A 57,671-nucleotide genomic window follows, 5' to 3' on the forward strand; every position below is an offset into this window, starting at 1 on the left:
GACACCCTGGCATGGGAAGGCCACGACGACCAGACCACGCACTACCTCTACGAACCCGGCAGCTTCGTCCCGCTGGCCCAGGCGATCAGCCGCAAACCCGTGCTGCTGCATCAACAACCTGTTTACGCGGGTGCCTACGACATCGACCGCGATCCGCTATGGACAACCTCGCCCGACCCGGACCCGGTGGACGCCATGGCCTGGTATCACTGCGACCACCTGGGCACGCCGCAGGAACTGACCGACGCGCAAGGCGAAATTGCCTGGAGCGCGCATTACCACGCTTGGGGTGAAGCAAAAGAGGCCATCACCGATGCCGCCCGCGCGGCGGGAATCCGTAATCCGATCCGATTCCAGGGGCAGTATCTCGACCCGGAAACGGGCCTGCATTACAACCGCCATCGGTACTATGATCCGCAGATCGGGCGGTTCATATCGAAGGATCCGATCGGGTTTGCGGGTGGGCTGAATGTCTATGAGTATGCGGATAACCCGTTGGGGTGGATTGATCCGCTAGGCCTGACCGCCGGCAGCGGTGGCCATTCGTCGGGTACTGGTAAACCTCGGCTCACCGGCGCAACGGCAAATTCAGTTTATACAAAGAGCGACGGGGCGGGGAAGGTCGCGGTGCAAAACGCAATTTATGACGGCAACGGAGACTTGATCGGGCAGGTGGATTTCAAGAATCATGGAGGATGCGCATGTTCTGGCCATGCGCACCGGATAGATCCGCCTGGTAGTGCGGTCAGCGTTGCGGCCGCTCACGGCCCCAACGCTTCTCATATTCCACCGGCTAGCGTTCCGAGTGAATGGAAGGTGGTTCCGCCCGGGATGAAACCAGCTACGCCGATTGGCGAATGAGAGAGGAAAAATGGCAGAGTCAATTATTAAGCTAATGAGCGACTATCACAATTTTGACGACGGGCTGGTTATGTCTTTCGGCTTCTTCTATCCGACCAGGGAACCGCCGGCCGTTCAGGGGACGTTTTACGCCAAGAATCATGCATTGCCCGGTGATCAATGGGATACCGTAACCATCGTCGTCAGGGATATTGTGGAATTCCATGCCCAATGGCGTGGGAATCAAGCAAACTCGATATGCGCAGGTGTGCACTTGGTTCGGTTCGGCGACCTGTGGTGCTTGGACGTGGACGGCGCATATGGAAGCCTCGAAGATCCTAGGTCGATAGATGAAGTTCGCCAGTATGGGGACTGCTACGCAATAGGTCGCGGTGTCGATTTCCATATTTCAGAAGACCGCAACGTAGACATATTCGCCAATATCTTTTCGGGCGGCGCAGGCTAACGCTGCAATCCGCATACCTCCAAGTCACTCTCCGTAAGGGGAATCGCCCAGAAGCAGAGGCTGCCGGGCTCAGTTCGTCTCCCCCTTAAAACCCCTCCCGCGGCACATGCACCCGCCCTTCCATCAGCACCCGCGCGCTGCGGCTCATGATGGCCTTGGTGACTTTCCATTCGCCGTCAACCGACTGCGCCTGCGCGCCCACGCGCAGCGTGCCGGACGGGTGGCCGAAGCACACGTTGTCGCGTTCGCCGCCGCCCGCGGCCAGGTTGACCAGTGTGCCGGGCACGGCGGCCGCGGTGGCGATGGCGACGGAGGCCGTGCCCATCATGGCGTGGTGCAGCTTGCCCATGGACAGGGCGCGCACCAGGACGTCGATGTCGCCCGTGCCGATCTGCTTGCCGCTGGACGACACGTAGGCCTTGGGCGGGGCGACGAAGGCGATCTTGGGGGTGTGCTGGCGGCTGGCGGCCTCGGCGATGTCCTTGATGAGGCCCATGCGCAGCGCGCCGTGGGCGCGGATGGTCTCGAAGCGCGCCAGCGCGGCGGCGTCGCCGTTGATGGCTTCCTGCAGTTCCGTGCCGGTGTAGCCCAGGGCATCGGCTTCCAGGAAGATCGTGGGGATGCCGGAGTTGATCATCGTGGCCTTGAAGGTGCCCACGCCCGGCACTTCCAGGTTGTCGACCAGGTTGCCGGTGGGGAACATGGAACCGCCGTCGCCTTCCTCGGCCGGGTCCATGAATTCCAGGCGCAGTTCGGCGGCCGGGAAGGTCACGCCGTCCAGCTCGAAGTCGCCGGTCTCCTGCACCGCGCCGCCGGTGATGGGCACGTGCGCGATGATGGTTTTCTGGATGTTGGCCTGCCAGATGCGCACCACGGCGGTGCCGTCCTGCGGGATGCGGGCCGGATCGACGAGGCCGTTGGTGATGGCGAAGGGGCCGACCGCGGCGGACAGGTTGCCGCAGTTGCCGCTCCAGTCCACGAAGGGCTGGTCGATGGAGACCTGGCCGAAGAGGTAGTCCACGTCATGGTCGGGACGGGTGCTCTTGGCGACGATGACGGTCTTGCTGGTGCTGGAGGTGGCGGCGCCCATGCCGTCGATCTGCTTGCCGTAGGGGTCGGGGCTGCCGATCACGCGCAGCAGCAGCGCGTCGCGCGCGGCGCCGGGCACGCGCGCGGACTCGGGCAGGTCGTCCAGCTTGAAGAACACGCCTTTGCTGGTGCCGCCGCGCATGTAGGTGGCCGCGATCTTGGTTTGGGGAGCATGTGCCATGAAACAGTCCTGAGATATCGGAATAGGGGCGGCGGGCGCTGCAACGCCCGCCGGTCTGCATGACGGCCGGTCAGGCGAGCTTGCCGGCGCCGGAGGCGGAGGCGGCCTCCAGGAAATCCTGCGCAAAGCGTTGCAGCACGCCGCCGGCTTCGTAGATCGAGACTTCTTCGGCGGTGTCCAGGCGGCAGGTCACCGGGACCTGCTCGGTGCTGCCGTTGCGGCGGTGGATGACCAGCGTCAGGTCCGCGCGCGGCTTGCGTTCGCCGGTCACGTCGTAGCTCTCGGTGCCGTCCAGCGCCAGGGTCTTGCGGTTCACGCCCGGCTTGAATTCCAGCGGCAGCACGCCCATGCCGATGAGGTTGGTGCGGTGGATGCGCTCGAAGCCTTCGGCGACGATGGCCTCGACCCCGGCCAGGCGCACGCCCTTGGCGGCCCAGTCGCGCGACGAGCCCTGGCCGTAGTCGGCGCCGGCCACGATGATGAGCGGCTGCTTGCGGTTCATGTAGGTTTCAATGGCTTCCCACATGCGCATGACCTGGCCTTCGGGCTCCACGCGCGCCAGCGAGCCCTGCTTCACGCTGCCGTCGGCGTTCTTGACCATCTCGTTGAAGAGCTTGGGATTGGCGAAGGTGGCGCGCTGCGCGGTCAGGTGATCGCCGCGGTGCGTGGCGTAGGAGTTGAAGTCCTCTTCGGGCAGGCCCATCTTGTGTAGATACTCGCCCGCGGCGCTGTCCAGCAGGATGGCGTTGGATGGCGACAGGTGGTCGGTGGTGATATTGTCGCCCAGCACGGCCAGCGGCAGCATGCCGCGCAGCGTGCGTTCGCCGGCGAGCGCGCCTTCCCAGTAGGGCGGGCGGCGGATGTAGGTGCTTTGCGGGCGCCAGTCGTACAGCGGGCTGACGGCGGTCTGGCGGTCGTCCTTGATGCCGAACATCGGGGCGTAGACCTTGCGGAACTGCTCGGGCTTGACCGCGGACTTGACCATGGCGTCGATTTCCTCGTCGCTGGGCCAAATGTCCTTCAGGCGGATTTCGCGGCCGTCGGCGGCCACGCCCAGCACGTCGCGCTCGATGTCGAAGCGGATGGTGCCGGCGATGGCGTAGGCCACGACCAGCGGCGGCGAGGCCAGGAAGGCCTGCTTGGCGTAGGGGTGGATGCGGCCGTCGAAGTTGCGGTTGCCGGACAGCACGGCGGTGGCGTAGAGATCGCGGTCGATGATTTCCTGCTGGATCTTCGGGTCCAGCGCGCCGGACATGCCGTTGCACGTGGTACAGGCGAACGCCACGACGCCAAAGCCCAGCTGCTCCAGCTCATGCGTGAGGCCGGCTTCTTCCAGATAGAGCTGCACGGCCTTGGAGCCGGGCGCGAGCGAGCTCTTCACCCAGGGCTTGCGCGCCAGGCCGGCGCGGTTGGCGTTGCGCGCCAGCAGGCCGGCGGCGATGACGTTGCGCGGGTTGCTGGTGTTGGTGCAGCTGGTGATGGCGGCGATGATGACGGCGCCGTCGGGCATGAGGCCGGGCTGGTTTTCGACCACGCCGGCGATGCCGCGTTCGGCCAGGTCGGACACCGGCAGGCGGCGATGCGGATTGGACGGGCCGGCCAGGGTGCGCACCACGGTGGACAGGTCAAAGCGCAGCACGCGCTCGTACTGCGCGGTCGCCAGGCTGTCGGACCACAGGCCCGCGGTCTTGGCGTAGGTTTCCACCAGCGCGATCTGCGCGTCCTCGCGGCCGGTCAGGCGCAGGTAGTCGATGGTCTGCTGGTCGATGGAGAACATCGCGGCCGTGGCGCCGTACTCGGGTGCCATGTTCGAGATGGTGGCGCGGTCGCCCAGCGTGAGGCTGGAGGCGCCTTCGCCGTAGAACTCCAGGTACGCGCCCACGACTTTTTCCTTGCGCAGGAATTCGGTCAGGGTCAGCACGATGTCGGTGGCGGTGATGCCGGGCTGGGCGCGGCCGGTGAGTTCGACGCCGACGATGTCGGGCAGGCGCATCCATGACGCGCGGCCCAGCATGACGTTTTCGGCTTCCAGGCCGCCCACGCCGATGGCGATGACGCCCAGCGCGTCCACGTGCGGCGTGTGGCTGTCGGTGCCCACCAGCGTGTCGGGGAAGGCCACACCGTCCTGCGTGTAGATCACGGGCGACATCCGCTCCAGGTTGATCTGGTGCATGATGCCGTTGCCCGGCGGGACGACTTCGATGTTCTCGAAGGCCGCCTTGGTCCAGTCGATGAAATGGAAGCGGTCTTCGTTGCGGCGGTCTTCGACCGCGCGATTCTTGGCGAAGGCGTCCGGATCGTTGCCGTCGTATTCCACCGCGAGCGAGTGGTCGACGATGAGCTGCACGGGCACCACGGGGTTGACCTTGGCCGGGTCGCCGCCCTTGTCGGCGATCGCGTCGCGCAGGCCGGCCAGGTCCACCAGCGCGGTCTGGCCCAGGATGTCATGACAGACGACGCGCGCCGGAAACCACGGAAAATCCAGGTCGCGGCGGCGCTCGATGAGCTGCTTGAGCGCGTCCGTGAGCAGGGCGGGATCGCAGCGGCGCACCAGGTTCTCGGCCAGGACACGCGACGTGTAAGGCAGGCCGTCATACGCGCCGGGCGCAATGGCGTCCACGGCCGCGCGGGCGTCGAAGTAGTCCAGGCGGGTGCCGGGCAGGGTCTTGCGATACGACTTGTTCATCATGCCTCCGTGCGCTGTGGGGTGCTTTGCGCGATCTGTTGTTCGATATTGATGCGGGATGCGCGGATGTGGCGGCGCATCAGCATTTCAGCCAGCTCGCCGTCGCCGTCGGCGATGGCGTCGAGAATGCGGTGGTGTTCGGCGTAGGCCTGCCGCGGGCGGTTGGGCGTGGTCGAATACTGGATGCGGTACATCCGCGCCAGTTGGTAGAGCTCGTCGCAGAGCATGCGAAACAGCATCTGGTTGCCGCTGCCCTTGACGATGCGGTAGTGGAAATCGTAATCCCCTTCCTGCTGGTAGTAGCCCAGGCCGGCCTGGAAGGCTTCGTCGCGTTCGTGCGCTTCCAGCACGCCGCGCAGCTCGTCGATTTCGGACGGCGGCATGCGCTCGGCGGCCAGCCGGCAGGCCGTGCCTTCCAGCGATTCGCGGATTTCGTAGAGTTCAACCAGTTCCTGGATCGACAGGGACACGACCCGCGCGCCGGCGTGCGGCACGCGAACCAGCAGTTTCTGGCCTTCCAGGCGATGCAGGGCTTCGCGCAGCGGACCGCGGCTGACGCCGTGGATGCGCGCCAGCTCGGGCTCGGAAATCTTGCTGCCCGGGGCGATCTCGCCCTTGACGATGGCGGACTGGATCTTGCGGAAGATGTGGTCCGACAGGGTTTCGCCGTCGTTCGGCGCTGCCGTCGGCAGGGTGAGCACTTTGCTCATGGTGTCGACAATCCGTAGGTTTTCTTGGGAAATATCCCAGAAAAGCGCGCCTGGCGCGCCAAATTGTCAACAATTTACTCCCGGGCGGGGGGCGGACGCAAGCGGGCCGGCGGCCCGCGGCACGGCGCGGCCCAGGCCTTGGCGCCCTGGGCGCGGCGCCGGCCGGGGGACGGATCAGTAGGGTTCGGAGGTGCTGCTGATCAGGCGGAACAGCCCGCTATCCGATGACACGCCCAGCTTGCGGAACGCGGCCGCCTTCTGCGAGCTGACCGTCTTGGGGCTTTTATGCAGGCGCGCCGCGATTTCCATCACGTTGATGCCCGACACGAAGGTCTTGAGGACGATGCGTTCGCTGGGGGACAGCTTGGCGCTGTCGAGCAAGGCCTGGATGCGCCGCCCGGCCCGGATGCGCTGCGCCGCGACGGGAAAGATGGGAGAAAGGCTGTCGGGCAGCAGGTGCCGGATCGCGGGGTCGATGAATTGCCCCCCGGCGTGGACGCGGCGCAGCGCGGTGAGGACGACCTCTTCCGGCGCGCACTTGCTGACAAAACCGTGGGCGCCGAGGCGCAAGGCCAGGGCGGCAACGCCGGGGTCCTGCGAGGCGGAGAAGATGACGACGCGGGCGTCGGGATGCAGCCGTCGCAGGATGGGAATGAGCTCGGCGCCATCGTGATGGGAGTCGTCGAGGAAGTATTCCATGAGCACCACCTCGGTGTGCATGGATGACATCGCGTCGAGCAGGGCCACGCTGTCGTCGTACGTGCCGAGCACTTCGACGTCGGTGCATTTTTCGAATATTGCGGTGAGACCTTTGAGTACCAGGGGATGGCTGTCCAGGATGCCGAGCCGTATGCGGGGCGGGTGCATGTGCATGGGAATGAGGGTTCTGCCTGTCTGCAAGATTAGGTAATGCCGGCCGCCTGGTGAGCGGCCGGGAGACACCGCGGCGATAGACCGGCGGCCTTGCGGCGGCGTGCGCATCGAGAAGTCCCGGTTCGATCGTCACTGGGATTTTTATGGCGCGGTGGGTCACTGGGAATAGGACTATTTCGAAAAGCGAAGACAAGTTGTTCGCTCAGCGGCTTTTCGCGGGCCGCCCTGCGCCTGATCAAGCAGGGAAACGGCGCCGCGCCGCGAGCAATCTTTTCGGAAATAACTTTTGTCTAGTCTGATTGTTTCGTCGATTGATGGTGGATAGCCTCGGAAAAATCCTTGGGCCAACCACTTAAAAGACGAATGACAATTCTTCGACGCGTCCTGTTCGGAAAACTCAATCAACGACTGTTCCAGAGCCTGGAATCGGCCACGGCATTCTGCAAATTGCGGGGAAACCCGTACGTGGAGGTGGTCCACTGGCTGCATCAGCTGTTGAATCAATCGGATGGCGATCTGCAGCGCATCCTGCGTCACGCGGGAGCCGATCCCGAAGTCATCGACCTGCATGTGCGCGAGGCGCTGGCGTCATTGCCTGGCGGCGCGGGATCGGTCAGCGACTTCTCCTACCAGGTCGAGATCGCGGTCGAGCGGGCGTGGATCAGCGCGACCCTGCAGTTCAACGACTCCCGCATCCGGGGCGGCTGGCTGATCCACGCGCTGGCCACCGACCCCGAATTGCGCCGGGTGCTCCTGGGTATTTCGCCCGAATTCCGCAAGGTGCCGATGGACGACCTGGCGGCGCCCCTGCGCGGCTGGATCGACGGGTCGCCCGAGGCCGCGGGGCCGGCGTCGGGGCAGCCGGCAGGGCAACGGCCGGACGGCGCCGCGCAGGACGGCGCGCCCGGTCAGGACGATCTTTTGGCCAAGTTCTGCACGGACCTCACCGCGCGGGCCCGCGACGGGGGCCTGGACCCCGTGCTCAGCCGCGAGATCGAGATTCGCGCCATGGTCGATGTGCTGATGCGCCGGCGCCAGAACAATCCGCTGCTGACCGGCGAGGCAGGCGTGGGCAAGACCGCGGTGGTCGAGGGCCTGGCGATCGCCATCGCGCAGGGGGTCGTGCCCCCGATGCTGGCGGGCGCGCGCGTGCTGAACGTGGACATCGGCGCCATGCTGGCGGGCGCCAGCGTGAAGGGCGAGTTCGAATCGCGCCTGAAGGGCCTGCTGGACGCGGCCAAGCGCTCGGCCGCCATGACCATCCTCTTCATCGATGAAATGCACACGCTGATCGGCGCGGGCGGCCAGGCCGGGACGGGCGACGCCGCCAACCTGCTCAAGCCCATGCTGGCGCGGGGCGACCTGCGCGTGATCGGGGCCACGACGTGGGCGGAGTACAAGCGCTACATCGAAAAGGATCCCGCGCTGACGCGCCGGTTCCACATGTTGCAGGTGGCGGAACCGCAGATCGAGCAGGCCGTGGCCATGGTGCGTGGCCTGGTGCCCAGCTTCGCGCGCCACCACGGCGTGCTGGTCCGCGACGACGCGGTGCGGGCGGCGGTGACCCTGTCGCAGCGTTACCTGCCCACGCGGCAGCTGCCGGACAAGGCGATCAGCCTGCTCGACACCGCCTGCGCCCGGGTGGCGCTGTCGCAGCACGCCCCGCCCAAGGTGCTCGAGCACGTCCAGCAGCGCATGCTGGCCTGCGAGTCCGAGCGCGCGTTGCTGGATGCGGAGGCAACTGTCGGCCTGCGCGATGCCGCCGAGCTGGCCGAGATCGACGCGCGCATGGCGGCGTTGCGGGACGAGAAGGCGGCCATCGAGCACGACTGGCGCGAGCAGCGCGCCCAGGTCCAAGCCCTCCTGGAGCGGCGCGCCGCGGCGCTCGAGGGCAGGCCGGACGGCGCGGACCCGGAATCGGCGTCCGCGTTGGCGCAAGCCGCGCAGGCTCTGCGTGCGCAGCAGGGCGAAACGCCGCTGGTGCATCCGGAGGTCGGCGACAGCGCGGTGGCGGAAATCGTCGCCGACTGGACCGGCATTCCCGTCGGGCGCATGCTCACCGACGAGATCACGGCCGTGCGCAATCTCCAAGGCGCCCTGCGCGCGCGGGTGATCGGGCAGGAGCAGCCCATCGAGCGCATCGTGCAGCGGGTGCGCACCGCCCGCGCGGGGCTGTCCGATCCGCAAAAGCCCCAGGGCGTATTCCTGCTGGCCGGCCCCTCGGGCGTGGGCAAGACCGAAACCGCGCTCGCGCTGGCCGAAGCGCTGTATGGCGGCGAACAGAATCTCATCTCCATCAACCTCAGCGAATACCAGGAAGCGCACACGGTGTCGGGCCTGCGCGGCGCGCCGCCCGGGTACGTGGGCTACGGCGAAGGCGGGGTGCTGACCGAAGCGGTGCGCCGCCGGCCTTACTCCGTGATCCTGCTCGATGAGGTCGAGAAGGCGCACAGCGACGTGCACGAACTGTTCTTCCAGGTGTTCGACAAGGGCTACATGGAAGACGGCGACGGACGCTACATCGACTTTCGCAACACGGTCATCCTGCTGACGACCAACGTGGCCAGCGAGCTGATCGCCACGCTCTGCGCGGACGAGGACGCGCCGCCCGCGTTCGACGGCCTGCGACAGGCGATCGAGCCCGACCTGCTGGCGCGCTTTCCGGCGGCGCTGCTGGGCCGCCTGACCGTCATCCCCTACGCGCCGTTGCGCAGCGATGCGCTGGCCAGCATCGTGCGGCTGCACCTGGACCGCGTGGTGCGCCGTATGTCCGAAACATTGAAGTCGCGGCTTTCCTACGAGCAGGACGTGGTCGATTATGTGGTGGCCGCGTGCCGGGTCGACCAGACGGGCGCCCGCGCGCTGATCGGCCATCTCGAACAGCACATCCTGCCGCGCCTGGCGTCCCTCTGGATGGATGCCATGGCCGACCGCAAGACGCTGGCGCGCGTGGACATCCTGGTCCAGGACAAGGACGCGGCGCCGGAAGCCGCTTTTTCGTTTCAACCGCAGCTGGTGGACGCAAACTGAAGGGGCCGCCCAATGTCCAATCCGATCCGAGTCATCGTGGCCGACGGTCATCCCGTCTGCGTCAGGGGCGTGCAGGTCGAAGTCGCGGAGATGAGCCATGCCCGGGTCGTCGCAAGCGCCCAGAACTCGACGCAGCTCTTCAGCGTGCTGCTGAGCCAGCCGTGCGATGTGCTCGTGAGCGACTACGTCATGTCGGGCGAGAGCTTCGGCGACGGCCTGGGCATGCTGACGCTGATCCAGCAGCGGCATCCGGCGCTCAAGCTCATCGTGCTGACGTCGATCGACAGTCCGCTGGTGCTGCAGGCGGTGGAACGGCTGGGGGTGCAGGGCATTGTCAGCAAGTCCGACATGACCGAACACCTGCGCCATGCGATACAGGCCACCTGGCGCGGCGACCGGTATCGCTCGCCGCGGATACGCGGGGCGCTCGAGGCGGGGACCGGCGGCGCGGGCGCGGAACGCGCCAGCAAACTGACGCCGTGCGAAGTCGAGGTCGTGCGCCTGTTTCTCGCCGGCCTGACGGTCGGCGAAATCGCCGAGAAGTTCTCGCGCTCGAAGCAGACGGTCAGCGCGCAGAAGCGCGCCGCGATGCGCAAACTGGACGTGCATTCAGACAGCGAACTGGTCAGGTATGGCGTGCGCAACGGCCTGACCTGACAAGCGACATCCGGCTCGGGCAGCAAAGGCCGGATTTCGTCTTATTGTCGCCGCGCACGTCAATCACACCGGGCTTTTTTCCTCCGTATCGGACAGCGCTGATGTGCGAGCCCGCGGGCGCTACCTAGACTGACCGTGGTCGTGTCAGAAGATGGACCAGCGGATTCCGCCTCCGTGTTTTGAGTTCTGGCCACGCGTTCTCACTTCGATATCCAAACAGAGGAACTTAAGATGAAACTCCGCATTCTCGGCATCTCCATCGCCGCCGCGCTGGGCGCTGTCGCGTTGCCGGCAAGCGCCGCGCAAGTCGGCACGGGCAAGGTCAACTTCGAAGGCACCCTGATTCCCGACACCTGCAAGGTCGCTCCGGCTTCGGAGGACCAGACCGTCCTGCTGCCGACGGTGTCGACCCAATCGCTGATCACCGAGGGCGATACGGCGGGTTCCAGGGCGTTCGAAATCGACGTCATCGAGTGCCCCGACACCATCGACGAGGTCCAGGCGCACTTCGAGATCACCAACATGGAACCGAAATACCGCACGCTGAAGAACCTGGAATCCACTGGCGCCCAGAACGTCACGGTCCAGCTCCTCGAGGCGGACGGGACTCCCATTCAGGCGGGCTCGGCGGGCACTGCGTTCCCGGTCACCGGCGCCGGCGCCACGCGCGGCGCAACCCTGGTCTACGGCGGCCAGTACTTCTCGCTGGGCGGGGCCACCTCGGGTGTCGTGAAGACGTTCGCCGAGTTCACGCTGGCCTATCCGTAAGCATCGGCTGGCCTAGCTTGAACTTCCGCCGGGGCGTGCCGCCCCGGCGAATCGATATCCGCGTTTCCCGATCAAGGACTACCGTGTTCTTCGTCTACCTGCGCGCGGCGCTTGCCGCGCTTCTGGCATGCATTGCCGCAAGTGTGAATGCCGGTGTGGTCATCACCGGAACCCGCGTCGTGTATCCCGAGGGCAGCCGCGAGGTCAGCCTGCGGATGCGCAACGCCGATGAAAAGCCGCTGCTGGTCCAGTCATGGATCGATGACGGCAATATCAATTCCACCCCTGGCGCGCTGGACGTGCCGTTCCTGGTCACGCCGCCGGTCTCGCGGGTCGAGCCCGGCAAGGGGCAGACGCTGCGCATCGTGTACGTGGGCGCCGACCTGCCGCGCGACCGTGAATCCCTCTACTTCCTGAATGTGCTGGAAGTCCCGCCCAAAGCCGAGCGCAAGGAAAACGAGAACTACATGCAGCTCGCGGTGCGCACGCGGCTCAAGCTGTTCATGCGTCCGGGCGGCCTGACGGCGCTGGTCGAGGAGGCGCCTCAGGCCCTGACCTGGCAGTTGGGCGACAAAGGCGCGCTGCAGGTCAGCAATCCCACCCCGTACTACGTCACCTTCAGCCGCGTGCAGGCCAACATCGCCGGATCGCAGGTCTTCTTCGCGCAGGACATGGTCGCGCCGTTCGGCACGCTGGTCTTGAAGCGCGCGGCGGGCAAGGCAGCCGACAGGCAGCCGGTTGCCGCCAATCAGGTGCGCTTCGGGGTCATCAATGACTACGGCGCGGAAGTGCAGACGCAGGCGGAAATCAGGCCGCGTCCCTAGGTGCAAAGGAAAAAATGATGCTGCGAGGTTGCGTGAAGATGCACAAGTCATGGGCGGCCGGACTCTCGGGCACAGCCGCGAATGCGGGACGCGGCCGATGGCGGCAGGCGGCCATTACGGCGCTCATGCTGCCTTGCGCGGCCGGCGCGGCGCCGCCGGCCGAGGCGCCGCGTTACGCGCAGGTCGATTTCGATCCCCGTTTCCTGTTCGGGACGTCGATGGACCTGGCAAGATTCAGCCGCGGCAACGCGGTGCTGCCGGGCCTCTACGCGACCGACGTCAGGGTCAATGGCCAGCGGGTGGGCACGTTCGACGTGCGTTTCCAGGCGGTGGACGCCGCGGGCTTCACCGAACCCTGCTTCAGCCTGATGGAGCTTGAGCAACTGGGCATCGACACCGCGCGGCTGCTGGCCGCCCGAACGGGCGAGGCGCCGGCGACGCGGGACGCCTCCCTTGGGGACGCCACAGGCTGCGAGCCCCTGAGCGTGGCGGTGCCCGGTTCGCGCGCCGACATGAACCTGGGCGACCTGCTGCTGGACCTGAGCGTGCCGCAGGCCTACATGCACACGCGGGTCCGCGGATGGGTCGATTCGTCGCGCTGGAACGAGGGCGCCACCGTCGGCCTGCTGGACTACAGCCTGAACGCGTACTCCAGCCGCACCAACACCATAGGCACGAATTTCAGCAATCTGTACCTGGGCCTGACGTCCGGCGTGAATCTCGGCGCGTGGCGCCTGCGCCAGCGCTCGTCCAAAAGCTGGTCCAATCGCGGCAATTCCAGCTGGGACAGCATCGAAACCTACGCACAGCGGGACATCGCGCCCTGGCGCGGACAGCTCGTGCTGGGCGACAGCAACACCAGCGGAGAACTCTTCGACACGTCCAGCCTGCGCGGCGTGCGGCTCTTCAGCGATGACCGGATGCTGCCCGATTCGCTGCGCAGCTACGCGCCCATCGTGCGCGGCATTGCCGACACCAACGCCGTCGTCACGGTGCGCCAGGGCGGACGGGTCATCCACGAACAGAACGTGCCGGCAGGGCCGTTCGAGCTGGCCGACATGCCGGCGGCCGGCTATGGCGGCGACCTCGAAGTGACCGTCCAGGAAGCGGATGGGCGCCAAAGCACGTTCAGCGTGCCGTTCTCGACCGTGCCCCTGCTGCTGCGCCAGGGCGTGCACCGCTACAGCGTCGGCGTGGGCAAGTATCGCAACGCCGAGTCCGACGGCGAACCCTGGATGGCCGAAGGCACCTACCAGTACGGCGTGACCGACGGGCTGACCGCCTACGCGGGCACGCAGGCGTCCGAGGGCTATGCCTCGCTCATGCTGGGGTCTGCCCTGAATACGCCCATCGGCGCGTTCTCGCTGGACGTGACCGGGGCGCGCACGCAGATCGGCGGCGCGTCGCACAAGGGCCTGAGCACGCGGCTGAACTATTCGAACATCCTGCAGGACACCGGCACGCGCTTCTCCATGGCCGGCTACCGCTATTCCACCTCCAACTTCTATTCCCTGCGCGATGCCATCTACGCGCGCGAAGGCGGTGGCGGCAGCGAGGACGATCCGGGCTACGCCTGGCGTAATTTCCGCGTGAAGGAGCGGTTCCAGGTGAACGTATCGCAGCCCGTGGGCGACCGGGGCAACCTGTTCGTCACCGGCAGCAGCCAGAACTACTGGCGCGAGGATTCCGGCCATGACCTGCAGTTCCAGATCGGTTACAGCGGCGGGTATCGCCAGCTCACCTATGCGGTCTACGCGCAGCGCAGCCGCAGCGGCGAGTCGGCGACGATGAGCAACCAGGTCATGCTGACGCTGTCGATTCCCCTGGGCCGCAATGCGATCGACGCCGGCCCGGGCTTTAACAGCCTGAGCACCAGCATCAGCCGCAGCTCCCGGGGCGACCACCTGGTCCAGGCGTCGGCCAGCGGCAGCGGGGGCACGGAACTGCCCGTGTCGTTCGGCCTGACCGCCACCACCGCGCAGAACAGCGAATCGAGCGCCAGCGTCAACACCCTGGGCGGCTACGGCACCTACCGAGCGCCGTTCGGCACCTACACGGCCAACGCGTCGATTGGCAACCGGTCCAAGCAGGTGGGGCTGGGTGCGCGCGGCGCCGTGGTCGCGCACAGCGGCGGCCTGACGGCGGGGCCCTCGCTGGGCCGCGCGGGCGCGCTGGTGCAGGCCAAGGGCGCCACCGGCGCGCGGCTGATCAACGGCCAGGGCGCGGAAATCGATGCGAACGGCTACGCGCTCGTGCCGTCCCTGACACCGTACCGGGTCAACAACGTGATGCTCGACCCCTCCAGCCTCGGCATGGACGTCGAGCTGGACAACACCTCCGAAGAGATCGTGCCCACGCTGGATGCCATCGTGCTGGTGGAAATGCGCACGACCCAGGGCCGGCCGGTGCTGCTGCGGCTGCGCCGCGAGGACGGCGAAGCCGTGCCGCTGGGCGCCGACGTGTTCCAGGAGGCGGACGGCACCGCCCTGGGCACGGTGGGCCAAGGCGGCGCCGCGCTGGTGCGCGGGCTGGCGGAGCAGGGCGCGGTGCAGATTCGTTGGGGCCAGGCGCCAGACCAGCAATGCCGGGCCGAATACACGCTGCCGCCGCAAGCGCCCGCCGTCGCGGGGCAGCCCAAGGCGGGCATCGCCAGCATCGTGCGCGTACAGGCGGCGTGCCGCGTATCGGGGGCCGCGGTGTCCGCGGCGCCAGGCAAGAAAGGGTGATCCATGAAACTGAAAACGTTAGGAATGCGTTCCTGGCTCGCGCTGGCCGCAGCGGCGTTGACGGCCGCGCTGGCGTCGGACGCGGCGCGCGCCGCCACGGAAGACGTGCAGATCAAGTTCACGGGACGCTACGTGCCCTTGAGCTGCACCGTGCAGGCCGGCGCCGAGACCATGACGGTGACCCTGCCCACGGTGTCGGTCCAGTCCCTGTCCGCGCCCGGCAACACCGCCGGATCGACGCGGTTCGAGATACCCATCGAGTGTGTGGGCACGCCCGCCACCGTGCGCGCGTACTTCCAGTCGGGACCGACTTCGGACATGACCGGACGCCTGAACCCGCAGGCCGTGTCGCCCGGCGTCGCGGCGCAGGGTGTGCAAGTCGAGCTGCTGAACGAATCGGGCAGCGTGATCCGGGTGGGCGACCGTGACAGCGTGACGCCCATCGAGGCCGACGGCGCCAGCGGTCCGCTGCTGCTCGTCTATTACGCGCGCTATTACGGCACGGGCGGCGCCACGGCGGGCCAGGTCAGCACCTACGTGAACTACGTGCTCGATATTCCATGACGCAGGCCGTGCGTGCCGGCGCGGATCCGGACCTGTTCCTGCATACGCCGATGCTGGACGAGACCTTGCTGCACCTGGCGGTGCTGGACCGGCATGCCCGCCTTGGTCCCCTGCACGCCTGGCGCGCGCGCTGCGTCGCCCTGATGGCCGAGGTCGATGGCGCGCTGCTGGCGCGCAGCGTGACGCCGGAGCAGGCGCACCGCCTGCGCCTGTCGCATGCGCTGCTGCTGGACGATGCCACGCTGGCCTCCTGTCCCGAGCCAATGCGCAAGGAATGGCAAGACGCCACCCTGTGCCGGATCGAACTGGGCGAACCCGATGCGGCGGACGTGGTGCTGGCGCACCTGGACGCCCTGGCGCGCCATCCGGACCGCGGCGGCGCCTGGCTGAACTGGTACGCGCGGCTCTTTGCCGCGGGGCTGTTGCGGCGGCGTCCAGACGCGATCCAGCGCTGCCGCCAGGTGAATGAACGGCTGCGCGAAGCATGGCCGTGGGCTTGCGGCGAGGAGCAGGGAAGTGACTGACGCCATGCAGCGCAACACCGTCGCGACCGTCATCGTGGCCGGACCGAACGCCAGCCATCTGTTCGACAGGCAGGACGACGGCGCGGTGCGCGATACTGCGCGCAAGCGCTGGGGAGGAAATGCGGCATGGCTGCTCGCGGCCAGTCCCGACGACCTGCTGCGCATCCTGAAGGACGCGCCACGCGACGGCGCGCCGTGCGCGCTGCTGTTGCCGCTGGTGCCCGCGGGCGGCGACGAACTGGCGATGCGCCGGGAATGGCGGGAATGGCAGCGCGCCGTCGCCGGCTGCGCCGTGCTGGGACAGCGGCCCATTCCGGTCTACGCGGCCGTCTATGCGTGCCTCGGGCCGGCGCACGGCGACCCCGTCACGCTGAGCAGCGGGCTGTCCGTCGATCCGCAGGGGCAGGGCCGGGTCAGCTTGCGCCACGCGCTCAACGCGCTGCGCGAAGGCGCGATGCGGCGCCCGCCCGGGGCGGGGACCTTGCACGAACGGCTGGCCCTGTCCTTCGTGGACTGGGCGGCGGAAGCCGCGCTGCTGGCCCTGATGGAAGACATCGCGAACACGCCGCCGCTGTTCCTGGGGGGCGTATTCCTGGTGGACGCGGGTACCACGCTGCCGGACATGGCCGGGTGGATGCGGTGGCTCATCGGACGCACGGGCCTGAGCCCGTCGCTGCCGCCGCCCCGGCACGGCGCCTTGCCTCTGCCGCCGTTGGCCTTCGATGCGCAGCGCCAGGGACCCGGTTGGAATGACAGCGTCCCGCCGCCGCGCTCGCCGCGGGCCCGCGGTCTGCGCGTCGCCGCAATGTTGGGGGCGCTGGCGCTGATCCCGGCCTTGCTGGCGTGCATGCCGTACCTGCGCGCCAAGGTCGAACTGGACCGCTACGCAGACGGCCTGCGCGCCTACGGGGCCATCGCCCCGGCGCGCATGTTCGACAAGTGCGCGGCGCTGCTGCAGTTGCGCGCCCAGCACGATCACCTGGGCAAAAAACTCGCCGATGACGGCGTCGGATCCTGGATCTATCGCCAGGCTGGCGCACAGCGGATCCAGGCGGCGATGGCGGAAGCGATCGCGGCGTATACGCCGCCGCAGACGGCATTGCGGCTGGACAGCATGGCGGTGTTCGAGAGCGGCAGCGCCACCCTGATCCGCGCCAACGCCGCCCGCCTGCTGGACCCCGCATCGCAGCTGCTGCGCGCGAATCCCGATCTGCACGTGCGGATCGTCGGCCATACCGACGGGACGGGCAGCCCCGAGAGAAACCTCGCATTGTCCCTGGCCCGCGCGCAAGCCGTGCGCGACCAGCTCGTCGCCATGAGCGGCGCGCCCCTGGCCCAGTTCGAGACGGCGGGGCGCGGCGCCTCGCAACCGGTCGACGACAACGCAACCGCGGCCGGCAGAGCCCGCAACCGGCGGGTGGATATCACGCTCACGCCGCTGCCCTCCGCGCATTTCGCGTGCGGCGCAATGGGGGGCGACGCCCCGTCGTCGGGGTGACGGGCATGCGTCGAAGTGGCATTCGCCAACACGGCGGGAGCGGTCCGCGCAAACAAACCTGTCGGACTAGGACAAGTCTGATTCCTTGCACAGAAAGCCTTGCATAAGCTGTGCGCATTCGTACCCCCTCAGCCTGCGTCGGAGAAAACATGGCGGTTTCCAATAGTTCACAGAAGTTCATTTCGCGCAATCGCGCACCCCGGGTCCAGATCGAATACGACGTCGAGATCTACGGATCCGAGCGCAAGGTCGAGCTGCCTTTCGTGATGGGCGTCCTGGCGGACCTGTCGGGCAAGCCGATCGAGGCATTGCCCGCCGTTGGCGAACGCAAGTTCCTCAGCATCGACATCGACAACTTTGATGAGCGCATGAAGGCGATCCAGCCGCGCGTGGCGTTTGCCGCGCCCAACACCCTGACGGGGGACGGCCAGATCATGGTCGACATCACCTTTGAAAGCATGGATGACTTCTCGCCCGCCGCCATTGCGCGCAAGGTCGAGCCGCTGTCCAAGCTGCTGGAAGCGCGCACGCAGCTGGCCAACCTGCAGACCTACATGGACGGCAAGGCGGGCGCCGAGACCCTCATCAATCAAGTCCTGAGCGATCCCGCGCTGCTGCAGACGCTGGCCAAAACGCCCAAGCCGCAAGCCAGGACCGAAGCGCCCGAAGAGGCCGAAGCCGATTAACGGCTCGCCGCAACGCATGTAAGCAACTGGGAAATCAAGAAATGGCAGTCAAGCAAAAAATCGCCGACAACGTCGCTCCCCAACCCGAAGCCGGGCATTCTGACTTCACCAACCTGTTGGCGCGCGAGTTCAAGCCCAAGACCGATCAGGCGCGCGCCGCCGTCGAGCGCGCCGTGCAGACGCTGGCCGAGCAGGCGCTGCAGAATGTCGTGCGCGTGTCCGACGATGCCTACAAGAGCATCGCGGCCATCATTGGTGAAATCGACAGGAAGCTGTCCGAGCAGATCAACCTGGTCCTGCATCATCCGGAGTTCCAGCAGCTGGAAAGCGCCTGGCGCGGACTGCATCACCTGGTCAACAACACCGAGACCGACGAAAAGCTGAAGATCCGGTTCATGGATCTGTCCAAGGAAGACCTGCGCCGCACCATGAAGCGCTACAAGGGGCTGGCGTGGGATCAAAGCCCGATCTTCAAGCAGGTGTATGAAGAAGAGTACGGGCAACTGGGCGGCGAGCCCTACGGCTGCCTGGTGGCCGACTACTACTTCGACCACACGCCGCACGACGTCGATCTGCTGGGGTCGATCGCCAAGGTGGCGGCCGCGTCGCATGCGCCGTTCATCACCGGGGCGGCGCCCTCGGTGCTGCAGATGGACTCGTGGCAAGAGCTGGCCAATCCGCGCGACCTGACCAAGATCTTCACGCAGAACCTCGAATACGCGCCGTGGAATGCGCTGCGCAATTCCGAGGACGCGCGCTACATCGGCCTGGCGATGCCGCGCTTTCTCTCGCGCCTGCCTTATGGCGCCAAGACGAACCCGGTCGACGAGTTCGACTTCGAGGAAGCGACCGACGGCGCCGATCACCGCAAGTATGTGTGGTCCAACGCGGCCTACGCGATGGCGGTGAACATCAACCGCTCGTTCAAGGAATACGGCTGGTGCACGCTGATCCGCGGCGTCGAAAGCGGCGGCGTCGTCGACAACCTGCCTTGCCATACGTTCCCCACGGACGACGGCGGCGTGGACATGAAGTGCCCCACCGAGATCGCCATTTCCGATCGCCGCGAGGCAGAACTCTCCAAGAACGGCTTCATCCCGCTGATTCATCGCAAGAGCACCAACTACGCGGCCTTCATCGGCGCCCAGTCGCTGCAGAAGCCCGCCGAATACTACGACGCCGATGCCACCGCGAACGCCAATCTGTCGGCCCGGCTTCCGTACCTGTTCGCCTGCTCGCGCTTCGCGCATTACCTGAAGTGCATCGTGCGCGACAAGATCGGCTCGTTCAAGGAACGCGACGAGATGCAGTCGTGGCTGAACGAGTGGGTCATGAACTACGTCGACGCCGATCCGGCCAACAGCTCGCAGGAGACCAAGGCGCGCCGCCCGCTGGCGGCGGCCGAAGTCGTGGTCGAGGACGTGGAGGGCAACCCGGGCTACTACCAGGCCAAGTTCTTCCTTCGGCCGCACTTCCAGCTTGAAGGCCTGACCGTATCGCTGCGCCTGGTCGCCAAGCTGCCTACCGTCAAGGCGGCGGCGTAGGCGAATAAAGGTTGAGTGTGGCGGATCTTCCGCCGGAGCAGGCGGCCGGAATGCTCTTCAAAACCGTCCGGCCATTTTCGCAACAACAAATGATGTAAAGGATTTTCAATGGCACACGATATTTTCCTGAAGATCGATGGCATCGAAGGCGAGGCCGAGGACGCAACGCACAAGAATGAAATCGAAGTGCTGAGCTGGTCCTGGGGCGTGTCGCAACAGTCCAACATGCACATGGGGTCGGGCGGCGGCGCGGGCAAGGCCACGGTCGACGATCTGGCATTCGAGCACTACATCGACCGCGCCACGCCGAACCTGGTCCAGTACTGCCTGCTGGGCAAGCACATCAAGCAGGCGCAGCTGGTGGTGCGCAAGTCGGGCGGCAACCCGCTTGAATACCTGAAGCTGACCATGAACGACGTGATGGTCACGCGCGTCAACCCCGAGGGCGTGGCTACCGACGAGTCGCGTCCGCGTGAACGCGTCAGCCTGTCGTTCTCCAGCATGAAGCAGGAATACATCCTGCAAAACGCCCAGGGCGGCAGCGGCGGCGCCGTCACCGCAACCTTCGACATCAAGAAGAACGCGGCCTGAGGCCGGCGCGACGCTTGATTACGGGACGGACGGCGCTTCCTGGGCGCGCGGTTATCCGTCCTTTTTTGTACCGATCATTGCGCCTTTGCGGGCCGTCCCGCGAAGGCGCGCCGGTTCGCCGGCTTGCTGAGCTTATGAACACTACCGAGATTTTCCGCTGTTTGGCCGGTCGTGCGCGGCCATGGGGCGTGCTGGCGTCGGTGCTGCTCGCGATGTCGCTGTCGGCGTGCGCGAGCCAGGGCGATGCGCCCGAAAAGACGGTCAGCCTGGATATCCTGATCGAGGCGGACGCGCGCGTGAACGCCGATGCGCAGGGCCGCCCGGCGCCGATCCAGGTCCGCGTCTTCGAGCTGAAGTCCCGGTCGGTCTTCGAGGAAGCCGACTTCTTTTCGCTGCAGGGCAAGCCGCGCCAGGTGCTGGGCGGCGATTTGGCCGAATCCGACGACCTGGTGCTGCGGCCGGGCGACGCCAAGCGCATCCAGCGCCGCGCTGACCCCGAGACGGTGGCCATCGGCGTGGTGGCCGGCTACCGCGACCTGGGGCGCAGTGTGTGGCGCGCCACCTTCACGATGCCGCCCCGGCAAACCCAAAGCTGGTACAGCTCGTCCAGCCAGACGGTGCGCGTGCGGATCAAGGCCGGCGCCGACACCGTCGCCGTCACGCAAGCGGACTGAGCAATGAGCCTCTACAGCAAAGTCGTCTGGAGCGAGGGCCTGTTCCTCATTCCGCAGTTGTTCCAGCAGCAGGAACGCTACCTGGAGTTCTTCGCGCACAAGCGCGCCGCGCCCGCGGGGCCGTTCTTCTGGGGCTTCTCGCGGTACGAGATCGACCATGAAGCCCTGTCGTTCGGCAAGATTGCCCTGCAAAAGGGGGCGGGCGTGTTTCCCGACGGCACGCCCTTCGACATTCCCGCCCACGAGCATCCGCCGGCGCCGCTGACGGTGCTGCCGGAGCATCTGAACCAGCGCATCTTCCTGGCCGTCCCGCTGCGCCTGCCCGACGTGGACGAAACGATGTTCCGGCCGGATCCGGGATCGATGGCGCGCTACGTGGCATTCGAAAAGGAAATGGCCGACAGCAATGTGATCGGCCAGGGCCCCAAGGAAGTCCAGCTTGCGCACCTGCAGTTGCGGCTGCTGCCCGAGAAGGAACTGACGCAGTCGTGGATCGGCGTGGCGGTGGGGCGCGTCAAGTCTATCCTGGCCGATGGCTCGGTGACCCTGCATGACGGCGACTTCATTCCGCCGGTCAGCGCCTGCGCGGCCAACCCGCTCCTCGTGCAGTGGGGACAGCAGTTGCAGGGGCTGATCAAGTTGCGCGCCGACGCGCTGGCCAGCCGGCTGTCCAGCGGGCAGGGCAGCGTGACCTCGGCCGCGGAAGTGTCGGATTACCTGTTGCTGCAGATCCTGAACCGCTACGACCCGTTGATGGATCACATCTGCCGGGTTGGCGAGACGCCGCCCGAAACCCTGTACACCACGCTGGCGATGCTGGCGGGCGACCTGGCCACCTATGTCCGGCCGCAGTCGCGGCGGCCGCAGCCCGCGCCCGGCTACGACCATGCGCAACTCTATCCCAGCATCCAGCCGCTGGTCGCCGAAGTGCACAGCCTGCTCAATCAGGTGCTGGTGCGCAGCGCGCAGCCCATCGCGCTGGTGGAGCAGGCGCATGGCATCCGCACGGCGACGCTCATGCCGTCGGAACTGCAGGGCTACGCCAACCTGGTGCTTGCCGTCAGCGCGCAGATGGCGCCGGACCAGCTGCTGCAGCAGTTCGTGTCGCAGACCAAGATCTCGCACCCGCACCGCTTGCCCGAGCTGATCCGCTCGCACCTGCCGGGCGTGGGGCTGTCGCCGCTGCCGGTCCCGCCGCGCCAGATTCCGTTCGCCGCGGGCAATGTGTATTTCGAGCTGAGCCGCTCCGGACCGCTATGGGACCAGATCGCGCGGCAAGGCGGGCTGGCCTTGCATATTGCCGGGCATTTTCCCGAACTGAAACTTGAATTGTGGGGAGTTCGAAGCCGATGAATGCGCCCGGATTTGATGTCAGGACGTTCGACCTGCTGACCGGCACGGCCGCGGGCAGGCCGGCAAGCGCGCCGCCTGAGCCGCCCAAGGCGGTGGAGATCGCGCTGGATGACGAGGGGGCGGCGGCCGACCTGGCAAGCCGGCTGGACGCGGTCAAGGCCGCCCACAATCCGCTGCTCGAGGCGGCCGGGCCGCTGCTGCGGTTGCTGGCCTCCATGCCCGACAACCTGCCCGACCAGACCGCCATCCTGGCGCTGCGCCAATTGCTGATGCGCGAGATCGGGCAGTTCCAGAACCTGTGCGACAAGGCGGGGGTGCCCTGGAAGCAGGTGGCCGTGGCGCGCTACTGCCTGTGCACGGCCCTGGACGAGGCCGCCAACCGCAGCGCCTGGGGCGCGGGCGGCGTCTGGGCGGCGCAGGGCCTGCTGATTGCCTTCGAGGGCGAAGTGGATGGCGGGGAAAAGTTCTTCCTGCTCATCGGCCGGATGGCGAGCGATCCGGACGAGTACGCCGGCACGCTGGAGGTCCTGTATCACATTCTGGGCCTCGGATTCGAAGGCCGCTACAGCGTGGTGGCCGATGGCCACCGTCATCTGGAGCAGATCCGGCAGCGCCTGGCGGCCCTGGTGGCGCGGGCGCGCGATTCGGCGACGAGCGAGCTGTCGGTGAACTGGCGCGGCGAGGGCCCGATTTCCGGCGGCGCGCGCCGCGTGTTCCCGGCCTGGCTCAGCGCGTCCCTCGCGTTTCTGGTCTGCGCCGCGGTCTTCGGCTACCTGCTCGACGAGGTCGGCACGCAGCGCGACACCCTGGCGCATCGCATTCTGCAGGTCGGACTGGACCCGCTGCCCCAGGAAAGCGTCGCGACCCCGGCAGTGGCGGCGCAGGCGCCGGCGGCCTCGCGGCTGCGCCTGGCGGAACTGCTGAAAGAAGAGATCGCGCGCGGGCTGGTGAAGCTGCGCGAGGAACCCAAGCGCACGCTCGTCACCTTCCCGGGCGACACGATGTTCGTGTCCGGGCGCAGCGACGTGTACGCCCCGATGGTCGCGGTGCTGGAGCGCGTGGCCGACGAGGTCAAGCGCGTGGACGGCAAGATCGAGGTGGTGGGCTACACGGACAACCAGCCGATCCGCACGCGCCAGTTCCCGGACAACCAGGCGCTGTCGCAGAAGCGGGCCGAGTTCGTCCGCGACATCTTCCTCAAGCGCGGACTGACGCCGCAGCAGGCGGTCGCCGCCGGCCGGGGCGAGCAAAGCCCGCTGGGCGACAACGCAACACCGGAAGGCCGCGCGCAGAACCGTCGCGTCGAACTGTACGTGACCTCGTACTGATGGGCGTGCCGGCCGGCACGCAATGGATGATCAAACAATGAAACGATTGCTGGGCTTTCTGTTTTCATGGCGCTTTGGCGCCATCGTGGTCTGCGTTCTGCTTGCGGCGATGGTCTGGATGGTCGGGCCGATGGTCGACCTGGGCGGACTGCGGCCGCTGGAGGACGTCGTCGTGCGCGTGGCGCTGATCGGCCTGCTGGTCGCGGCGCTGGCGTTCTGGCTGGTCGGCTGGCCGCTGTGGATCGTGTCGATGGCGGCGCTGTGCACGCTGGTCTGGTTTGGCGGACCGATGGCGGCGATCGGGGAACAGCGTCCGCTGGCGGACGCCGGCGTGCGCATCGGCGTGATCGCCGTCATCGTGCTGCTGGCGGCCCTGTACGGGGCCTACCGGCTGTTGCGGCTGTTGCGGACCGACGAGGCGTTGCTGCGCCGCATCCTGGCGCCCAGGAGCGACGAGGCGCAGCGGGATGCGTCCTCGGAGGTGAAGGCCGTGCGGCTGGTGGTGTCCAAGGCGGTGGGGCAGCTCAAGCGCTTGCGCGGCGGGCCGCAGGGCTGGCGCCGCCTGCTCGAAAGCAAGCGCTATCTGTACGACCTGCCCTGGTACATGATCATCGGCACGCCCGGCGCCGGCAAGACCACGGCCATCCTGAATTCGGGGCTGGACTTTCCCATGGCCGAGCAGATGGGCGTGGCCAGCCTGCCCGGCGCGGGCGGCACGGTGAACTGCGACTGGTGGTTTACCAACGACGCGGTCCTGATCGACACGGCCGGCCGATACAGCGACCAGGACGAACAGGGCAATGCCGAGGCCGCGAGCGTGAACGCCGCCGAATGGCAGGGCTTTCTGGGCGCGCTGCGCAAGCACCGCACGCGCGCCCCGATCAACGGCGTGATCCTGGCCGTGAGCGTGGCCGAGCTGCTGGAGCGGCCGGGCGACAACGGCATGCTGGCGTCGATACTGCGCACCCGCCTGGCGGACCTGCGCCAGGCGCTGGGCATCCGCTTTCCCGTCTATGTGCTGGTGACCAAGCTGGATCTGCTGCCGGGCTTTGACGAGTACTTCCAGGCCATGACGGCGGAGGGGCGGTCGCAGGTCTGGGGATTCACCCTGGACTATGCGCGCCGCGAGTCCGATGCGCAGCCGTTCGACCTGCGCGCGCGCTTCGCCAGTGAATTCCAGTTGCTGGAACGGCGTCTGGAAGACGGCCTGAACGCGCGGCTGGTCGAGGAGTACGGCGCGGCCCGGCGCAAGCGCCTGTACCCGTTTCCGCAGGAGTTCCGCAGCCTGGCGGCGGAGCTTTCCGATCTGCTGTCCAAGGTGTTCCTGGATTCGCGCTATGACGATGTGCAGATCCAGCGCATGCTGCGCGGCGTCTATCTGAGCAGCGCCCAGCAGGCCGAACGGGTGGTCAACGCGGACCGGAACTCGCTGTTCGAGCGCCTGCGACGCACGCTGGGCCGGCTGTACGGCGGCGAGGACGTCGCGCTGCTGTCGGGCGGGCGCGAGCCGGCGCTGATGGCGCATCGCAGCTACTTCCTGCGCAACCTGTTCAAGCAGGTCATGATCCCGGAGTCGCACCTGGTGCAGCCCAACCGGAAGTGGATCCTGGCGCAGGGCGCGGCGCGCTGGGGCGTCCATCTCGCGTCGGCGGGCCTGATGGTGTGGCTGGTGAGCGGCATGGTGGCCAGCCGCGCGAACAACGCGCAGTATCTGGGGGCCGTCGGCCAGAAGGCCGACGGGCTGACGCAGCAGGCCAGCGACGTGCCGGCGGGCGTGCTGGATGCACAGGGCGTGCGCCTGCTGACGGACGCCGCGACGCTGGCCCAGGTCGAGGGCCTGGACCTGGACGCGCCGCCGCTGGATTACCGCTATGGCCTGTATGCCGCGCCTCCCGTCGACGCGGCCGCGCAGGCCACCTATGCGCGCATGCTGCGCAAGCATCTGTTGCCCCAGGTGGGAAAGACGCTGGAAGGCGCGTTGCGTACGCAGATTGCGCGCAAGGACGCCGACGGTCTCTATGCGACGCTGGGCCTGTACCTGTCGCTGTACGACACGCGTTATTTCGAGTCCGATGTCCTGATCGAATGGGTGCAGCGGCAGTGGGCGCGCAGCCGCCATGACAGCGAGCGCGAGAAGTCCCAGCTGGCGGTGCACCTGCACTCGCTGTTCGATACCGGCTACGAGCCGCTGACCGAGGCCGAGCGCGACGCCGCCGTGGTCGAGCAGGCCCGCGCGCTGCTGCAGGAGCGTCCCGACGCCACGCGCATGTATGACCGGGCCATGCGTGCGCTGGAGGCCGCGGCGCCGCCGCGTTTCACGCTGCACCAGGTGTTGGGCGCGAGCGATGCCGCCCTGTTCAGCGATCAGGCGGCCGACGGGGACCCGGGCGTGCCCGGGCTCTTCACCTATGCCGGGTACCGCGACGTGTTCCGCAAGCGCGTGGGGGCGTACATCGATACGGTGTGGGCGCGCGAGAGCTGGATGCTCGGGCGCGAAGGCGGCGACGGCTCCGCGCTGTCGGAGGCGCAGGACGCCCGGCGCGCCTGGCGCGACAAGGAGCGCATCGAGCGCGAGGTCTATACGCTGTTCCTGCGCGACTACGCCGCCCGCTGGGAGCGGTACATCGACCAGATCCGGCTGGTCTCCACCGCCGGCGCCGGGGACGGGCCGCTGTCGGTCGACGTGGCCACCCTGCGCGCCCTGGCCGCCGCGAATTCGCCGCTGGCGCGGTTGGGCGTGGCGCTGTCCCGTCAGACGACGCTCTCGTCCGACGTGGATGCCGAGAACCCCGCCGACTCCGCCGCGGCGCAGCTTGCCGCGGAGACGGCCCAGCGCCGTTCCTCGGCCGTGGCGCGCGCCTCCGACGCGCTGACCCGGCTGGCGGCGGACTTCGACCAGGACAAGCTGGCCGAAGAACTGGTCGACAAGCGATTCTCGGCGCTGCGCGAAGTGGTGACGGGATCGCCCAACCCCGGGCGCATCGACCCGGTCAAGCCGGGCGCGCAGATGCAGCAGATCCTGCAGCGCATCAACGAGCAGTACACGCAGATGGCGGTGGCCAGCAGCGCGCTGGCCTCGGCCAGCATGCCGCCGCCGCAGGACGCCAGTGCGGCCTTGTTCCTGACGGCCGAGACGCTGCCCGCGCCGTTTAAGCGCATCCTGGCGGGGCTGTCGCAGCGCGCGGCCAACCAGTTGGGACGCGAGACCGGACTGCTGCTGGCCGAACAGGTCAACGCCGCCGTGGGCGGGATCTGCCGCACGGCCATCTCCGGCAAATTCCCCTTCGCCGAGTCGTCCCAGGAAGTCGATCCGGACGACTTCGTCCAGCTCTTCGGCGCGGGCGGGGTGTTCGACGCGACGTTCCAGCGGTCGCTGGCCATGCACGTGGACACCAGTTCCAGTCCCTGGCGCTACAAGCCGGCCAGCCCCGGCATGCGGCCCATCCAGGGCCCCGATCTGCAGCCCTTCGAGCGCGCCGCCGAGATCCGCAAGGCATTCTTCGACGGCAGCGGCGCCAAGGGCCTGAACTACCGCCTGACGGGCAGCATCGTGTCCGTGGATCCGGCGATCACCGAACTGCTGCTGGATGTGGACGGCGACAGCCTGCGCTACATGCATGGCCCGGTCTCTCCGTTTTCGTTCGCCTGGCCGGGGCCGCGCAGCGGCAGCTACCTGGAGTTGTCGGCCAGGCCGAGGGTTACCGCGGAGTCGTCGGGCGTGCATCTGTCGGGTCCGTGGGCGCCGCTGCGCCTGCTCGATTACGGCCGTGTCACCGCCACGGCCTCGTCCGGAAGGGCGCTGGTGGATTTCGATTTCGACGGGCGTCACGCCGTGCTGGAGATCGGCGGCGGCCGCAAGGGGAATTTCCTGACCGGGTCGCTGTTGCGCGGCTTTCGCTGTCCAGGGGGCGCGTGATGAATCTGCCGCGCCCCGCCTACTGGGGCAAGCTTCCGGCGTATGGCGATTTCCTGCGGCAAGGCGCGCCCCTGGACGTGCAGCAGGCCTGGCGGCAGTGGCTGGAAGGCCCGCTGCGTGAGGCCTGGCTGGCGTCGGGCCTGGCGCAGGCCCATGCCCTGCCGTGGAGCTTCGTGCTGCGGCCGGGATGCCTGCGGTTCTCGGGCGACCGCTATGTGGCGGGGGTGTACGCCCGATCGCAGGACAAGTTCGGCCGGGAACACCCCTTCCTGATGTGGTTCCTGCTGGCGCCGGCGAGCGTGTCGTCGCTGTTGAGCACGCATGACAATCCGCTGTTCTGCCTGGCGCGCCTGCTGCATGGGCATCTGGCCGCGCCGGGCGTCGCTGCGTCGGGCGTTGCTGCGTCGGGCGTTGCTGCATCGGGCGTCGCTGCGTCGGGCGTGACTACGCCGCGCAGGCCGGCCCTGGTGGATCAGATCAACCGGCTCTGGCGGCCCGGCCGCGCCGGCGTCCTGGGCGCCTTGCGGCGCCGCAAGGACGCGCCGGACTTCGCCGCCGCGCGCGGATGGGCCGATGGCTGGCCGTCCGACACCCGCGAGGACGGCCTGGCGGGCGTGCCGCACGCGCCATGGCGCAACTGGCCCGCGACCGTGTTCGAAGACCTGAGCCAGGCCTGGTACTGGCAACAGGATGTGCAAGCCGGGTATGTGAGTTTTTTATCGGTAACGGCCGCTGAACCGGCCGATCTTGCCTGAGGAAGTCAAAGATGGCCATTGCGAGTAATTCAGTTTCGAATCAAGCCCGCACGGTGGAAATCCGGGGGGCGGGCCTGCCGTCGGCGATGGGCCTTCCCATGCTGCGGCTGCAGTCTCTGGACGGCCAGGAGCGCATGGGCGAGTTGTTCAGCTACGAGGTGATCCTGCGCACGCCCAACGACACGCAGGTGCCGCTGTCGGTGTCGGCCAATCTGGACCTGACGGGCATGATCGGCAAGGAGCTGACCGTGTCGGTCCAGCTGTCCGATGGCGGCCGCCGCGAGATCTCCGGCCTGGCCGTGAAGGCCGGGTTCGTGCGCCAGGAAGGCGACCACAACCTCTACCGCGTCACGCTGCGCCCCTGGCTGTGGCTGGCCACGCTGACCACCGACTACAAGATCTTCCAGGACCAGAACGTCGTCCAGATCATCGAGCAGGTGCTGAAGGATTATCCGTACCCGGTCGAGAAGCGGCTGGACATTGAAAAGTACGCGATCCTGCCGGAAAGCGTCACCAACGAGCCGCGCAATTTCCAGGTGCAGTACGGCGAGACGGATTTCGACTTCATCCAGCGGCTGATGGAGGAGTGGGGCATCTACTGGTTCTTCGAGCACACCGAAGGCACCCACAGGCTGGTGTTGTGCGACCACGTCGGAGCCCATCGTCCGCCGGACAGTCCAGCCTATCAGCACATTCCCATGCACGCGCAGGGCGGGCACGTGGACTGCGATGTCTTTCACCAGTTCGGCGTCGATGAACGTCTGTTTCCCGGGCGGGTGGTGGTGGATGATTTCGACTTCACGCGGCCGCGCATGCTGCTGGCCACGTCCAGCCACCAGCCGCGCGAAACGAGCTGGGCCGAAGGGGAAATTTTCGAATGGCCCGGCGACTATACCGACGCCAAGCATGGCGCGCTCATCAGCCGGATTCGCATGGAGGAGCGCCGCGCGCGCGGCGTGCGTTCGCGCGGCTTCGGCAATGTCCGTGGCGTGGCGGTCGGCCAGACCTTCAATCTGACCGGCCATCTGTACGAGAAGGCCAATCGGGAATACCTGGTGCTGGCCTCGAACCTGTCGTTGTCGGAAATTCCGGAAGAGACGGGCACCGGGGTGATCTACGACTGCGCCAATGAAGTGGAAGTGCAGCCGACCGGCGAAGTGTTCCGCATGCCGCGGGTGACGCCCAAGCCGGTCGTCAGCGGCCCGCAGTCGGCCCTGGTCGTGGGACCGGAAGGCAAGGAGGTCTGGACGGACGAATTCGGCCGGGTCAAGGTGCGGTTCCTGTGGGACCGCTACGCGCGCAATGACGCGTCCGATTCCTGCTGGGTGCGCGTCAACCAGGCCTGGGCGGGGTCGAACTTCGGCGGGATGTATATCCCCCGGATCGGGCAGGAGGTGATGGTCGGTTTCATGAACGGCGACCCCGACCGTCCCATCATCCTGGGCGGCCTGTACAACAGCGTGACCCGCCCGCCCTGGGACCTGCCGGCCGAAGCCACCAAGAGCGGCATCAAGACCCGCAGCCTGGAGGGGGGCCGGGAAAACTACAACGGCATCCGCTTCGAGGACAAGCCGGGCCTGGAAGAATTCTACGTGCAGGCCGAACGCGACATGGTGCGGTTGACCAAGGGCGCCGAGATGCACACGGTGGCATTGACCTATGGCCAGGCCGTGGGCATCAACCACTCGACCGCCGTCGGCGGCATGCTCAGCAGCACCGTGGCCGGCACTGCGTCCTACAACGTCGGGCTGGCACACTCCACCCAGGTGGGCGGCCTGTGCGCGCTGAACGTGGGCGGCGCCTATGCGGTCAACGTGGGGGCGGCGGCCAACCTGAACGTGGGGGCGGGCCTGTTGATGAACGCGGGGGCCGCCGTCGCGATCACCTGCGGCAAGGCGGGGATCAACCTGCTGCACGACGGAACGATTGCGCTGATTGGCAACAAGATCTCGATCATCGGCTCGGACGAGGTGGTCGTGCAGGGCAAGCCGCTGCAACTGAATCCGTGCGCCGATGGCGACATCGTCAGTTTCGGCCTGGGCGCGGGCGTGCCGCCGGTGTTCCTGCCGACGATCGAGCTGCCCATCGGAGGGCACGACAAGCACGTGCCGCGGCCCACGACGCCGCCGCCGCCGACACCGCCGGTGACGACACCGCCGGTGACGCCGCCGCAGCCCACGCCGCCGGTGACGACACCGCCGGTGACGACACCGCCGCCCACGCCGCCGGTGACACCACCGCCGCCGACGCCGCCCGTAACGCCGCCGCCGCCGACGCCGCCGGTGACACCACCACCGCCGACACCGCCGGTGACGCCGCCGCCGCCGACGCCGCCGGTGACACCACCGCCGCCGACGCCGCCGGTCACGCCGCCGCCACCGACGCCGCCCGTGACGCCGCCGCCGACGACCAGGCCGCCGGGTCCCACGGAGCTCTCGGCAATGATCGACGGCTAACCCAGACGGCCCGTTCCGTCCGGCCAATGACAGGAGGACTGCATGACTTCGTTTCCCGCGGTACGCGCCGGCGACCTGATCGCCCACGGCGGAAGCATCCTGACCGGATCGCCCGATGTGTTCATCAATAAACTGCCCGCTGCCTTCTGCGGGGCCTCGGCGGTCTGCTGCGGCTTGCACGTGTCGGCGCAGGCGGTCGCTTCCGGCGCGCCGACGGTCTTTATCAATGGACTGAAGGCCGCGCACAAGGCCAGTTGTTCGTCCTGCGGCTCGCCCGCCGCCACGGCGTCCCTCGACGTGTTCATCGGCGTGTGAGCGCAGCGGCATGACGGCAGTGGCGGGGGTGGCGGGGGTCCTGTTGGGCCTTACGGGACGGTTGATCGAGGGCGACGACCTTCCTCGTGCGCCGGACTGGTGGCGACGCCGCGAAAGCGGCGTGTTCCTGCGCAAGCTGCCGGCCAGTGCGCTGGCGGGCCTGGGCCCTGGCGGGGTCGACGTGCGCAGCGGGCAGCTCCTGTGCAATGTTGCGCGGCGCCGCGACGTCGTGCCGGCGGGGCCGTTGGCGCTGGGATTCGACCGCATCTATGACAGCCGGATCGAGGAGGCCGGGTGCCTGGGGCCAAGCTGGCGGACGCGCTGGGACGTGACGCTGCGCGTCCAAGGCGAATCGCTCGTCTACCGGGACGAATGGGGGCGCGCGCTGACGGTGCCGCGGCCGGAACCCGGCACCCAGGTCATTGTTGCCGCGGCTTCGCTCAATCTGGCCTGCCTTGAGGACGGCCAGTATGTGATCGCGGACGCGGGGCCGGCCTGCTTGCGCTTTCTGCCCGCGGACGAAGCGGGCACGTGCCGGCTGGATGCACTGGAGTTCCTGGACGGCAGGCTATTCACGATTGCGCGCGACCCGCGCGGCGCCATCCGGTCTGTCAGCAATGAGCGCGGCGCGGGACTGTGGTTCGACCTGGACGACGCGGGCAGGATACGCGCCGTCGCGCGCGGTCCCCAATCGGAACCCTGCGCGGCGTATGCCTACGGGACCGACGGACGCTTGTCGCGGGTGGAATCGTCCCGCGGCAAGCCGATAGGCCGGTACGGCTACCAGGATGGCCTGCTTGCCGACATCGCCGAGGCGGCCGGGGAGCGGTCGATCCGTTGGCTCGGGTCGGACGCGGGACCGCAGGTGGCCGGATTGCGCCTGCCGGGGGGGCGGATGTGGCTGGTGCGACGCGAGCCGCAGGCCCGGCGCGTCAGGATGCAGGCCTCGGACGGCGCCGAATTGCACTGGCATTTCGATGCGCAAGGGCGGGTCGTGGCCTACCGCGATGCCCAGGGGGCCGTCTACAAGGCGCACTACGACAAGGGCTCGCGGCTCGCGCGCGTGGACGCGCCCGACGGGGCATTCGAATTCGAGTACGACGGCTTTGGCCGCGTGGTCCGAGAGACGGCGCCCCATGGACGGGTGCGGCGCGTGGGTTACGCCTTTTCCACGTCGATTCCCCTCATGCTGTCGCGCGAGGGCGCGCGGAACTGGTTCTGGCTGCGCGATCCCCACCTGCGCCCGCAGCAGCGGCGCGCGCCGGGGGGCGTCATCACGGACTATGAATATGACCCGGAAACCGGCGCACGGCGGGTGGTGCGCCAGAACGGCGTCGCAACCCGCCATGGGCATGACGACGCGGGCAGGCTGCTGGTGCGTGAAGGCGCGGACGGCGCGCAGTTCCGGTACGCCTGGACCGATGATGGCCAACTGCGCGCACGGGGCGGGCCCGGCCATCCGCTGGAAGTGCGGGAGCGGGACGACGTCGGCAATCTCAAGGTGCGCGTCGGCGACGGCACGCGGGCGCGGCTGGCCGTGTATGACGCCGGGGGACGCCTGGTCTCGCTGGCCAATGCCGCGGGGCATGCGCGCCATTGGCGCTATGACGCGCAAGGGGCGCTGGCGCAGCTCACGGACGAAGAGGGCGCCACCACGCGTCATGCCCGGGATGCGACAGGCCATGGTCTCGAGGTGCAAGGGCCGGGCGGCGGCACGCAGCGCTGGATCATGGACGCGGGGCGCCGCGCGTGGGCGCGGCGCGATGCGGACGGGGTGACCATCGAACGCCGCCTGGATGTTTCGGGCCGCGTCACGAAACAGGCGGACATCGCCGGCGCGATGCGCGCCGACACCGAGTTCGGCTACGACGCGCAGGGACGCCTGGCCAGCCGCGAGCGCGCGGGCCTGCGCTGGGCGTTCGAGCACGATGACCACGGCCGGCTGGCCGAGGTCCGCGCAGAAGGCGATGGGGGGACATCCCGCCTGGTGTTCGCCTACGACGCCCATGGCCGCGTGGTCGGGGAAACCGGCGAGCGCGGCACGCTGCAGCGGCATATCGACGACCAGGGCCACGTGGCCGCGTACCGGCTGCCTTGCGGCCTGGCCCTGTACGCGGCGCGCGACGCCGGGCAGCGGGCCGTGCAACTGAGCTATGCGCTGGATGGAGAGACCGTGACGTTGACCACGCTGGTCTACGACGGCGCGGGCCGCGAGACGATGCGCATTGCCGGCGGCATGCAGCGCGACATCGTCATCGACGAGACGGCGGGGACGCGGTCGGAGACGTCGGCGCGGGTGGTCGGCGGCTTCACGCGGATCGACGTTCTCGATCGGAGCGAACGGCGGGACGCGGCGGGGCGGCTGGTCGAAGAGTCGGACGCGCTGGGGCGCCGGCTCTACGACTACGACCGGCGTGGCCAATTGGTCCGCAGCCTGGGCGAGGCCGGCATGGTCTACACCACCTGGGATGCGGGCGGCAACGTCATTGCGTTGGACAGCGCGGGGTGGGCGCCGCCCAGCCCCGCGCCCGACCATCGTCCCGCCCGGGTCGGCCGGCACGTGCTGGCGTACGACCCCTGGGGGCGGGTGCTGCGACGCGACGGCCCCCTGTCCCGCGCGTCATTCGAGTGGGACGCGGCAGGCCGGCTGATCCAGGCCCGGGAGAACGGCGTGGCCGTCGCGTATGCGTACGACGCGGCCGGCCGGCTGGCCGCGCGGCGTCTCGCGCAGGCGGGCGATGCCTGGACCCATCGTTTCGTGTGGGACGGGCTGCGCCTGATGCAGGAGCGCACCCCGTTGCTGCGCGTCACCTACCTCTATGCGCCGGCGCGTCCGGGCTGCCTGTCCTATGCCCCGGTCGCCCGGCTGATCCAGCGGCGGCCCCACAAAGCGGCCGGCTGGGCCGCGGCGCAGGCGCAATATCTGTATGTGGACGCGGCGGGCCGGGTGCGCGCGGTCCTGGACGGCGACGGGAGCGTCGCCTGGCTTGGCGGCATACGGGCCTGGGGCGAACGGATCGGCCCACCCGTGGTGGACACGCCCGCGCCGCCGGGCTTTGCCGGCCATTGGATGGACCCGGACGTGTCGATCTGCTGGAATGGCCGTCGCTTTTATGACCCGCTCACCGCCCGCTACCTGAGTCCGGACCGCGACGCGCCGCCCGGGGTCAGCCCGTATCGCTACGTGGGCGCGCCCGCGATGCAGGCCAACCCCACCGGCCTGGCGGTGGGCGCGCCGGGTGTCGGCGCGCGCGCGGGGATCACGATTCCGGAGCGCGCGCCGATCCTGTGGGCCGGCGCGCTGCCGCCCGCCGCGCGCATTCCGTAGCCGGGCGGGCGCGCGGCCGCCCCTTACCCCACGGCGCTCGTGAATGCCTTCAAGGTTTCGCCGTGCGCATCGCGCAGCACGATGCGAAACGCGGCGGGCTTTACGCCCAGGTCGCTCATGAACGCCAGGTCGCGGTCGAACCATTCGCCATGGCAGTGCTGCCGCGCGGCCTCGATGTCGGCGTCGTCTTCGTGCAGCACGGTGCCGTCGTCGCGCAGCGCCTGTACGGTGCAGCGCGTGGCGCGTGGACAGGCGGCGACGTCGATGGACGTGTGATGGGCGACCACCCGCACGTCGTTCGAACGGCGCAGCGTGGCGCGATCCAGCGTCGCGCCGGGCCTCACGGCGCCAAGGTCGGGAGGCGCGTGCGCCAGCACCTCCGGCTGCACGGCGCGGTCGCGAAAACTGATGCCGGCGTAGACCTCGTAGTCCGCCAGCGATCTTGCCGTGCCGAAGCCGTAGGCGCTGCCGCGCGGATCGTGCTTGGACAGTTCCGTATCCCCGGCCTCTGGTTCCATGCCGAACAGCACGCGGTTGCGGGCCATCGAAAGGTCATTGCGCTCGCCCCAGGTGAGGCGGATCCGTCCGTCGTCGCGCGCCGTCTTGTCGTGGTCGTCCCATATCTTGCGCCGGCCGTCGCGCACGTACTCGTGCCAGGCAAGGGTGCGGTGCGGGTGGTACAGGTCATAGCCGTGCGTGAAGGCGCGCACGGCGATGGAGATTTCCTCGCCGTGGAAAAAGTAGTCCGGGTCGTGCTGGACTTCCCGCGCGAATGCGCCATCGGCAAAGGCAAAGTGCCCGCTGTAGAAGCGTGCGGGGACCGGTTCGTGCAGCGTCCGCCAGTTGGGCAGCGTGAACGACCGGAACAGGATCGGACCCCCCCGGCTGAACCTGTCGAAGCGCATGCCGAGCGCGGGCTCCTCTTTCTTGATGAAAGGCGTGTCGGGCGCAGGGGGGGTGTAGAACGACAGATAGGCGGTGAGCAGCGGCTTGGGGCTGCGCGGCCGAAGTTGTTCCAGCATGCCGATCACCGCGGTATCCCAATCGGCCACGAAGCGGTGATGCGAATCCAGTTGCAGCGTATAGGCTTCGTCGCGGTATCGCTGCTGGATCTGGTTGCGCGCCCAGCAGGCGCCCTGCGACTGTTCATGGGGCACGTCGATCAGCTCGATGCGCGCACCCCCGAACGTAAACGTATGCAGGTTGAACGGCGACCCGGGTTGCAGCTCCCACTGCAGGAATTGCTGGCTAAGGAAGATGCCCACATGTTCGTCGGGCCCGTGCTGCCAGCAGACCACGATGCGAAGGCGGTCCGGAAACGCCGCGCTGCCGATCAGGTCGCGCAGCGTGGGGATGAGTTCCGGATCCCGGTAGCTGGCGATCTGGACGAAGATGGTGGAAGTCGTCTGGCTCATGCGGGTGCGGGGGGTGGGGGTCAGAGGAAAGTCAGGGTGACGACCGCCTGGGCGTCGATCGTGCCGGGGACGGCGGCCGCGGCGCCGACCCGCAGCACGGAGGCTTCCAGATTGAAGGCGGTGCTGTAGCCCGGCGAGCTCTGGGTCAGCACGCTGGTGGGAATCTGCGGCTTGAGCACCACCTGCGTGGCGGCGTCACGCAGCCGGATCGCCAGGCCGGAAGCCGTGCCGTCGTTCTTGATGAAATCGCTGACGATCGGGTCGGGCTGCGCCGCCAGCGTCGCCGACACCGTGTTGGGCGGGGTGGGGCCATCGCAGGCCACGTTGATCGTCACCGGCTGGGTCGGGCCGCTGATCGCGGACACCTCGCTCGGACCGAACTGGCCAAAATCCACCAGCAAAGGCTTATCGCCGGTGACCTGGCAATGCGGCAGCACGCGCAGGGTGACCGGGTTGGCCAGCACCTTGAGGGCGGTGACGCCGTCGAGGCCGCCTGCAATGCGCGCCACCTGTCCCAGATTGAGGGTCGATATGCTTTGCATGGGGCCGGTCTTGACGAGTTCGATCAGGAAGATGTTGCCGGCCGGGATGGCGGGATACTCGGTTCGGTCCGCGGTCCAATTGTTGGTGTACGGAAGCTGCGTCGACGTACCGCTGGCGCGCTTGTAGTAGACGCGGTAGCCGATCCCGTCCACACCCGTAGGCTGGATGTCCGTGCCGTTATCGGGGGTCAGCTCGAACCGGATCGTCCCGACGTTGTCGTCACAACGCAGGATGTAGGTGTGTCCCGCTGGCGCCGATTCGCCGGTCGCGATGGTGTCGCCGACAGGGAGCGTCGCCTCGACGTCGATGAGACCGGTTCCGAACGTGACTACATGTTCGGCGTTGTAGTCGATCACACCGGGGGTCGGATTCTCCATGGTCAGCCAATTGTCATAGTCTCCGGGAACGATCTTCCGGCAATCGGCGTGGGCGTTCTGGAACTGGAACAGCGCCGCCAGGGCAACTGCCGCGCATATGCGTTTCATGGGTCTTACTCCTGTTTCGACATCATTCGAGAGGGCACGTGGATCAATCCTGCGGGGCGTCCCATTGCTCCAGCAGCTCGGCCGGAACCATGCGATGCAGCTCGGCATAGCGCCGTCCGACCATGCGTTCGGCCTGCTTGAGCAATACGCTGACCGGGCTGCTGGGTTCGTGGAACTCAAACCACTGGCGGGCGCTGCGCAGCGTTTCAAGCATGTCCCAGCGGGTGACGGCCGCGCCGGGGAGCGCCGGGGCCGGCGCGGCCGGGTCCAAGGGCAGCGCGGCGCCGGGCGGCGCGGCGCCGGGCGCGGACGGTTCGGACGGCGCCGGGGCCGCGGCCAGCCCGGTCTGCACCGGCGGCGCGGCCGTCGGCGCGTGGAACGGCTGCAGCAGTTGGACCAGCACGCCCAGGTCCGGCCGGGCGCCGTCCAGGTGCTGCGCGGCCCAGTCCTGGATGCGGCCGAGCGCGGCAAAGGCCCTCGACAGGGCCGTGACCACGGGATCGCGCCGGTCGTGCAGGTCGGACACGAGCCGCGTCGCGGCCTCCGGCGAGAGCGCATCCTTGGCGCGGGTCCTGGCCAGTGCGCGCTCGATGTCGCGGACCCTCAGCGGCGTGCCCATGCTCTTGGGCAGGCCGATGTCGCGCACGTCCGCCGCCAGGCCGTCCGGGTCCGCCAGCGCGGCCAGGACGTTGGAAACGATGAGCGGATCAGGTTCGCCATCGAGCAGGGGAACGGGATTGAGCGCGCCGGGATAGCGGCGCAGCATGGCGTCGATCAGCGCAAGCGCCGCGCGCAATCCCGCCGCGCCGGCCTGCCGCACGCGGCAGCGCGCCAGGACGATCAGCAGGCGCAGATCCTTGCTGCGTGCCAGCAGCGCGCGGCAGTCGCGTTCGGCGTCCGCCCAGTTGATGGCGGGCGCGGCGTCGACGAAATCGCCGTACTGCGCGTCGCCGCGCGGCGCGACGTTGGCGTGCAGGACCACGAAGTCGGGGTCGTATTCGAGGTCCGGGCCGCAGGGCAACGGGCCTTCCAGCGGCTGCAGGAGGTCGGAATCGGGGCCGAGGTCGGCGGGAGTGGCGGTGTCCATGGCGTTGCGCTCGTTCAGGGGGCCTTGGGGTCGCGGTAGTGCTCGGGCTCGAACACCATGCCGGTCACGGGCGCGTCGGTCGGCGCTTCGCCGAGCCAGGTGGAGTACCCGAGGCGATGGTCGGAATTGGCGCGCGCGCACGGCGCCGCCCGCGGCTTGATGAGCAGTTGCAGTTCCCAGTCGAATTCGTAGCCGACAAAGGTGCGCACCCAGTCCACCAGCGTGGGCAGGTCGTCGCCGTGCGGCGTCAGGCGCAGGTATTGCTCCAGGGTCAGCGGTCCCATTACCAGGCGGAAGCGGTGCTGGCAGTCGGGAATGGAGTGCCCCAGCGTGGCCTGCCCGCCCAGGATGGCGGCGGGCGACGGCACGCCCAGGATGCCGCGGCCGGCGACGTCCAGCCCAATCCAGTTGGGCATGAATTCCTCGACCTCGACGTCCACGCCGAAATAGAAGGACAAGGCGCGCGCGAGGCCCTCGGGATTGCGGGCTTCGCGCACCAGATGCGAGGCCGCGGCGTAGCGGGCATGGGTGGCCGGGTGCAGCGCGGCGCTGTCGCGGGGATCGTCCCCGATCAGGCTGCCGATGTAGAACGTGAACCGCTCTTCGGCCGGGCGGTCCAGCGAGGCGGTCGATTGCCCCGCCGCCCACGCGCGGTAAAAGAGCGACAGGGCGCGATGATGGAAAAGGTCCGCGAAGTCGGTCAGCGTGCGGTCGTGGTGGCTTTCGACCCGCGTGTACGCCTGCTCGGACATGTGCAGCGGCATCGGCCCCTGCGGCCCCCACATGCCCAGGCTGTGCAACTGCACGTGGATGCGGGCGCCGTCGTGCTCGACCGCGGCGACTTCGCTGGGGGCGAACACCAGGCTGGCGCGCTGCCCGATCCGGTGCGATTCCTCGCTGGGCAGCAGGGCGGCGCCGGGGATCGGCGCGTCGGACATCTGCGCGGCCAGCGCGCGCATCAGCCCGAGAAAGCTGGTCTTCCACGGCTGTGCCGGGTCGAACCATTCGCGCAGCGCGGGGGCCGGGGGGGCGGGGTGGGGAAGCGGTTCCATGGCTAGACCACGCTGCGCCCGCCCGGGCGGGGCGCCCATCGGGCCACGTCGCCGCGCTGGATCGAGCGCAACGAGGTTTCGGTGAACACGTTGATCGAGACGTGGCGCGCGATGTACTGCTCGAGGATCAGGCCGAACAGATAGGGGCTGACGCCGGAGAAGCCGGTCTCGTCCACGGTGAGGTCGCAATGGATGCCCCGGCCGTAGACCATCAGCGCGTGGCGCGGCAGGCGGCGCGTCACGCGGGTGACGCGCGAGCCCACCAGGGCATCGATCTGGTTGGAAAGATCGGTCTCGCCGGCGTGCAGGAACAGGCGCAGCATGTTGCGCAGGGCCTGCCCGCCGTCGCTTTCGTTCAGGTCCGCCAGCGGGATGTAGTTGAAGCTCAGCTGGCGGATCAGCCGCCAGGCGGCTTCGCCCTGCGCGTAGGGTTCGCGCGGGATGCTGGGCGGGTGCAGCAGCGACACGCGTTCGATGGGAATCGATTCCCGCATGGACAGGTCGTTGTGGCCGTCGACCGGGATGAGCCGGGGCAGGTCGCGGTTGGTCACCAGCGCATCGACGGACAGGTAGCGGATGTCTGCGCCATAGGGCGCTTCGTACTGGTCCACCAGGGACAGGTACACCTCGGTGCCCACATACAGCGTGCGTGTCCCGTACTTGCGGGCGTTGTCGGACAGGACGCGGCGCTCGCGGTTGACGGAGAAGTAGCGGCCGTTGTTGCCAAGGTCGCTGTGCAGCGTGTGATAAAGCGGATTGAAGACCACCTCGCTGGCGCTCTTGGCCTGCTGGCCGACCACGCGCTGCACCGAGAACACTTCGTAGTCGAGCGGGCGGCTGCGGTCGGGCACGAGGTGGAGTTCGGTCTTGGCGCGGTCGACTTCGACGCGGTCCGTGCGCTTTTCGAAGAGATTGACGATGGGCGTGCAGAACAGCGCGAAGCGGGAGGCGTTGACGTGCGTGGACAGGGCCTGTGGCAGCCGGTCCAGGAGCAGGATGATCTCGGCTTCCTGGCCGTCGGCGGATGCCAGGCCGCGCGCCAGTTGCGTCGCATTGAAGAAGTAGAAGCGCTGGCGGAAGGCGAAGTACTCCTGGATCAGGTTGTTGCCGTGAAAGCCGTTCCAGGTCGTGGGCAGCTGGGCTTGCGCGGCGGTGAGGCCCGCATGGGTGACGGCGCCCTGCGTGATGACGTGGCCGCCGCGATCGTCGTCGGCCCCGCGCACCACCGCGGCCACGCAGCCGACGTGGATCAGTTCAAAGAGATGCGAGGTGATGCGTTCGTCGCCGGTGATGTAGAAGCACAGTTCGTCCAGGCCGCGCAGCTGCGAGAACTTGATGTCGCCGGTGGTGCGCAGGCGGATGCGCAGCGCGCCCTGCAGGTTCTGGCCGGTGGCCAGGTGGCGGCGCATGTCGGGAAGGTCCGGCGGCACGATGGTCAGCGAGGCGCTGGCGATCTCGATCGGCCAGAGCACCACGTCCTGGCTGCTGCGGAATTCGCACGCGGTCTGCTCGCCGGGGGTGATGCCCGAGCGAAAGACGCTGTGCCGGGGCACGCGCACGCCGCGGCTGAAGTCGCCCTCGCGGGTGGCGGGGTGCAGCCGGGCCACGCTCATCGACGGCGTGGGCGCCACGTAATTGGGATAGACGACTTCAAGCAGCCGCTGCGTGAAGCGCGGAAACTCCGCGTCCAGCTTGAGCTGCACGCGCGCCGCCATGAAGCAGAACGCCTCGATCATGCGTTCGACGTAGGGGTCGGCGACCTCCACGCCCTGCATGCCGAGCCGGCGGGCGACCTTCGGGTGGGCCGCGGCGAATTCGCCGGCGAGTTCGCGCAGGTAGGTCAGTTCGCTGTTGTAGTAGTCGAGCAGCCGGGGATCCATGATCAGAAGCCGCTCCGGCCGTCGACCGACGCATGCGAGGACTCGAGGTCGTACCGGGTTTGGACCAGGAACTCCAGCGGGTAGGGCGACCAGTGCATCAAGGCTTTGATTTCGAGGTGGATGACGTTGTAGGAGCCCGGCTGCGCCGGGGGCAGGACGCGCACCGACAGGGTTTCGGGGATGAGGCGAGGCTCGAAGGCCACGATGGTTTCACGCACCAGCTTTTCGATGCTGGACGCGTTGTGCTGCGCCCGCAGGCTGCCCGATAGCGGCGGCAGGCCGTAGTTCACCGCCGAGCGCGCGGCCTGCGGGTGGCGCGCCGCGTCCAGCGCCGCGCCCAGGTTGCTGGTGTTCAGCAACAGGGCCAGGTCGCGCTGGATGAGGCGCTGCATGGCCGCCGCATCGGGCGCATACGCGTCCGGCCGTTCATGGGGCGAACGGGGATCGTGGTCGCGGAGCCGGTCGAACAGCGAGGGCAGGTAGCGGACCTTGGGAAAGGCTTCACGCGCATTCAACGGACTGCCCCTCGAAGTGCATGCTGAGCACACTGAGCATGGCGATCTCGCCGGTGTCGGTCAGCCAGGTGCGCTGGCCGGCGCCGGTGACCGTGGTGTCGCTTCGGTCGGCCCAGGTGGTGACCGTGGCGAGCTTCTGCGCGTCGGTCTGGTCGCGCAGCAGCGGATAGCGGGTCGGCATGTAGGCGCTGAGCTCGGTCTGGTCGCGCAGGGTGATCTTGCATTGGCGCCAGATCAGGTCGAGCGCGCCCTGCACCGGCGGAAAGGACAGCCGGGCGATCAGGGAGAAGGGAATCCAGCGATAGCCGCCGGAGAACATCAGTTCGCAGTTCGGTCCGAAGCGGGTGTCGGTGTCGGTGATCCAGGCAAAGCCGGCCCCGGGGTTGGCGTGCCCGGGCACTTCCGGCGCGACGTCCAGGGCCTGGCGCCGCAACACGTCCGCGCGGGCGGGATTGCCGGATTCCAGCGCGTGGATGGCCTGCGTGAGCTGCCTGGACCAGTCGGCGGGCTCATCCAGCCATCCGGGTTCCTTGTGGCCTTTCATGACTTCGTCGCGGTAGGCTTCCGCGCGCAGCAGTTCGCGCAGCATCTGGGCCATGCGCAGATGGCTGCTGTTCAGGCTGGCCCAGATCTGAAGCTGCTTGAGGGCGCGCACCCAGTCGCCCTTGAGGCAGAGCAGCTGGAACAGCACCCAGCGCAGGTCGACGTCGGCCGGCTGGCGCTGGATGTTGCCGGTGGCGTCGCCAATGGCGCACTCCAGCGTGCGGCCGCGCAGCAACTGGCGCAGCGAATCGCGGGGATCGGCAGGGGAGGCGGCGGTTTTCAACATGGTTTTCTACGGCTCATTGCGCGGATTCGGAGAGGTCTTGCTGGAAATGGCTGTCGATGGACAGGTCGTGGTGTTCGCGGCGGGCCAGCGAGGCGATCGTCCGGGACGGCGCGCTGGCGCCCGCCTGGTCCGCCAGCAGGCGCAGCACGTCCTGGGCGGGCGGTGGCGCGAACAACTGGGATTCGTCGAAGGCATTCATGTCGGCGAGGATGCTGTCGATGTCGGTGGCCTCGGGCAGCAGGCCCTCCAGCAGCATGCGCGTGGCGGGGGCGGCGGCGGGGGCCTCGAAGGGATCGGGCGGCGGGGGCAGGGTGCTGCCGGGCAGGCCGGGCGCGGGGCTGTGCAAGGCGCGCAGGCCCTGGTGCGTGCCCTGGATGGCCTGGTCGAATTCCGTGGCGAGCGACGCCAGGGGATCGCTGGCGTCCTGCGGCAGCACATCCGGGTCGGCCCCGCGGCGGCTGTGCCGCCGGTCCTCGGGCAGGAAGGGCACGGCGTGCGTGTCCGTGTCGTTCAGGGCGCGCAGGGCGAGCAGCGCGGCCTGGTCGTCCAGGGCGTCGCCCGGCCGGCAGCCGTCCCAGGCTTCCCATTGCAGGGGCGAGTCGGCCTGCACCACCGACAGCCGGGTCAGGCCGATGGTGATGTCGTCGCGGTCGGACAGGGGCCAGCGTTCGCCGGGGCGCATTTCGGCGCCGTTCACGCGGCAGGACAGCGTGGCGCAGGCGTTCTGGATCCAGGCGCGGCGGTCCTCGCCCACGCCGAATACCGAGTGCTCGGTGCCGTCGGCTTCAGCGGCCCGATGGGGGACGAGGGCGCCAGACGCCGCGCGCAGGCACAGGGGCTGCTCGTGCAGGGAGTGCACGCGCATGCCCGGGATCGGGTGGCCGGCGTGGGCGGACATCCAGATTCCCCAGGCGACGGGCGCGGGTTCGGCGGCGGCGGTTTGATTCATGGCGAGGGCGCGAGACGGGGCCTTCCTCCCGCGGGGGAGGGAAAAGTGGGCGATGACGCATGGTAGGAAGGGGCTCGCGCGCCTGCTATCGGCGCTGTCTGATATGTGCAGAAAGACGGACGATTCCCCGGGCGGGGCGCCGCCGGATCACACGCCGCAGGCGTAGATCATGAATTGCCGGAAGGCTTCGGCCGGCTTGGCCATGGCCGCGCGCGGGTGCCACAGCAGGCCGGCCTCCATGGGCGGCACGGCGTCGGTGATGGGCACGGCCTCGATCTTGCGCCCTTCGAGCGACCAGGGGCGGTAGACCATGTCCGACAGCATCGTGATGCCGAAGCCGTGTGCGACCAGCCCGCGCAGCGCTTCCATCGAGCGCGTGCGGAACGCGATGTCGGGCTGCAGGCCGTGCGTCTTCCAGTAGGCCAGGGTGGACCGCTCGCCCTCGTCCATTTCGAGCAGGATGTACGGATAGCGCGCGATGTCGGCGAGGGACGGCGCCGCGGCCTGGGTCAGCGGATGGCCGGATGCCGCCCAGAGTTGGCGGCGGGAGCGCACCAGCACCTGGTGGCCGAAGCGCTCGCGCCGGTCGACGTTGGACAGCAGCGCGACGCCCAGTTCCACGTCGCCGCTGGCCACGGCTTTTTCGATCTCCGGCCGGTCCAGGTCCACCAGATCGAGCACGACGTCCGGATAGCGCCGCCGAAAGCGCGCCAGCAGATCGGGCAGGAAGTACCCCAGCACGGTATAGGACGCCGCGATCCGCACCGAGCCGCGCAGCGCATAGCGCTGGAAGCCCGGTTCGCGCAGGGCATCGTCCAGCGCGTCCAGCACGTCGCGCGCGCGCTGGTGGAAGTTGTGGCCCTCGGGCGTCAGCGTGACCCCGTGCGGGTGGCGGTCGAAGAGGCGCACGCCGAGCTGCGATTCCAGCGCCAGCACCGCGTTGGTGACCGCCGACTGCGACACGTGCTCGTCGGCCGCCGCCATGGAAAACCGCCCGGTACGGGCCGCGGCGGCGAAGTAGCGCAGTTGCCGGAGGGTGACGTCGTTGGCCATGCGTTTTTCAGATACCAGTTAAACGAATATATGAATATACGATGGCAATGGCCCTACCTACACTGCGGAAAACACCCGATTCCCATGCCGCGGATGGCAGGAGCAAGCCCCCCATGAACGTCCCTTTACCCCCCGGTGTGGCCGATACCCATGGCCTGTCGCTGGACGACAAATACGCGCAGCCCACCGGCCGCGTCTACCTCAGCGGCACGCAGGCGCTGGTGCGCCTGCCCCTCATGCAGAAGCAGCGCGATCTGCAGGCGGGCCTGAACACGGCGGGCTATGTCTCGGGGTACCGGGGATCGCCGCTGGGCGGGCTGGACCAGGCGCTCTGGAAGGCCAAGGCCCATCTCAAGGCCAACGACGTGGTGTTCCAGCCCGGCCTGAACGAAGACCTGGCGGCCACGGCGGTCTGGGGCTCGCAGCAGCTCAATCTGTTTCCCGGCGCGCAGCGCGACGGCGTCTTCGGCATGTGGTACGGCAAGGGGCCCGGGGTGGACCGGTCGGTCGACGTGCTCAAGCACGCCAACTCGGCGGGCTCGTCCGCGCATGGCGGGGTGCTGATGCTGGCGGGCGACGACCATGCCGCGAAGTCGTCGTCGGTGGCGCACCAGTCGGAACACGTGCTGATCGCCAGCGGCATTCCGGTGCTGTACCCGGCCAACGTGCAGGAATACCTGGACTACGGCCTGCACGGCTGGGCCATGAGCCGCCACACGGGGCTGTGGGTGGCGATGAAATGCGTGACGGATGTCGTGGAATCCAGCGCCTCGGTGGACGTGGACCCGTCGCGCGTGCAAATCGTGCTGCCCCAGGACGGCGTGCCGCCGGGCGGGCTGAACATCCGCTGGCCCGATTCGCCGCTGGCGCAGGAGGCGCGGCTGCTGGACCACAAGTGGTACGCGGCGCTGGCCTACGTGCGGGCCAACCGGCTGAACCGGGTCGTGCTGGACTCGCCGCACGCGCATTTCGGCATCATGACCGCGGGCAAGGCCTATCTGGACGTGCGCCAGGCGCTCAACGACCTGGGCCTGGATGAAGCGGCCTGTGCGCAGGCCGGCATCCGCGTGCTGAAGGTGGGCTGCATCTGGCCGCTGGACGCGCAGGACGCGCGCGAATTCGCGACCGGACTGAAAGAAATCCTGGTCGTCGAGGAAAAGCGCCAGATCCTGGAATACGCGCTCAAGGAAGAGCTCTACAACTGGCGCGACGATGTGCGTCCGCGCGTGTACGGCAAGTTCGACGAACGCGAGAACGGCGGCGGCGAATGGTCCACGCCGCGCGGCGGGTGGCTGCTGCCCGCGCGCTATGAACTGTCGCCCGCGCTGATCGCCCGCGCCATCGCTGCGCGCCTGGAGAAGGCCGACCTTTCGCAGGCCCTGCGCGCCCGCATCGCGGCCCGCCTGGCCGTGATCGACGCCAAGGAGCGCGAGGCCAAGCGTCCCACGCTGGTGGAAGAGCGCAAGCCCTGGTTCTGTTCCGGCTGTCCCCACAACACGTCCACCCGCGTGCCCGAGGGCTCGCGCGCGGTGGCGGGCATCGGCTGCCATTACATGGCGATGTGGATGGACCGCGACACCGACACCTTCAGCCAGATGGGCGGCGAGGGCGTGGCGTGGCTGGGCCAGAAGGACTTCACCGCCGAGCGCCACATCTTCGCCAACCTGGGCGATGGCACGTATTTCCATTCGGGCCTGCTGGCCATCCGCGCGGCGGTCGCGGCGCGCGCCCGCATCACCTACAAGATTCTTTACAACGACGCCGTCGCCATGACCGGCGGGCAACCCGTGGACGGCGTGCTGACCGTGCCGCGGATCGCCGCGCAGATGCTGGCCGAAGGCGTGGTCAAGACAGTGGTCGTGACCGACGAGCCGGACAAGTACACGGGCGCGCAGGCCTTGCCGGCCGGGGTGGACGTCCACCATCGCAAGGCGCTGGACGACGTGCAGCGCGCGCTGCGCGAGATCGAGGGCGCCACGGTGCTCATCTACGACCAGACCTGCGCCACCGAGAAGCGCCGCCGCCGCAAGCGCGGCGAGTATCCCGATCCGCCCCGGCGCGCCTTCATCAACGAGGCGGTCTGTGAAGGCTGCGGCGATTGCTCGGTGCAGTCGAACTGCCTGTCCGTCGAACCGCTGGACACGCCGATGGGGACCAAGCGGCGCATCAACCAGTCGTCCTGCAACAAGGATTTCTCCTGCGTGGAGGGCTTCTGCCCCAGCTTCGTGACGGCCGAGGGCGCGGTCCCGCGCAAGCCCGGCAAGGGCGGCGGCGCACCCGCGCTGCCCGAGGCGCCCCTGCCCGAGCGCGCGGACATCGCGCCGGGCGCGGCCTACCGCGTGGTGGTCGCCGGCGTGGGCGGCACGGGCGTGGTGACGATCGGCGCGCTGCTGGGCGCGGCCGCGCACATCGAAGGCAAGGGCGTGACGGTGCTGGACATGGCGGGGCTGGCGCAGAAGGGCGGTGCGGTGCTGTCCCACGTGCAGCTCGCCAACCGGCCGCAGGACCTGCATGCCACCCGCGTGGCGCTGGGCGAGGCCGACCTGGTCATCGGCTGCGACGCCCTGGTGTCGGCGTCGCCCGAAGTGCTGTCGCGCCTGCGGCCCGAGCATGGCCGCGCCGTGGTGAACAGCAGCGCCGCGCCCACGGCCACGTTCCTGTCGCAGCCGGCCTGGCGCTTTCCCGGCGCGCAGGCGCAGGACGCGCTGACGCAGAGCACAGGCGGCAACTGCGACTTCCTGGAGGCCGGCCCGCTGGCCGAGGCGCTGCTGGGCGACAGCATCTACGCCAACCCGCTGCTGCTGGGCTATGCCTGGCAGAAGGGCGGCCTGCCGCTGTCGCTCGCCAGCCTGCGCCGCGCGATCGAGATCAACGGCGTGTCGGTGGACAAGAACCTGGCCGCGTTCGAGCTGGGCCGGCAGGCGGCGCATCGCGGCGTGGACGCCTTGCGCCCCGCGGCGGCCGAGCGCGTGGTGAGCCTGCCGGAGTCCCTGGATGCCCTGGTCAAGCGGCTCGCGTCGCACGTGCAGGCGTACCAGGACGAGGCCTATGCGCGGCGTTTCCTCGCCGCCGTGGACGCGGTGCGCGCGCGTGAATTCGCGCTCGGGGACAAGCGCGGCGACGTCACCCGCGCCGTCGCGCGCAACCTCGCCAAGCTCATGACCTACAAGGACGAATACGAGGTGGCGCGGCTGCACGCCGATCCCGTGTTCAAGGACCGGCTGCGCGCGCAGTTCGAGGGCGAACCGGGCCGCGATTACCAGGTGCGCTATTACCTGGCGCCGCCCGCGTTCGCGCGCCGCGACGCGCGGGGACGCCTGCAGAAGCGCGCGTACGGATCGTGGATGGAATGGGCGTTTCGCGCGCTGGCGCCCATGAAGCGCCTGCGCGGCACCTGGCTGGACGTGTTCGGCCGGACGGCGGAGCGGCGCATGGAGCGCCAGCTCGCGGCCGACTACTTCGCGCTGGCCGAGGAGTTCGCCCGCACGCTGGACGCCGCCAACCGCGACGCGGCGCTGGAATTGGCCAATGTGCCGGACGCAATCCGCGGGTATGGGCACGTCAAGGAGAAAAGCGTGGAAGCGGCGCGCGTGCGCCAGGCCGCCCTGTGGGAGCGGTATCGCGGGGCCGCGCCGGCGCAACGGGCGGCCTGAGCGCGCGCCGGGGGGCGTGGTGTACGATCCCCCGTCAATGCCGGGCGCTTCCCGCCGCCCGGTCCTGTCCCGCCATGGAAAGCATCCTCCGCAAACTCGACCTGACCTCGCTGCGCCTCTTCGTGGCGGTGTGCCAGGAAAACAGCATCGCGCGGGCCGCCGAGCGCGAGTTCATCGCGCCGTCCGCCGTCAGCCGGCGCATCGCCGACATGGAATCGCTGATCGGCCTGCCGCTGATCGCCCGGCACACCCGTGGCGTGACGGTGACGCCAGCCGGGCAGACCGTGCTGCGCCACGCGCGGCAGATCATCGGCGACGTCGAGGCCATGGGGGCGGAGCTGTCGCGGTTCTACGAAGGCGTGAAGGGACGCGTGCGCGTGGTGGCCAATCTGTCGGCCATCGTGCAGTTCCTGCCCGAGGACGTGGCCGCGTTCCAGCGCCTTTTTCCGGATGTGGACATCGACCTGGAAGAGCAGCACAGCCCCGACGTCCTGCGCCTGGTGCGCGAGCGCGCCGCGGATTTCGGCATCTGCAACCGGATCGCGGGCGCGGACGGGCTGACGCTGCTGCCGTACCGCCGCGACCGGCTTGCCGTGATGCTGCCGTCCGGCCATCCCAAGGCGGCCGCGCGCCAGCTCAGCCTGGCGGACATTGCCGAGGAAACCTTCGTGGGCCTGCGCGAGAACAGCGCGCTGACGCAGCTGCTGGCCGCACGGGCCGCGGCGCTGGGCAGGACGTTGTCGGTCAAGATCCGCGTGGCGAGCCTGGACGCGCTGTGCCGCATGGCGCACGCCGGCCTGGGCATCGCCGTCATGCCGCAGCAGGTGGCCGAACTGTACCTGCAGGCGCTGGATGTGGTGGTGCGGCCGTTGTCGGACGACTGGGCGCGGCGCGAGCTCTGCATCGTGTTTCCCGGCCAGGCGCAGCTGCCGGCCACCGCGGGCACCCTCGTCAAGTTCCTGGCGCAGCAGGGCTGACCCGCGCCGCCCCGCCGCCGTCGCCATTCGCGATGGCGGGACTGCCGAGATGACACTTCGGCATTGTCCGCGGTCTTCGTATAGTCAAGGCGCGTTCATCGCCGGTACGGGGCATCCAGACCCCGCTGCGTCCTATACGGAGACACCATGACCCCCACCAGAATCCTTGCGGGCTGTGCGCTCGCCCTTGGCGCCCTGTGCGCGGCGTCGACCGCCGCGGCGGCCGGCTATCCGGACCGTCCCATCCGGCTGATCGTGCCCACCTCGCCCGGCTCGACCGCCGACGTGGTGGCGCGCGTGGTGGCCGAGAACCTGGGCAAGGCGCTGGCCCAGCCCCTGATCGTCGAAAACCTCGCGGGCGCGGCCGGCATTCCCGGCACGCGCCAGCTCGTGTCGGCCAAGCCGGACGGCTACACGCTGGGCATCGTGTCGTCCAACCACGCCATCAATCCCAGCCTGTACAAGAGCCTGCCCTACGACACCGTCCGGGACATCACGCCCATCTCCGTCATCGGCACCACGCCGCTGGTGGTCGTGGTGGGGGAAAACTCGCCGTACAAGACGATGGGCGACCTGCTGAAGGCCGCCCGCGAGCAACCCGGCAAGATCAACTACGGCTCGTCGGGCACGGGCAGCGTCCTGCATCTGGCGGGCGAGCTGCTCAAGTCCAAGGCGGGCGTGGACATGATGCATATCCCGTACAAGGGCGGCAATGCCCTGATCACCGATGTGATGTCGGGACAGATCCAGGTCGCCTTCCTGGCGACCCCCTCGGTGCTGGCGCAGGTGCAGGCCGGCAAGCTGCGGGCGCTGGCCGTCAGCACGCCCGGGCGCCTGGCGGTCCTGCCGGACGTGCCGACGCTGGACGAGGCCGGCGTAAACGGCTATTCGTACGACGCCTGGATTGCGCTGATCGGGCCGGCCGGGCTGCCCGCCGACATCGTGCAAAAACTGCAGGCCGCGACCCGCCAGACCATGCAGTCGGCCCCGGTGCTCAAGGCGCTGTCGCCGCAGGGCTTCGTGGCGCAGGGCACCAGCGCCAGCGAGGCCGCCCAGACGCTCGCTGCGGAACTCACCAAGAGCCAGGCGCTGGTCAAGGCGGCTGGCGTCACCATCGAATGACCGTATCGCCATGACTGCCGCCACCATCCTCGACGCCCCGGCCCGCCTGCTCTTTCTGTCGCAAGATCCGGCGCGCGTGGCCGCGCAGCTCGACGGCGCGGCGCTGTCGCAGGAAGCGGCCGCGCCGCTGCGCGACGACATCTCCACCGACGAGATCACGCCGGTGCCGATCCTGACGCACTTCGACGAGAAGCTGGGCCGCTACCCGTACACCGGCTTTCGGGCGGACGGCGCGTTGCCCATCGGCATCGATGCGGTCCGGCAGGCGGGCATCAACGTGGTCGTCGCGGGCAAGCGCTACGGCAAAGGCTCCTCGCGCGAGCACAGCCCGATGGCCGAGAAGTCGGCCGGCGTGCGGCTGGTCATCGCGGAAAGCTTCGAGCGCATCTATCGCCAGAACGCCGACAACATCGGGCTCTACACCAGCACCGACATGGGCCTCGCGGCGCGCCTGCAACGGGGCGAGCGCATCACGGTCGACGAGATCGTCGCGGGCCGTGACGCGCTGGCCGCGGCCATCGTCAGGGCGGGCGGGCTGCTGGCCTTCGGACAGGCGCAGTTGCGCGACGTTGCGCCCGCGGCCGGCCGGGAAGGGCCGGCGCCGCGCACGCTGTTCGAAAAAATCGTGCTGCGCCATCTCTTGCAGACGCCTGCGACGGCGACCGACCCGGTGCAGGGCGCGGGCGTCTTCATCCGCGCGGACTGGCGCTTCATCCATGAGTACTACACCGGCATGGCCGCCCATATGCTGCATGCGCGGTTCGGCCGGCCCCTGCGGCTGGTGGACCCGGAACGGATCGTGGTGTTCGAGGACCACACCTCGTACGTCGAGGAAAGCCCGAACCACGTGCGCGCGGGCATCGTCCCCAACGTGCGCGCCATGTGCCAGGCGCAGCGCGACTTTGCCGACGCCTATGCGCTGCGCCAGCACCGCACGCTGACCGAGGCCGAGGCGGCGCGCGACGGTGGCGCCAACGTGGCCGGCATCTCGCACGCCATGATGGCCGAGCACTACGCGCTGCCGGGACAGGTCGTGGTGGGCACGGACTCGCACACGCCGCACAGCGGCGCGCTGGGCTGCGTGGCCTTCGGCGTGGGCACGACCGACATGGCCAATGCCTTCGTCACGGGCGCCGTCCGGCTGACGCTGCCGGCCAGCCTGCGCATCGAGCTGGACGGCGCGCCGCCGCCCGGCGTCACGGCCAAGGACATCGTGCTGCACCTGCTGGCCCTGCCGGAAATCCGCGCGGGCGCGGGCGTGGGCAAGGTGTTCGAGTTTGCGGGCGCGGCCATCGCCCGGCTGTCCATCGACGAGCGCGCCACGCTGACCAACATGACCGCCGAGCTGGGCGGGCTGACGGGCATCGTCGCGCCGGATGCCGAGACCGCGCGCTTCCTGCGCGAACGCCGCGGCGTGGACGCCGGCATCGAACCGTGGATGCGCAGCGATCCGGGCGCCGAATACGCGGCCATCCTGCGCGTGGACTGCGCGGCGCTGTCGCCGCTGGTGGCCGCGCCGGGCGATCCGGGCAACGGCGTGCCCCTGTCGACGTTGACGGCGCGGCCGCGCATCGACATCGCCTATGGCGGCTCCTGTACCGCCGGCAAGCGCGAGGACTTCGATCACTACCATCAGGTCCTGGCCTGGGCGGTGGCGCGCGGGCTGACGCTGCCCGAGGGCGTGACGCTGTTCCTGCAGTACGGCACGACCGCGGTGCGGGACTACTGCGTGGCACGGGGCTACGACAAGACCTTTGCCGCGGTGGGCGCGCGCATCCTGCAGCCGTCGTGCGGCGCCTGCGCCAACTGCGGACCCGGATCGTCCACCGACGCCTTCCAGGTGACGATCAGCGCCATCAACCGCAATTTCCCGGGCCGGTCGGGGCCAGGCAGCGTCTGGCTGGCCAGTCCGCCCACGGTCATGGCCAGCGCGCTGGCGGGGGAACTGGTGTCCTTCGCGGAATTGCAGGCGCGCCACGCGGCCGATTGAAATTCGACTCCTGGCCGCCCGCCTCGCACGGGCCCGCCGTCCGGCTACTAGGGTTCCCCCCACTTCGCCGGCGGCGAAGCCCTGCTTAATCAATCCTTAATTGGCAGCCCTTCGCGCCTGCGTCAGAGTGCGCAACAGAGAAAACGGCCGCCAGATGCCGTTTCCGGCCGAGCGCCCCGATCGCGCGCGCTGCGGCCTGCCGCAAGGCGCCCTTGCACGGGAAACACCCTGTCGACGATGTGAACCCGGGACACACCGGGAGCTTGCTGACTGGCCGCGCCGCCATGGCTGCGGCTTCCCCCTGTTGGTCCGAGGAGACAACAATGAGCAAGAGCTGGAAAGCAATGGTTGGGGCGGTGGCGGTGATGGCGGGCGGATGGGCGCAAGCCGCCGACGCGCCGCCCACCGACGTGAAGCTGATGCAGCTGTCGGTGGGCAAGATCGAGCTGGACAAGGGCTTCATGACCGCCATGGTCGACGTAGGCACCAAGATCAAGATTCCGGTGCCCGCCTACGTGATCCAGCACCCGCGCGGCCTGGTGCTGTTCGACACCGGCATGAACCAGGCCACGGCGGACGGCAATTGCGCCAACTACTGGGGACAGGGCCTGTGCGGCGCCTTTAATTCCATCCAGGGCCGCGACGAGGTCATCGACCGCCAGCTCAAGGCCGCGGGCTTTGACGTGAGCGACGTGAAGTACGTCGTCTACTCGCACTTCCACCTGGACCACGCCGGCAATATCAAGATGTTCCCCAAGGCCAAGCACGTGGTGCAGAAGGCCGAATTGCGCGCCGCCTGGTGGCCCGAGAAATTCCAGCGCGCCGCCTACGTGATGAAGGACTTCGACACCACGCGCGACTACGACTTCATCCAGGTGGAAGGGGACTTCGACCTGTTCGGCGACGGCACCATCGTGCTGCTGGACACCAAGGGCCACACGCAGGGCCACCAGTCCCTGCAGGTGAAGCTGCCCAAGACCGGCACCGTGCTGCTGGCGGCGGACGCCATCTACACCGGCGAGAACGAGGCGGGCGTGATCCCCGGCATCACCTGGAACACGGCGGCGTCCATGCAGGCCATCGACCGCCTCAAGCAGATCCGCGACGCGCGCCAGGGCCAGCTCTGGTACAGCCACGACGCGGAGCAGCACGCGCAGAACGCCAAGACCAAAGTCTTCGACTGAGCGCGCGCCATGGAGCCCGCCGTCGCCTTGCACCAGGTCTGCAAGTCGTTCGGGCCGCGCCAGGTCCTGGATTCCCTCAGCCTGTCCGTCAGGCCGGGGGAGATCCTGGGCCTGCTGGGACCGAACGGCAGCGGCAAGACCACCACGCTGCGCCTGATGGCGGGCTTTTACACGCCCGACAGCGGGCGCATCACCATCCGCGGCCGCGCGCCCGCGCCGGGCCGGGGCAATGCCGATATCGGCTATCTGCCCGAGCGCGCGCCGCTGTATGACGCCCTGACGGTGACGCAATACCTGGAGTTCGGCGCCGGGGTCAAGGTGCAGGGCGGCGCCCGCGCGCGCCGCCTGGCCATCGAGCGCGCCATCGACGGCTTCGATCTGCAGGGCGTGGCGCGCTCGGTGATCGGGCGGTTGTCCAAGGGGCAGCGCCAGCGCGTGGGACTGGCGCAGGCCGTGCTGAACGACCCGCCGGTGCTGCTGCTGGACGAGGCCACCAACGGCCTGGATCCGGTGCAGATCGTCGAGGCGCGCGCGATGATCCGGCGCTGCGCCGAAGGCCGGGCGGTGGTGTTCAGCAGCCACCTGATGCAGGAAGTGGAGGCGCTGTGTTCGCGCATCGCCATCCTGCGCGAGGGCCGGCTGGTGCAGGACCAGGCGCTGGGCGAATCGCGCACGGCGCTGCACCTGCAGCTTGCCCTGCCCACGGCCCGGCACGGCGCGTTGCACGCGGCCCTGTCCGCCTGCCCGGGCGTCAAGACCGTGGACATTTCCCTGCTGGATGGCGGCCACAGCAAGTGGCGCATCGCCTGGGACTCCCCGGCCGCCGGCGCGGCCGCGTGCGACGCGGCGATGCGCGTGGCGCTGGCCCACGCCGAGCTGCGCGCCGTGCTGCCGGCGCAGGAAGCCGTCGAGGCCCGCCTGCTGGCGGCGCTGGCGCCCAACGATCCCCCGCTACGGAGACGCGCATGAAGGGTTTCGCGGCCTTGTACCGCAAGGAATTGCGCACCGACTTCGGCTCGCCCGTCGCGCTGGCCGTCGTCGCGGTGTTCTGGGCCCTGTCGGGCTACCTGTTCAGCTTCAACCTGTTCTTCGTCAGCACCGGCCAGATGGTGACGGCGTTCCACAACATGACCATCCTGCTGATCCTGGTGATGCCGCTGGTCAGCATGCGGGCGTTTGCCGAAGAGGCGCGGCAGGGCACGCTGGAACTGTTGCTGACCCTGCCGTTGTCGGACTTCACGCTGGTCGCGGCCAAGTACGCGGCCGGGCTGACCATGCTGGCGCTGATGCTGGCGGGCACCATGTCGGCGGTGCTGCCGCTGGCCTGGTACGGCGAGCCGGACTACGGCCCCATCGTGGGCGGCTACATCGGGGTCTTCCTGTACGGCGCGCTGTTCCTGGCGATCGGCATCGCCGTGTCCAGCGCCTGCGCGAACCAGATCGTGGCCGCCAGCGCCACCTGGGGCATTCTGGTGCTGCTGTGGTTCATCGACTACCCGGCCGCGCTGGACGCGTTTCCGGCGCTGTCGCCGTTCTTCCAGGCCTTGTCGCTGTCGGCCCAGCACGTGGACTTCATCCGGGGCGTGCTGCCCGGGCCCGCGACCGTCACGCTGGCCAGCGTGGCCGTGCTGGCCCTGATGGTGGCATCGGTCAACCTGAAGCGCTGGAGGCTGCGATGAGCCCCGCCTTGCGCCGCGCCGGGCGGCGGCTGTCGCTGTGGCTGCCCGTGCTGGCCGTCGCCGCGCTGTTGCTGGCGCTGAATCTGTGGGCGTCGCGCCATCTGGGCCGCATCGACCTGACCGCGCAGCGGGTGTACAGCCTGGCGCCGGAAAGCCTGGAGGTTGCGCGCCAGGTGCGCCAGCCCGTCGAGGTGACCTGGTTCTACGACCTGCGCAACAAAAGCATGGTCGACGCGCTGGAACTGCTGCGCCAGTACGAGCGCGAGAACCCGCTGATCCGCGTGCGCGGCGTGGACCCCGCCCTGCGTCCGGCCGAGGCGCGCGCCGCCGGCATCCAGTTCGCGGGCAGCGCCGTGCTGGCCTCGGGCGAGCGGCGCACCACGATCAACGGCGGCACCGAGACCGACTTCACCAATGCGCTCATCCGCATCAGCCAGAATGGGGCGCAGACGGTCTGCTTCACGCAGGGCCACCGCGAGGCCATGCTGGACAGCCTGACTTCGCTGGACGACCTGGAGGAACACGACCACGACGAGAACCTGGTGGCCCGCGTCGAGGTGCACGAGCAGCACGGCATGGCGATGGCGCGCAACGCCTTGCAGACGCTGGGGTTTTCCACGCGCGCCGTCGGCGCGGGCAGCCTGGCGCAGGCCTTGCCGCGCTGCGCCGTGGTGGTGGCGGCCGGGCCGCGCACGGCGTTCGGCGAGGACGACGCGCAGGCGCTGCGCCGCTGGACCGCCGCGGGCGGCAAGACGCTCCTGCTGCTGGAGCCCGACACGCGGCACGGCCTGGATGATCTGCTGGCCGATTTCGGGATTGCGCTGGCGCCGGGGGCGCTGAGCGACCCCGGCAGCCATTACCGCAACGATCCCGGCAGCCCGGCCGTCAGCGACTACACGCGCCACAAGATGACGCGCGGCCTGCCGCTGAGCTTCTTTCCGGGGGCCGCGGGGCTGGAACCGGCGGGCGACGGCCTGCCGCCCGGCGTGGTGGTGACGCCGCTGGCGCAGACCTCCGCCCAGGCCCATCCGCCCGGCCAGCCGCCGTCGCGCTACACGCTGATGGCGCTGGCCACGCGTAGTGCGCAGGCCGCCCGCGAAGACGGCGCCGCACGGCCGACGCTGCTGGTGGCGGGCGACAGCGACTTCGCGATCAACCGCCATTTCGCCACGCTGGGCAATGGCGCGCTGTTCACCAACGCCGTCACGCTGCTGGCGGGCGAGGACGCGCTCCTGTCGATCCGCCCGCGCCACTACGAAAACCGCCGCGTCGAGCTGACCAACCGGCAGATGCGCGCGGTGTTCTGGACCAGCACGGTGGCCTTGCCCCTGCTGGCGCTTTTGACCGGGCTGCTGCTGTGGTGGAGGCGCCGGTGAGCGCCGCGCGCGCCGTCTGGCCCGCGCTGCTCGCGGCCGGCATCGCGCTGTCGGCGTGGCAATGGCACGAGGCCGCGGAATCGCCGGCGCAGCACCACGGCCACACCCATCTGCATGACGACAGCGGCAAACCCGCGCGGCTCTATGCCTGGGACGCCGGCCGCGCGGCGCAGGTGACGCTGGCCTCGGCCGCCGGCTCAGTCCAATTGATACGCGGTCCGCAGGGATGGGCCGCCACGCCGCCCGGGCAGGCGGCGGAATTTGACGCGGCCGGCTTCGTCGCGCTGTTTTCCCAGGCCCGCAGCGACCGCACGCTGACGCCGCAGGAAGGCGAGAACTATGGCCTCGCGCCGCCGCAACTGCGCATCGACGTGCGCGACGCCGCGGGCGAACGCCTGGCCCTGCTGGACGTGGGGGCGCTTGCGCCCGATGGACTAGGCCGTTATGTACGCCTGCCGGACGAGGCGCAGATCCGGATTATCCCGGACTATCAGACGCGGGCGCCCCTGGCCGCATTGGGGGCGGCCGGGCCGCAGCCGGCGGCCACTCCACCGCTTGTTAAACCCGCCTTGCACAAAGATAAATAGCTGGCCGATAAACCCCTACCTATACTTCGCACACATACCCAGGCGGGTTTGCCCGGCGACTTGGCGGGGCGAACCGACAGCCTGAATAAAGCGCCTTCCGGCCCTTTGCGCACGCAGCACGAAGTACGCAGCACGCAGCAAATACACGCACCGCGCAGCGGGCACGGCAAGGTTGACAACGAGACAAGGACGCGCCGGGCGCGTCCAGGGCGCAAGCCCGCACGCCGCGCGGCGCATTCGATCATCGCCGCGCCCGTGCTCAGCGTATTGGGAGAAGACGCTTGACCTTGGATCTACTGCCTCTCGCCCTGGTGGACGGCGTGGCCTACGCCAGTCTGCTGTTCCTGGTATCAATGGGCTTAACCCTGGTGTTCGGCGTGATGGGCATACTGAACGTCGCCCACGGCGCGTTCTACGCCTTCGGCGGCTATGCCGCGGCCAGCCTCGTCATGTTCCTGGCGCCCAAGACCGACTCTCCCTTCCTGCTGTTCGCGGCCCTGTTCCTGGCCGCCATCGCGGTGGGCCTGGCGCTGGGCAGCATCATGGAGTTCGTCCTGATCCGCCGCGCCCAGAACTACGACCCAATCCTCAAGCTCCTGCTCACCTTCGGCGCATTCCTGATGCTGGAAGACATCCAGCGCCTGCTGTGGGGCGCGCAGCCCTACAGCGCGAGCGAAGTCGTGAACCGCCTGGGCAACATCGAAATCGGCGACATCACCTACACCACCTACCAGCTCGTGGTGGTGCCGGTCACCGCGCTGCTGGCCTACGTGTGCCTGGAATACTTCCTGCGCCACACCAAGCTGGGCAAGCAGACGGTGGCCACGACCCACAACCGCGAGGTCGCGACCTCGCTCGGCATCAATGCCAAGAAGATCGGCTACGTCACCTTCGTGATCGCGACCATCCTGGG

44 protein-coding genes (1 of these 44 running past the window's edge) are annotated in these 57,671 nt (G+C 68.7%); 31 read left to right on the forward strand and 13 right to left on the reverse strand.

The window, feature by feature from the left end:
* Positions 1–861, forward strand: an 861-nt coding sequence (locus tag BMW75_RS29915; protein WP_175493190.1) for an RHS repeat domain-containing protein, incomplete at its 5' end; no start/stop codon positions are given.
* 10 nt (positions 862–871) lie between these two features.
* Entirely contained in the window at positions 872–1,306 is a 435-nt protein-coding gene (locus tag BMW75_RS16290; RefSeq protein ID WP_139208546.1) for a hypothetical protein, read from the forward strand.
* 85 nt (positions 1,307–1,391) lie between these two features.
* On the opposite strand, the gene prpF is transcribed toward BMW75_RS16290, so the two are convergent.
* From prpF to BMW75_RS16310, 4 genes are all read right to left on the reverse strand, one after another.
* Entirely contained in the window at positions 1,392–2,576 is a 1,185-nt protein-coding gene (prpF, locus tag BMW75_RS16295; protein ID WP_092580837.1) for a 2-methylaconitate cis-trans isomerase PrpF, read from the reverse strand.
* A 70-nt stretch (positions 2,577–2,646) separates the two neighbouring features.
* Positions 2,647–5,262: a Fe/S-dependent 2-methylisocitrate dehydratase AcnD gene (gene acnD / locus BMW75_RS16300; protein ID WP_092580839.1), complete on the reverse strand. Its 2,616-nt coding sequence runs from the start codon at positions 5,260–5,262 to the stop codon at positions 2,647–2,649.
* Complete coding sequence (locus tag BMW75_RS16305; RefSeq protein ID WP_092580841.1) at positions 5,262–5,972, reverse strand: GntR family transcriptional regulator; 711 nt, start codon at positions 5,970–5,972, stop codon at positions 5,262–5,264. The genes acnD and BMW75_RS16305 overlap by 1 nt, the downstream gene beginning before the upstream one ends.
* 174 nt (positions 5,973–6,146) lie before the next feature.
* Complete coding sequence (locus BMW75_RS16310) at positions 6,147–6,845, reverse strand: response regulator (RefSeq protein ID WP_175493191.1); 699 nt, start codon at positions 6,843–6,845, stop codon at positions 6,147–6,149.
* A gap of 363 nt (positions 6,846–7,208) precedes the next feature.
* Here BMW75_RS16310 and tssH point away from each other — a divergent pair, with 363 nt between their 5' ends.
* From tssH to BMW75_RS16405, 19 genes are all read left to right on the forward strand, one after another.
* Positions 7,209–9,875 carry a type VI secretion system ATPase TssH gene (gene tssH, locus BMW75_RS16315; RefSeq protein WP_092580846.1) on the forward strand — a complete coding sequence of 889 codons (2,667 nt, stop codon included), beginning with the start codon at positions 7,209–7,211 and terminating at the stop codon, positions 9,873–9,875.
* A 12-nt stretch (positions 9,876–9,887) separates the two neighbouring features.
* Complete coding sequence (locus BMW75_RS16320) at positions 9,888–10,532, forward strand: response regulator (protein WP_076517040.1); 645 nt, start codon at positions 9,888–9,890, stop codon at positions 10,530–10,532.
* 231 nt (positions 10,533–10,763) lie between these two features.
* Positions 10,764–11,300, forward strand: coding sequence for a fimbrial protein (locus tag BMW75_RS16325; RefSeq protein ID WP_092580848.1), 537 nt, complete (start codon positions 10,764–10,766; stop codon positions 11,298–11,300).
* Positions 11,301–11,383: 83 nt separating this feature from the next.
* Positions 11,384–12,124, forward strand: coding sequence for a fimbrial biogenesis chaperone (locus tag BMW75_RS16330; protein WP_231952213.1), 741 nt, complete (start codon positions 11,384–11,386; stop codon positions 12,122–12,124).
* A gap of 38 nt (positions 12,125–12,162) precedes the next feature.
* Positions 12,163–14,850 (forward strand): fimbria/pilus outer membrane usher protein, encoded by a 2,688-nt coding sequence (locus BMW75_RS16335; protein WP_175493192.1) that lies wholly within the window; start codon positions 12,163–12,165, stop codon positions 14,848–14,850.
* Positions 14,851–14,853: 3 nt separating this feature from the next.
* Positions 14,854–15,414 (forward strand): fimbrial protein, encoded by a 561-nt coding sequence (locus BMW75_RS16340; RefSeq protein WP_092580851.1) that lies wholly within the window; start codon positions 14,854–14,856, stop codon positions 15,412–15,414.
* Entirely contained in the window at positions 15,411–15,938 is a 528-nt protein-coding gene (locus BMW75_RS16345; RefSeq protein WP_092580853.1) for a DotU family type IV/VI secretion system protein, read from the forward strand. Before BMW75_RS16340 ends, BMW75_RS16345 begins: the two co-directional genes overlap by 4 nt.
* The gene (locus BMW75_RS16350; protein ID WP_139208547.1) at positions 15,931–17,436 is read left to right on the forward strand and encodes an OmpA family protein; all 1,506 of its coding nucleotides are present in this window, start codon (positions 15,931–15,933) and stop codon (positions 17,434–17,436) included. Before BMW75_RS16345 ends, BMW75_RS16350 begins: the two co-directional genes overlap by 8 nt.
* A gap of 149 nt (positions 17,437–17,585) precedes the next feature.
* Complete coding sequence (tssB, locus tag BMW75_RS16355) at positions 17,586–18,122, forward strand: type VI secretion system contractile sheath small subunit (RefSeq protein WP_076517030.1); 537 nt, start codon at positions 17,586–17,588, stop codon at positions 18,120–18,122.
* Positions 18,123–18,163: 41 nt separating this feature from the next.
* The gene (tssC, locus tag BMW75_RS16360; RefSeq protein WP_076517029.1) at positions 18,164–19,666 is read left to right on the forward strand and encodes a type VI secretion system contractile sheath large subunit; all 1,503 of its coding nucleotides are present in this window, start codon (positions 18,164–18,166) and stop codon (positions 19,664–19,666) included.
* A gap of 108 nt (positions 19,667–19,774) precedes the next feature.
* Entirely contained in the window at positions 19,775–20,257 is a 483-nt protein-coding gene (locus tag BMW75_RS16365; protein WP_076517027.1) for an Hcp family type VI secretion system effector, read from the forward strand.
* Positions 20,258–20,391: 134 nt separating this feature from the next.
* Positions 20,392–20,931 carry a type VI secretion system lipoprotein TssJ gene (gene tssJ, locus BMW75_RS16370; protein WP_092580857.1) on the forward strand — a complete coding sequence of 180 codons (540 nt, stop codon included), beginning with the start codon at positions 20,392–20,394 and terminating at the stop codon, positions 20,929–20,931.
* A gap of 3 nt (positions 20,932–20,934) precedes the next feature.
* Positions 20,935–22,284 (forward strand): type VI secretion system baseplate subunit TssK, encoded by a 1,350-nt coding sequence (tssK, locus tag BMW75_RS16375; RefSeq protein ID WP_092580859.1) that lies wholly within the window; start codon positions 20,935–20,937, stop codon positions 22,282–22,284.
* On the forward strand, positions 22,281–23,612 hold the full coding sequence (tssL, locus tag BMW75_RS16380) for a type VI secretion system protein TssL, long form (RefSeq protein WP_092580861.1): 1,332 nt from the start codon (positions 22,281–22,283) through the stop codon (positions 23,610–23,612). The genes tssK and tssL overlap by 4 nt, the downstream gene beginning before the upstream one ends.
* A 37-nt stretch (positions 23,613–23,649) precedes the next feature.
* Positions 23,650–27,528: a type VI secretion system membrane subunit TssM gene (gene tssM, locus BMW75_RS16385; protein WP_092580863.1), complete on the forward strand. Its 3,879-nt coding sequence runs from the start codon at positions 23,650–23,652 to the stop codon at positions 27,526–27,528.
* Positions 27,528–28,283 (forward strand): type VI secretion system-associated protein TagF, encoded by a 756-nt coding sequence (gene tagF, locus BMW75_RS16390; RefSeq protein WP_092580865.1) that lies wholly within the window; start codon positions 27,528–27,530, stop codon positions 28,281–28,283. The genes tssM and tagF overlap by 1 nt, the downstream gene beginning before the upstream one ends.
* A gap of 11 nt (positions 28,284–28,294) precedes the next feature.
* Positions 28,295–30,739 carry a type VI secretion system Vgr family protein gene (locus tag BMW75_RS16395; protein WP_092580867.1) on the forward strand — a complete coding sequence of 815 codons (2,445 nt, stop codon included), beginning with the start codon at positions 28,295–28,297 and terminating at the stop codon, positions 30,737–30,739.
* Positions 30,740–30,781: 42 nt separating this feature from the next.
* Entirely contained in the window at positions 30,782–31,054 is a 273-nt protein-coding gene (locus BMW75_RS16400) for a PAAR domain-containing protein (protein ID WP_076517013.1), read from the forward strand.
* Between the two features lie 10 nt (positions 31,055–31,064).
* Entirely contained in the window at positions 31,065–34,382 is a 3,318-nt protein-coding gene (locus BMW75_RS16405; protein WP_092580869.1) for a DUF6531 domain-containing protein, read from the forward strand.
* A gap of 23 nt (positions 34,383–34,405) precedes the next feature.
* Here the strand turns inward: BMW75_RS16405 and BMW75_RS16410 are convergent, their stop codons facing one another.
* The 9 genes from BMW75_RS16410 to BMW75_RS16450 all read right to left on the reverse strand — a co-directional run bounded on the left by BMW75_RS16410 (position 34,406) and on the right by BMW75_RS16450 (position 44,190).
* Positions 34,406–35,797: a GlcNAc-transferase family protein gene (locus BMW75_RS16410; protein ID WP_092580871.1), complete on the reverse strand. Its 1,392-nt coding sequence runs from the start codon at positions 35,795–35,797 to the stop codon at positions 34,406–34,408.
* A 20-nt stretch (positions 35,798–35,817) separates the two neighbouring features.
* Complete coding sequence (locus tag BMW75_RS16415; RefSeq protein ID WP_175493194.1) at positions 35,818–36,825, reverse strand: fimbrial protein; 1,008 nt, start codon at positions 36,823–36,825, stop codon at positions 35,818–35,820.
* A gap of 43 nt (positions 36,826–36,868) precedes the next feature.
* Positions 36,869–37,912: a type VI secretion system protein TssA gene (locus tag BMW75_RS16420; RefSeq protein WP_092580875.1), complete on the reverse strand. Its 1,044-nt coding sequence runs from the start codon at positions 37,910–37,912 to the stop codon at positions 36,869–36,871.
* Positions 37,913–37,926: 14 nt separating this feature from the next.
* On the reverse strand, positions 37,927–38,964 hold the full coding sequence (gene tssG, locus BMW75_RS16425) for a type VI secretion system baseplate subunit TssG (RefSeq protein ID WP_175493195.1): 1,038 nt from the start codon (positions 38,962–38,964) through the stop codon (positions 37,927–37,929).
* 2 nt (positions 38,965–38,966) lie between these two features.
* The gene (tssF, locus tag BMW75_RS16430; RefSeq protein ID WP_092580879.1) at positions 38,967–40,844 is read right to left on the reverse strand and encodes a type VI secretion system baseplate subunit TssF; all 1,878 of its coding nucleotides are present in this window, start codon (positions 40,842–40,844) and stop codon (positions 38,967–38,969) included.
* A 2-nt stretch (positions 40,845–40,846) separates the two neighbouring features.
* On the reverse strand, positions 40,847–41,359 hold the full coding sequence (tssE, locus tag BMW75_RS16435; protein WP_076516999.1) for a type VI secretion system baseplate subunit TssE: 513 nt from the start codon (positions 41,357–41,359) through the stop codon (positions 40,847–40,849).
* A complete protein-coding gene (locus BMW75_RS16440; RefSeq protein WP_092580881.1) occupies positions 41,346–42,188 on the reverse strand; it encodes a type VI secretion system accessory protein TagJ in 843 nt (280 codons plus the stop codon). The genes tssE and BMW75_RS16440 overlap by 14 nt, the downstream gene beginning before the upstream one ends.
* Before the next feature lie 13 nt (positions 42,189–42,201).
* Positions 42,202–43,137 carry a TagK domain-containing protein gene (locus BMW75_RS16445; protein ID WP_092580883.1) on the reverse strand — a complete coding sequence of 312 codons (936 nt, stop codon included), beginning with the start codon at positions 43,135–43,137 and terminating at the stop codon, positions 42,202–42,204.
* Positions 43,138–43,284: 147 nt separating this feature from the next.
* Entirely contained in the window at positions 43,285–44,190 is a 906-nt protein-coding gene (locus BMW75_RS16450) for a LysR family transcriptional regulator (RefSeq protein WP_092580885.1), read from the reverse strand.
* A 113-nt stretch (positions 44,191–44,303) separates the two neighbouring features.
* Here BMW75_RS16450 and BMW75_RS16455 point away from each other — a divergent pair, with 113 nt between their 5' ends.
* The 10 genes from BMW75_RS16455 to BMW75_RS16500 form a co-directional block, all read left to right on the forward strand.
* Positions 44,304–47,843, forward strand: coding sequence for an indolepyruvate ferredoxin oxidoreductase family protein (locus BMW75_RS16455; protein WP_092580887.1), 3,540 nt, complete (start codon positions 44,304–44,306; stop codon positions 47,841–47,843).
* 74 nt (positions 47,844–47,917) lie between these two features.
* On the forward strand, positions 47,918–48,820 hold the full coding sequence (locus tag BMW75_RS16460) for a LysR substrate-binding domain-containing protein (RefSeq protein WP_092580889.1): 903 nt from the start codon (positions 47,918–47,920) through the stop codon (positions 48,818–48,820).
* Between the two features lie 147 nt (positions 48,821–48,967).
* The gene (locus tag BMW75_RS16465; protein WP_175493196.1) at positions 48,968–49,942 is read left to right on the forward strand and encodes a tripartite tricarboxylate transporter substrate binding protein; all 975 of its coding nucleotides are present in this window, start codon (positions 48,968–48,970) and stop codon (positions 49,940–49,942) included.
* A 10-nt stretch (positions 49,943–49,952) separates the two neighbouring features.
* Positions 49,953–51,932, forward strand: coding sequence for an aconitase family protein (locus BMW75_RS16470; RefSeq protein ID WP_092580891.1), 1,980 nt, complete (start codon positions 49,953–49,955; stop codon positions 51,930–51,932).
* Positions 51,933–52,255: 323 nt separating this feature from the next.
* Complete coding sequence (locus tag BMW75_RS16475) at positions 52,256–53,116, forward strand: N-acyl homoserine lactonase family protein (RefSeq protein WP_076516983.1); 861 nt, start codon at positions 52,256–52,258, stop codon at positions 53,114–53,116.
* A 9-nt stretch (positions 53,117–53,125) separates the two neighbouring features.
* On the forward strand, positions 53,126–54,085 hold the full coding sequence (locus tag BMW75_RS16480) for an ABC transporter ATP-binding protein (RefSeq protein WP_092580893.1): 960 nt from the start codon (positions 53,126–53,128) through the stop codon (positions 54,083–54,085).
* On the forward strand, positions 54,082–54,795 hold the full coding sequence (locus BMW75_RS16485) for an ABC transporter permease (protein WP_076516979.1): 714 nt from the start codon (positions 54,082–54,084) through the stop codon (positions 54,793–54,795). The genes BMW75_RS16480 and BMW75_RS16485 overlap by 4 nt, the downstream gene beginning before the upstream one ends.
* A complete protein-coding gene (locus tag BMW75_RS16490; RefSeq protein ID WP_092580895.1) occupies positions 54,792–56,171 on the forward strand; it encodes a GldG family protein in 1,380 nt (459 codons plus the stop codon). The genes BMW75_RS16485 and BMW75_RS16490 overlap by 4 nt, the downstream gene beginning before the upstream one ends.
* Entirely contained in the window at positions 56,168–56,758 is a 591-nt protein-coding gene (locus tag BMW75_RS16495) for a DUF4340 domain-containing protein (RefSeq protein WP_254792044.1), read from the forward strand. The genes BMW75_RS16490 and BMW75_RS16495 overlap by 4 nt, the downstream gene beginning before the upstream one ends.
* A 281-nt stretch (positions 56,759–57,039) precedes the next feature.
* Positions 57,040–57,671, forward strand: partial view of a branched-chain amino acid ABC transporter permease gene (locus tag BMW75_RS16500; protein WP_076516974.1) — the 5' portion only. It continues 274 nt past the right edge of the window; the window shows 632 of its 906 coding nt (coding positions 1–632); its start codon is at positions 57,040–57,042; its stop codon lies beyond the right edge, outside the window.

The organism is Achromobacter sp. NFACC18-2 (assembly GCF_900108985.1).
GTDB lineage: Bacteria > Pseudomonadota > Gammaproteobacteria > Burkholderiales > Burkholderiaceae_B > Achromobacter.

Coding starts and splice junctions, on each gene's coding strand:
- BMW75_RS16290 (WP_139208546.1), top strand. CDS start 872: ATGGCAGAGTCAATTATTAAGCTAATGAGCGACTATCACAATTTTGAC.
- prpF (WP_092580837.1), bottom strand. CDS start 2,576: ATGGCACATGCTCCCCAAACCAAGATCGCGGCCACCTACATGCGCGGC.
- acnD (WP_092580839.1), bottom strand. CDS start 5,262: ATGAACAAGTCGTATCGCAAGACCCTGCCCGGCACCCGCCTGGACTAC.
- BMW75_RS16305 (WP_092580841.1), bottom strand. CDS start 5,972: ATGAGCAAAGTGCTCACCCTGCCGACGGCAGCGCCGAACGACGGCGAA.
- BMW75_RS16310 (WP_175493191.1), bottom strand. CDS start 6,845: ATGCACATGCACCCGCCCCGCATACGGCTCGGCATCCTGGACAGCCAT.
- tssH (WP_092580846.1), top strand. CDS start 7,209: ATGACAATTCTTCGACGCGTCCTGTTCGGAAAACTCAATCAACGACTG.
- BMW75_RS16320 (WP_076517040.1), top strand. CDS start 9,888: ATGTCCAATCCGATCCGAGTCATCGTGGCCGACGGTCATCCCGTCTGC.
- BMW75_RS16325 (WP_092580848.1), top strand. CDS start 10,764: ATGAAACTCCGCATTCTCGGCATCTCCATCGCCGCCGCGCTGGGCGCT.
- BMW75_RS16335 (WP_175493192.1), top strand. CDS start 12,163: ATGCACAAGTCATGGGCGGCCGGACTCTCGGGCACAGCCGCGAATGCG.
- BMW75_RS16340 (WP_092580851.1), top strand. CDS start 14,854: ATGAAACTGAAAACGTTAGGAATGCGTTCCTGGCTCGCGCTGGCCGCA.
- BMW75_RS16345 (WP_092580853.1), top strand. CDS start 15,411: ATGACGCAGGCCGTGCGTGCCGGCGCGGATCCGGACCTGTTCCTGCAT.
- tssB (WP_076517030.1), top strand. CDS start 17,586: ATGGCGGTTTCCAATAGTTCACAGAAGTTCATTTCGCGCAATCGCGCA.
- tssC (WP_076517029.1), top strand. CDS start 18,164: ATGGCAGTCAAGCAAAAAATCGCCGACAACGTCGCTCCCCAACCCGAA.
- BMW75_RS16365 (WP_076517027.1), top strand. CDS start 19,775: ATGGCACACGATATTTTCCTGAAGATCGATGGCATCGAAGGCGAGGCC.
- tssJ (WP_092580857.1), top strand. CDS start 20,392: ATGAACACTACCGAGATTTTCCGCTGTTTGGCCGGTCGTGCGCGGCCA.
- tssK (WP_092580859.1), top strand. CDS start 20,935: ATGAGCCTCTACAGCAAAGTCGTCTGGAGCGAGGGCCTGTTCCTCATT.
- tssL (WP_092580861.1), top strand. CDS start 22,281: ATGAATGCGCCCGGATTTGATGTCAGGACGTTCGACCTGCTGACCGGC.
- tssM (WP_092580863.1), top strand. CDS start 23,650: ATGAAACGATTGCTGGGCTTTCTGTTTTCATGGCGCTTTGGCGCCATC.
- tagF (WP_092580865.1), top strand. CDS start 27,528: ATGAATCTGCCGCGCCCCGCCTACTGGGGCAAGCTTCCGGCGTATGGC.
- BMW75_RS16395 (WP_092580867.1), top strand. CDS start 28,295: ATGGCCATTGCGAGTAATTCAGTTTCGAATCAAGCCCGCACGGTGGAA.
- BMW75_RS16400 (WP_076517013.1), top strand. CDS start 30,782: ATGACTTCGTTTCCCGCGGTACGCGCCGGCGACCTGATCGCCCACGGC.
- BMW75_RS16405 (WP_092580869.1), top strand. CDS start 31,065: ATGACGGCAGTGGCGGGGGTGGCGGGGGTCCTGTTGGGCCTTACGGGA.
- BMW75_RS16410 (WP_092580871.1), bottom strand. CDS start 35,797: ATGAGCCAGACGACTTCCACCATCTTCGTCCAGATCGCCAGCTACCGG.
- BMW75_RS16415 (WP_175493194.1), bottom strand. CDS start 36,825: ATGAAACGCATATGCGCGGCAGTTGCCCTGGCGGCGCTGTTCCAGTTC.
- BMW75_RS16420 (WP_092580875.1), bottom strand. CDS start 37,912: ATGGACACCGCCACTCCCGCCGACCTCGGCCCCGATTCCGACCTCCTG.
- tssG (WP_175493195.1), bottom strand. CDS start 38,964: ATGGAACCGCTTCCCCACCCCGCCCCCCCGGCCCCCGCGCTGCGCGAA.
- tssF (WP_092580879.1), bottom strand. CDS start 40,844: ATGGATCCCCGGCTGCTCGACTACTACAACAGCGAACTGACCTACCTG.
- BMW75_RS16440 (WP_092580881.1), bottom strand. CDS start 42,188: ATGTTGAAAACCGCCGCCTCCCCTGCCGATCCCCGCGATTCGCTGCGC.
- BMW75_RS16445 (WP_092580883.1), bottom strand. CDS start 43,137: ATGAATCAAACCGCCGCCGCCGAACCCGCGCCCGTCGCCTGGGGAATC.
- BMW75_RS16450 (WP_092580885.1), bottom strand. CDS start 44,190: ATGGCCAACGACGTCACCCTCCGGCAACTGCGCTACTTCGCCGCCGCG.
- BMW75_RS16455 (WP_092580887.1), top strand. CDS start 44,304: ATGAACGTCCCTTTACCCCCCGGTGTGGCCGATACCCATGGCCTGTCG.
- BMW75_RS16460 (WP_092580889.1), top strand. CDS start 47,918: ATGGAAAGCATCCTCCGCAAACTCGACCTGACCTCGCTGCGCCTCTTC.
- BMW75_RS16465 (WP_175493196.1), top strand. CDS start 48,968: ATGACCCCCACCAGAATCCTTGCGGGCTGTGCGCTCGCCCTTGGCGCC.
- BMW75_RS16470 (WP_092580891.1), top strand. CDS start 49,953: ATGACTGCCGCCACCATCCTCGACGCCCCGGCCCGCCTGCTCTTTCTG.
- BMW75_RS16475 (WP_076516983.1), top strand. CDS start 52,256: ATGAGCAAGAGCTGGAAAGCAATGGTTGGGGCGGTGGCGGTGATGGCG.
- BMW75_RS16480 (WP_092580893.1), top strand. CDS start 53,126: ATGGAGCCCGCCGTCGCCTTGCACCAGGTCTGCAAGTCGTTCGGGCCG.
- BMW75_RS16485 (WP_076516979.1), top strand. CDS start 54,082: ATGAAGGGTTTCGCGGCCTTGTACCGCAAGGAATTGCGCACCGACTTC.
- BMW75_RS16490 (WP_092580895.1), top strand. CDS start 54,792: ATGAGCCCCGCCTTGCGCCGCGCCGGGCGGCGGCTGTCGCTGTGGCTG.